The following is a 50,468-nucleotide window of genomic DNA, read 5'->3' as shown; positions in this document are numbered from 1 at the left end:
TGGTAATCTCTGAAGAAGAGGGAATCATAGCCGGCTAACTTACCGGAACCAAACGAAAAGCAGTCTTACCGCCCTGAAGTACGGTACCAGTCTGCCCAGGTAAGGTCAAGAGCAAGACAAGTGCAAGACAAGTGCAAGACAAGTGCAAGACAAGTGCAAGACAAGTGCAAGCACTCTTGACTTTACCTGAGCGGACCGGTATTAAATAATCAAGGCGGTTAAGTTAAAATTTAATTTGCGCAAAAGTCTTGACAGTATCATAATTGTGTATTCTTATCAACACCTGAGAAGCCAAGGTCTCAGAAATAAGATTTTTGATTCTTTCGAAGTTTTCTATCCCCCATTCTTCAATAAAAAGGAAGTCATTATCCCAGAAGAAAAATTCTGGAATTACGTCGGATGTTATTTCATATGCCATCAATGGAAAGTAAGTTACACGATCTATAAACAGATATTTCATTTCATCATATTCTGCAAGGCATTCATCGTATTCATCAGCATCTTCGTCAATGAAATCTTGTTTCATTCCTTCAAAATAGTCTTCTGCAAAAGCTTTTACATACTTGATATCATCATCTGAAAGAGAGGTATTCCAGAAATCCTTTATGCTAGATTCGGTTTTAGCTCTTTCGTTATTGTCCTCTGAGTCGTTATCACAACATGTCAAACCTGATAGGATGTATGGTTGCATTGTGGAGTATGGGAAGAACTAGTATGACAAAAGCTCTATTTAGTGCAGAGTAAAAGTAGAAGAGAGGTGAATAAATTGAAAATCATTCAGGCAGAAGGGGTAGGTTATTTTTATCAGACAAAATACCAGAAAATAGAAGCACTGAAGAATATGACCTGTTCTTTTGAAAAAGGTAAAATATATGCAATTGTAGGGGAATCCGGAAGTGGGAAAAGTACATTGCTTTCTCTATTAGCTGGTCTGGATCTGCCTACCTCTGGTACTCTTTATATTGAAGGTAAAGATATCCGTACCATTAACAGGGATCAATACCGCAGAAATCAGGCGGCGGTAGTTTATCAGGCATTTCATCTGTTTCCACTTTTGACCGCATTGGAAAACGTGGTATTTCCTATGACCTTGAAAGGGCTGCCTTTGAAGCAGGCAAAAATAAGGGCGAAAGAACTGCTCAAGAAAGTAGGGCTGGGAGAGAAAATAGAGAAACAGTTTCCAAAGATGATGAGTGGAGGTGAACAGCAGAGGCCATTGCCAGAGCCATGGCATCGGAGGGGAGTGTCCTATTGGCGGATGAGCCTACAGGGAATCTAGATACAAAGAATGAGGAGAATATTGTTAGGTTGCTAAAGGAGCTAGCCCATAGGGAGAAGTATGCTGTTATAGTGGTCACACACAATCCCAAGGTTGCAATGGAAACGGATATGATTTTACGGATGCAAGATGGAGCGTTGATTGACGTGAAGGAAAATGTCTAGGATTGATGCTCCATATTCAAGTAGCACATTAGCAATATAATACGAACAAAGGGCAAATTTCGAAAAAACGGCTTTGCCCTTAATAAATACAAATATATCGTATATCAAATTTAATTTTACACAAAAGTTGAAACGGCCTCAAATATTGCCCAAATTACTTAATTGAGATATCTTAAGTGACGCTACCTTACGCTCGGTAATTTTATCTTCAGGTAATATTTTGCTACAAAGTATAGGAGAATGTGGGTAAGCATTGGTTGAGGATTTTTTGTCCAAAAGACAATACAATCGACAACCTCAGGTGAAATATTAATTTTACTGACTTGATGAATATTCATTGGATTTCGAACATACAAGTAACCATCAATAATTCTATTGAAAAACCAATCAGAATAGTAACAAGGTATGTCAGTTCTTCTACTTACACTTAGTATCATTTTTTTACTCCAATACTATTACTAGTTACGCACTAGAACATTCTTTCTATTATTTAATACGATCAATATTTTCTTTGGTTAGCTTCATAAATGGAAGGTTGACCTTTTTTGCATTTCCAACATAAGAATCAAACCATTGATCATATTCCTCTTTATCGATAGGATTCGTAATATTTGTTGTCCCATTCGATGTAATGTAATATACGATCCCATTGCCATTTTTATCAATCTCTGTTGGAAATGGTTTTTCATCGTAACCGGTTTCAGCTATGGATTTATCCCAGGCATCTACCGTTCCCATAAACCGATAGGTGTCGGATTCAGTGTCATATTTATATAACGAGTATGGCCAAAAGTCTCCAGCCAACCCTTGATTATGAGACAGGCCCGCTTCAATTATTCCATTGTCATAAAAGGTAAGATTTGGAAATTCCTCAAATTCTTCTGTGACAGCATTGGTGTTTCGATCAAAGTCATATATTTTTTCAACCATTCCTGCCATTGCAGTCGTCGTATATTCTATGATTAATTCATCGTTTCCATCATGGTCAATATCGTTCACTGCAAAACGATTTTCTGAAATATCATAATTATCATCAAAGCCATAATCATTGTCATCTGGAAACGTATGTTTATCATATACAGTTACCAATACGGATTGATATTCCTTTATCCTTGCATTTCTGTCGGTCTGTAGGGGTGAACTATCTTTTGATGGAGCCATAGTAATTTCTATTTTCTTAGTTTCTTCCTGCGATATATTTGTATTCGTCACATGCTTCCCACAAGCTGTTAAAAATCCAAATAATAAAAACGAAATTCCAATGAAACACTTTCGTTTTATTCTAATTGTTTTCATTTGTTTTAGTCCCTCTAAGTGAATTTTATTTTATAATCGATTGTATGAATTCCATTATAGCACTTCCAGTATGAAAGAACTAGTTCATTTTATCAATGCTTAATTAAAAAAATAATGGACAGGAGAGAAAGAAAAGAAACGGTCTCACTTGTCTCTTTAATAAAGAATTGGAGTTGATATAAAATTTAACTTAATCATACAAAAAACCGCACAGAACCATTTCTGTAGGAATAAAATGAAATGAGAATAAAAATGCATTGCAATTTAAGCGTTAACAGGAGTTTATATGAATAGTGGCAGTTATAATAATGAAACAATGGCGCGTGCTGGTATACCCTATGATGATATAAATTGGTATGAAATAGAAGGTCAGCCCTTTGGTCCAGCCTCTAAATTCAATGTGATTGTATTTAACGATGCGAATAACATTGTTGACGTTGAGGGACCAGTGGCAATAGGTGGAAGTTTTTATAGTCCGAGGGGATTTAGCGCGGGTTTTGACAGAGATAAAGGCAGTAGAAATGCCAACTACTCACCGGATTTAGTTCGATTTTTGGTTGGCGGCAATGTAGCAATGAGCGAACCGTTGGTGGTGGTCGGTCACGCTGTTGTTGGTGGCAGCTTCGATGCTGGTGAAGGAAGTACTTACTTAATAGGAAAAAGCGGTAGGTCAGATGAGATAGAAAACCTTAAAATTTTATATCAGGCCGATGGTGGTAGTCAATATTGGACGCCAACAGACAAAGGAAATCATTACTTAGTTCCAAGTTACGATGTACCAAGGTATATACCTGCAAGCAGAATACGAGCGGATCTATTTAAATTTTTCAATGATGCCAAAGAAAGCATTGGATACTATAATAATTGTATCGGAGATTTGACCCCGAATGGAAATGTCATTGATAATTATCACGAATGGATATTAAGAGGAAATGATCCTGTGCAGAATGTTTTTCTGATTGATGTAAGACCAGATGGTCTGATTAACAAAGGAATTCGTGCCGAGGTTCCTCAGGGAAGTACAGTGATTGTAAGACTGCGAACAGGTTCCGATGCACATTTACAATACGGCGTTTATGGAGAAGAGAGCAAAGCCAATCGGACTTTATATGTATTTGAGGATGCATCTAATATTTATATGGAAAAATCTTCTGATATCTGGGGGAGTATATTGGCACCGCAGGCGATGTTCCATGCACACCCCACAGGCGGTCATGTAAGTGGGAATGCAGCTTTGGGATTTTTTGCTGTGAATCCTGCCAGTGGCTTTGAATTTCATTATTATCCCTTTGTAGGGGGCGTAATGTGTCAAGAGCTAGAACCAGAACCAGAACCAACACCAGAACCAACACCCTGTCCGACGTGTCCAGAGCCAGAGCCCTGCCCAACGTGCCCAGCTTGTCCGAAGCCAGAGCCGTGCCCAACGTGCCCGAAACCAGAGCCCTGTCCAAAGCCAGAGTCGTGCCCAACGTGCCCGAAACCAGAGCCCTGTCCAAAGCCAGAGCCGTGCCCAACGTGTCCGAAACCAGAGCCCTGTCCAACGTGCCCAGCCTGTCCGGAGCCAGAGCCCTGTCCAACGTGCCCAGCCTGTCCGGAGCCAGAGCCCTGTCCAACGTGCCCGGCTTGTCCGGAGCCAGAGCCCTGCCCAACTTGTCCGGCCTGTCCAGCCTGTCCGGAGTGTCCAAGGCAGAAGCCTTGTCCTGTTTGCAAGGAGTGTCTGATTAAACCTGACATTATCACAGGATGCATATGGGGATGCCGCTGCGGTGATTACCATGAATGGGAGGTGGAATTATACAAAAGATGTAATGATATTGATACATTGCTGTTTTGCATCCATGTGTGCGGTTGTGGAAACTTTGAATTTGCGGCTCCTTATGAAGGCTGCTATATCTTAAAAGTAAGGCTAACTGAAAATTGCCGCAATACATTCTGGTGCAAGCCAATGATTACATTTAGTAACATTGGTGTTGCCAGTTTCATGATTGATTAACATTTCCTTTTCAATCGTTGGGGTGGGGTTCGTCTGAATCCCACTCCATTCGTGTATTCAGAGGTGTTTTGATTGCGAAAACGTATTGTCTTCGAAGGTCATCTTGACAGGTTAAATCAATTGCATTATAGTGATTACAGAGAGGTGATTTATGATAAAAAAATATGTATTTTTTATTATGTTCATAGCTGTTTTAATGACAGGATGTCAAGGAATCCCATTAACAGAGGAATCATTGATAAAAGAATCAGAAACAATAGAGAGTTTGGTTCCAATCAAAACAGAACGCAATAATATAGAAACCGTCAATTCAAACAAAGAAAATTACGAGTCATATACAGGAGTTTGGACCGAAGGGGGGGTAAGCTCTGCGGAAATCTTAGCCAATGGCGGAACAGAATTTGGTGTTACTATAAAAAATGGTAACGAATTAGAAGGAAGTATTTTTTCCCAGCAGTGGGCAACTCAACGTTTAGCAGAAATTGAACATATAAAGTGTGACATTGCAAATGGTACGTGTACTTATTGCTTTTCTGATGATGGGTGGGGAGGTACTGGAACTCTCTTCATTACTTTCTCAGAAAACAAAATCATTGTTACTGTAAAAGATTATAAATTGGATGACAAAAATCCAATTGGTTTTGGGATTTCTGGGAACTATGTATTTGAAAGAAAGAATCCAGAGAAAGAAACAAAAACAGAAATTAAAGAACCTGATTTTTCAGACAGATATTATTCCATGTCAAGTGATGAAATGAATTCGGAAATCAATAAGAGGGCGAAATATCGGGCTGACTGTCCTTTCTTTCATGAGGTAACGAACTATTTTGAAAATGTTCGGGGAGTAAGAGATGTGGCGAATGTAATTGAACCTCTGTATTATACAGATATCAAATACTATAGTGAGGATGATTTTAAAGATGATCCTTTATTAATCATACATCTAGCTAAAAATGAAATCTATGCAATGCATGGATATATATTTAAAGATGAAGATTTGAATAACTATTTTAGAGTACAGTTATGGTATGAGCCATACGTAACTCCAGAAAATTTTGATGTCAATGTTTTTAATGAATACGAAAAAGCGAATTTAAAAATATTAAGTAAATTAGATACTTACAAACAATAGAATGCAATCATAGGGAGTGTGCAAAGTTTTAATAGTGACTTTGCTCCTTTTTATTTTATAGCCATGTATGGTGAAACATAGTAGAATGTTGAATATTTTAATTTAAATAAGAATATATTATATAAATAGACAATACAAAATGGAACACGAAGATAACACGGAACCGATCATGGAAAGAAACTTAAAAAGGAGAAGGGATATGAAAAAAGCAAATAAGGTCGCAATACTTGCTGTTATGTTATCCGCATTCATTCCAACTTTTTGTTATGGGGATAACCCAATTGTGCAAACCAATTATACGACAGATCCGGCCCCTATGGTGTATGATGGGACATGTTATGTGTATACGGGGCACGATGAGGACAACCTAGTCAATAATTTTTTTACCATGAATGACTGGCGGTGTTATTCTTCCACTGACATGGTAAACTGGACGGATCATGGTTCTCCCCTGTCTTATCAGACTTTTCAGTGGTCAAGAGGAGACGCTTGGGCAGGACAGTGCGTAGAAAGGAATGGAAAATTTTACTTTTATGCTCCCGTGAATTTGAAAAATGGTGGGAAAGTTATTGGGGTTGCTGTTTCCGATCGCCCTACCGGACCATTTAAAGACGCTTTGGGACATCCTCTTATTACGAATGGAAGTGGAGATATTGACCCAACCGTGTTTATTGATGGTGATGGACAAGCCTATCTATATTGGGGAAATCCGAATCTCTATTATGTGAAATTAAATCAGGACATGATTTCTTATTCTGGTACTGTGCAGCAGGTCCCTTTGACAACAGAAGGATTTGGAAAAAGAATCAAAACGGATCGGGCCACTACATACGAAGAAGGACCGTGGTTTTACAAAAGGAATCAGTTGTATTATATGGTTTTTGCAGGTGGACCTATCTCCGAACATATCGGTTACTCCACAAGCACCAGCCCCACCGGACCATGGACCTACAGAGGTGTAATTATGCCGACACAGGGACGTAGTTTCACCAATCATGCAGGTGTCGTTGACTATAAAGGAAAATCCTACTTCTTTTATCATAATGGAGCGTTACCAGGAGGTGGAGGGTTCCACCGCTCTGTTTGTGTAGAGGAATTTAATTATCAGCCAGATGGTCTATTTCCTACGATAAACATGACGCAATCAGGACCAGAACAAATTGGAAAGGTGAATCCATACGTTAAAAACGAAGCAGAAATGATTGGATTTGCATCAGGAATTAAAACAGAAGTTTGCCAAGAAGGTGGTATGAATGTAGGGTATATAGAAAACGGGGATTGGATTAAGATCAATGGAGTCGATTTTGGTTCCAGTGCAAAATCGTTTGAAGCAAGAGTGGCTTCTGGCGGGAGTGGCGGTAATATCGAACTTCGTCTAGATAGCCCAACGGGAAGTTTGGTAGGGACCTGTCAGATAACAGGAACTGGAGGCTGGCAGAACTGGACAACAAAATCATGTACGGTAAATGGTGCAGCAGGAGAACATGATTTATACCTTAAATTTACCGGTGGAAGTGGATATTTATTTAACGTCAACTGGTGGAAGTTCTGAATAACAATTTTGTATGGGAGAAATTGGAAGGAATATGAGATTGGTGGTTTTCCTGTTGTTTGACAAACTGACAACTTTGAGTTACAATTAAGTTGTTACTTTGCAGCAAAGGAGGGAAAATATGATAAAATTTGAACATATTTCAAAACGCTACAAATCAAAGCAAGTACTAAAGGATATATCATTTTCGATAAAAAAAGGGAGCCTGGTGGCGATCATTGGAGAGAGTGGATGTGGAAAGACAACACTGTTAAAGATGATAAACCGTCTGATCAAACAGTCCTCAGGCACAATTTATATTGATGATAAAAATTCCAGCACAGTGAATGAAGTCGCCCTGCGTCGTCGGATTGGTTACGTCATTCAACAGACTGGTTTGTTTCCACATATGACAGTGCAGGAAAACATTGAACTGATTCCAAAACTGGAAGGAATAGCGAAAGATCAAATTGTAGAAAAAACAAAGAAACTAATGCAGATGGTAGGACTTAATAGTGAGGATTTTCTGGATCGGTATCCCACAGAATTAAGTGGAGGACAGCAACAGCGAGTGGGAGTTGCCAGAGCATTTGCAACAGATCCTGATATTATTCTCATGGATGAACCGTTTTCGGCACTGGATCCTATGACCAGATCAGATCTTCAGGACGAATTGGTACAACTGCAAGATAAATTAAAAAAGACCATTGTATTCGTGACACATGACATGGACGAAGCCATAAAGATCGCTGACATGATCTGCATTATGAAAGATGGTGATATTCTACAGTATGATACACCAGAAAATATTTTAAATAATCCCGTTGATGATTTTGTTTCAAGCTTTGTGGGTAAAAACCGAATCTGGTCTTCCCCAGAATATATCAAAGTTTCGGATATTATGATTGAAAAACCCATTACAGCGATAAAAGAACTTTCTGTTTTAAAATGTATTGATAAGATGCGTCAAAACAAAGTAGATAGTCTGCTAGTGATTGATAGGGAAACCCGTAAACTTTGTGGTATGGTAAAAGCGAGACGGCTAAGAGGTGTTTTAGACCGATCCGAAAAAGCGGAAAAGTTTATGATAGAGGATTTCCCTATACTTTTACCAGACCAGTGTATACTGGATGCATTAAAAATAGTTACGGAGTATCACGTCTCAACGGTCCCAGTCGTTGATGAGGAGAGAACGCTTAAGGGTTTGGTTACCCGGAGCAGTCTGGTTACCACTTTAAGTCAACAATATTTTGACTTCGAAGGAGGAGAGACAGAATGAATTTTATACAATACATTTTAGAAAATTATATACAGATCATTACTTTGCTGGTGGAACATTTAAAGTTAACTGCGATCTCGGTAGGGCTGGCGATCTTAATTGGGGTGCCTCTGGGGATTTTTATTTCCTATGCAGCAAAAGCAAGTAAGCCAGTATTATCCGTAGCCAATGTGATTCAGGCAATCCCAAGTATGGCGCTTTTAGGATTTATGATACCACTTCTTGGAATTGGTACCGTTCCAGCTATTGTTGCAGTTGTTCTTTATTCTTTGCTTCCTATTATAAAGAATACTTATACCGGATTAGAAAGCATCAATCCGCAGACTCTTGAAGCAGCAAAAGGAATTGGTTTGACTCCGCTCCAGGTTTTGACAAAAGTACAGATCCCTCTGGCACTTCCTGTAATTATGGCAGGTGTCCGGATTGCATCGGTTACGGCAGTCGGTCTTATGACAATGGCAGCTTTTATCGGTGCTGGTGGTTTGGGGTATCTTGTTTTCTCTGGAATCAGGACGGTAAACAATTACCAGATTCTTGCAGGAGCAATACCAGCCTGTTTATTGGCCTTGATGGTAGATTTTCTATTAAATGTAGTAGAAAAGCTGGTTACCCCCATTAGTCTGCAAAAAGGGGAAAGTGTAGTTAAAAGAAAAAGACGTACGGCACAAAAAGCAACGTTAAGCGTTGCAACGCTATTGATTGCTGTAATTTTTGTCTTTACCTCTGTGGGAGCCAAAACAACAGGTGGAAAGATTATTTCGGTTGGATCCAAAGATTTTACCGAGCAGGAAATATTGGGACATTTGGTTGCTGACATGATTGAAGACAAAACTGATATTAAAGTAAACAGGAGACTCAATCTTGGTGGAACTCAGGTTTGCTTTGGCGCGTTGCAAAAAGGTGATATCGACATGTTCGTGCAGTACAGTGGAACTTGCTATTCAGATGTATTAAAGCATCCTCCTATCAGTGATATGGATGAGGTCTATAATACCGTTAAGAAAGAGTACAATGAGCTTTATAATCTAAAGGTGCTCAAACAGATGAATTTTAATAATTCTTATACCTTAGCAGTTACTCCTGAAATGTCAGAGAAATATGGACTTAAAACAATCAGTGACTTTGCGAAAATAGCAGACCAGATGTCATCTGGCACAACCTTTGAGTTTGCAAATCGGGCAGACGGTCTTTCTGGTATTGAGAAAAAATACGGGTTTCAAATTGGAAACAGTATGACCATAGATGGAGCACCCCGTTATACGGCTCTAAAAAATGGGGAAGTCGACGTAGTCGATGCATTTTCTACCGATGGTTTACTGAAAAAATTTGGATTAATCACTTTGAAAGATGATAAAAATTTTTTCCCGCCTTATTATGCAGTTCCAATAATTCGAAAAGAGACACTGGAAAAATATCCGGAAATTGAAGGACTAATGGCACAACTAGGTGAGGTTTTAACAGACGATATTATGATTGATCTAAATTACAAGGTGGATGAAGAGCAGGAGGCGCCTGAAAAAGTAGCGGAGGATTTTTTAAGGGAAAGAGGGCTTATATCGTGATACTTGCAATTATAATTTTCGCGTTTTTATCAATTATACTGCTTTGTCCTGGATATCGGTGGATGCTCATTGGAACCATGAAATTAAGCCGAAAAGAAGAAAAAATAGGAGTATTGTTTGGGAGGTATTTGGGACTAGGGGCCATTCTTTTGTTATTGCTATGGCTCCTGCAATTCACCCAGATCCCTTACTTATATCTAGGATCTGGAAGTTTATTCCTTTTATTAACCGTCTGGCTTTTTGTCAATATGGTTAGATTGCTAAATAAAGGGTAGGAAAGTTCTGATTTTTTCTCTCTGGATAGGAGAATGATCTGAATGTTATCTATTGACATTTTTATGATTCGATGACATAATAACGATTAAAACATTGGGGTTTTTTACTTATGTTTTTAAAATTACTTTTCAATTGTTGTGGCCGTTCCAAAGACCAGATTTATGTCATTAAACTCCAGTGTTTTTTATTACGAAAGGATGAATCATGAAAAGTATAGAGACAAAAATTGTTTTAATCATAGGGGGACTGGTTGCCTTCTTTATGATTTGTACCGGGATCATAATGATCTCATTTACGGAAAAGACGGTTATTTCGAATGAGAGCGATATTACAGCACTTTCTGCTGAAAAGATGACAGAAGAAGCAGATAGTTATTTTAAACATTACATAGCCATAGCGCAGCAGATGTCAAAAGACTCCAGTGGGATTAATCTACTGAGTTCGGTAACCAAAAGTGATCAGCTAAAAAGCTCCGAGTATTGGCAGCCGGTTTATGATATGTTAAAAAAAACCACGGACGGAGATGCTCAGATTTTAGCAGCCTATTATGCAGATTTGGATACGAACATAGCATTTAACGGGGAAAATTGGGTATCTGATTCAAGTTATAGACTCAACCAGAGACCGTACTCCTTTCAGACCGAAGAACAGTTGAATCGTGGCTATATTATTACGGATCCATATGTAGACTTAACGACAGGAGCGAATGTTATTGCTTTTTCTGCTCCCATTTATGACTCTTCTGGGACCAAACTTCTTGGTGTGGCAGCACTTGATGTGGAACTAACGACTCTGACGGAAAAAATAGAAGGGTTTCAATTAGCCCATGAAAGTGGTTCCGTTCGTCTGATCAGCGGAGACGGACAGATTCTTGTCAGTCCCCATAAAGAGGAAGTATTAAAAAATATCAAGGATATTGGGTTAGATACAAAGATGATGTCTGACTATGAGAACCCAGGCAAAGATGTTATTTATTATCGGGAAGGGAAGCTGCTTGCTTGTGGAATCACACGAGAAATCCCAAGTGCAGGTTGGAAAACCGTAGTCACGGTTGATAAAGATGATTTCTTTCAATCATCAAAAATGGTGGTAAAAACCATGACGCTTTTGTTTGCAATCATTGGAGTGATACTGATTGCTGTTATGTTTTTGGTTGCAAAGAGCATTGCAAAACCGCTAAAGAGGCTGACAAAATTAACAGATGAGCTGGCAGCTGGTAATTTAAATGTGGACATTGATGTAAAAAGCAATGACGAAGTTGGCAGATTGGCAGATTCTTTGAGGAATTTAACGAGCAGACTTGTGAATTACATTACCTATATTGAAGAAGTCTCTGGTGCATTGGATGAACTGGGGAAAGGGAATTTAAATCTTAAGCTGGTTCAATCCTACGATGGAGAATTTGCTGTGATTAAAGAATCGCTTCTTCGTACTTCTGGTATGTTAAAGAAGACCATAGGGGATCTGTTGATTGCTTCCGAACAGGTGTCTGGCGGTTCGGCTGAGGTGGCGAATGGTTCTCAGGCACTTGCTCAGGGGACGATGGAACAGGCAAGTGTTATGGAAGAACTCTCTAGCACCATGGATCAAATCTCAGATAAAATATCAGAAACAGCGACCAATGCAAAGGAAGCGGAAAACCGAGCTGAACTTGTAAGAGTATCTGCAGATCAAAGCAACGATCATATGAAACAGCTGCTTTATGCGATCGAAGAGATCAAAAATCAATCTTCCGAAATTGGCAAAATCATAAAAACAATTGAAGATATTACGTTTCAAACCAATATACTGGCACTGAATGCAGCTGTAGAAGCGGCAAGAGCAGGAGAAGCGGGCAAGGGGTTTGCTGTTGTGGCAGATGAAGTAAGAAACCTGGCCAACAAGTCAGCTCAGGCGGCCAGCAATATAACGGTGTTGATTGAACATACGATACAGGCAGTCGAAAATGGAACGAGTCTAGCAGACGAGACCAGTCATATTTTGGATGAGGTGGTGGAGGGAGTCAAAGAAACTGCCAACAACATCAGCCGTGTATCCGATGCTGCCAACATACAGGCAGAGTCTTTGACTCAAGCGATGGCAGGTCTTGAGCAGGTGAATTCAGTCGTTCAGTCCAACTCAGCGACAGCGGAAGAAAGTTCAGCAGCCAGTGAAGAATTATCCGCACAGGCAGGAATGTTAAAAGACCTAGCTGATAAATTTCAGATTTGATAGGAAGGTGTCTAAAACAAAGGAATCTTTGTTTTAGACACCTTTTTTACTATTCTTTATATTTTTGATAATATTTAGAAAATAATAAGAAATTATTATTTCAAATGTTATGAAAATACGCTATAATGGTAAGAAGCGAATGGAGAATAGTGGAAGGAGCGGACATGAAACGATTGAATTGGAATAAAAAAGTAAAAGCGGAAGAAAATCAGATAGAAAATTCGAAAGAAGCAATGGACGAAGCAATGTCTGATGAAGACTTCAATCAGGAACTGAAGCATTTGATGGAGTTTAATGAGGGGGGGAAAAAGAAGAAGAATAAACAACCGAGAAAAAAGTGGAGTCGAAAAAAGAAGATTATTATTGGTTCGATCGTAGCAGCTGGGATTTGTTTAATCGTTGTTAAAAATGCTGCAGGTGGAAAAAGCGGTCTCTTGTCTGTTACAGCGGAACCGTTAAAAAAGGGAGAAGTAACGGAGATTCTTACGGTCAGCGGTCCGGTGCAAGGAACGGACAGTGTGGAAGTTGTTTCCAATCTTCACGCAGAGATTTTAAAACTAGAAGTAAAAGAAGGGGATCGGGTCGAAAAAGGCCAAGTGTTGGCGATACTAGATGACAAGGAGTCAAAAAAAGAATTAGACATTGCCCAGAATGATTATGATCTGGCAGTTAGTACATACAATGACAAGCAGCGGGAAGCAAAGAATGGATATGCAAAAGCCAAACAGGATTATGATACAGCCAAGGAAAACTATAATCGGACGCTGATTCTTTCCCAGGGAGGCAGTGCCTCCAAGGTGGAACTTGAGACAGCATTAAATTCTATGAACGATGCAAAGAGAGCGATGAGCGATTATACCCTTAAAGAAGGAAAGCCCATAGCCAATGAATCCTATGCACTTCAGATTGAAAAAGAGGCATTTGAGCTGGAACAAAAAAAAGAGGCATTAATTAACACCAAAGTCACCAGCCCCATTGATGGAACTGTGGTACGGGTAAACTGCAAGGTTGGACGCTTTGCAGACAAGACAGACAACGATAAGCCCATGTTTATTATTAATAATTTGGATGTACTGGAGATGAGGATTAACATTAGTGAATACTCCATAGGAAAAGTGAAGGTTGGCCAGCCAGTTGAGATTAGTGCGGATATTTTAAGCGGGAAGACCATACGAGGAGAAGTTACGTCTATTTCCCCCACTGGTGAAGAAAAAGGGGGTGGATCAACCGAACGGGTGATTCCAATTACAATCCGGATTATTGATCAAAACACCAAATTAATCGCTGGCATTACTGCCAAAGCTAAGATTGATCTTAAGAAAGCAGAAAATACGTGGGTGGTTCCAATCTCTGCTTTAGTTCTCCAGCCAGATGGAAGTACAGCCATTGCATTGGTTGAGAATGAAATAGTAAAAATGGTTCCTGTTACTACGGGTGTAGAAAGTGATATTGAAGTGGAAGTAATTCCGGGGAAAGACGATGATTTCAAAGAAGGGATGCAGGTAATTGATTCCCCATCTCCTATGATTTTAGACGGAATGACCGTAAATGTAGTTCCGTACGACCAATGAAGGAGGATCTAAAATGTGGAAGAAGAAAGAGAAACTACCTGCTTATATAACGGAGAATATCACAGAAGACTTAATAAAATTGGTGGATATGGTGAAGATTTATGATACTGGATCCATAAAAGTCTTGGGTTTAAAACGGGTCAATTTGACCATTAAACGGGGAGAATTTGTTGCCATTATGGGGCAGTCCGGTTCTGGAAAGTCCACTTTGATGAATATATTAGGGTGTTTGGACCGTCCTACTATGGGGCATTATTATCTAGATGGAATTGACACGGCAAAGATGCCTCCCGATGACCTATCTTCCATTCGCAACCGGAAGATAGGATTTGTATTTCAGTCTTTTAACTTAATATCCAGAACCTCTGCTCTTAAGAATGTAGAACTTCCTATGACCTATGCCCATAAGTCCAAAAAGGAGAGGGAAAAGCGGGCACTGGAACTTTTGGACCGAGTGGGACTTGGAAGTCGATACGAGCATATGCCCAACGAATTGTCAGGAGGACAAAGGCAGAGAGTTGCAATTGCCAGAGCACTTGCCAACGAACCCCCATTAATCCTTGCAGATGAGCCAACGGGAAACCTTGATTCAACCTCTTCTTTAGAAATAATGGAACTGTTTTCCAAACTTCATGACGAAGGTGCAACCGTAGTCTTAGTTACGCATGAAGAAGACATCGCTGCTTATACAGAACGGATTTTAAGGTTTCGGGATGGGGATTTGATTAGCGATACACCCAATGTTCCAAGAAAGCTTGTGCAGAGATCAGAAGAGGAAGTAACAGAGGATGCGGAGGGAGCGGCATGCTATTAGAAAATATGGGCATGGCCCTTTATGCCATTAAATCCAATAAAATGAGATCAATTTTAACCATGCTTGGAATTATCATTGGAATTGGAGCTGTTATTGCTATTGTTTCGGTCGGAGACAGTATGAGAGCTTTGTTTTCGGATGCCTATAAAGATGTAGGATATAATCGTGCCTATGTAATGGTAAACTGGGACGTTCCGGATGCTCGAATTACGGATAGGTTTACAAGAGAGGAGATGGAACGGGTCAAAGAGATCTACAAGGATAAAATTGAGTACATTGATAGTAGGTCTTCTGAGAATACGGAAGCTGTTAATGGCAGGAGAAAAGTAAAATATCAATTTCAAGGAGTCAATTCCAATTACAACGACGTCCAGGCGGTTAATATTATTTCTGGACGAATGATCAACGAAGCGGATGTAAAGCAGGCGGCCAATCATGTGGTATTGGAAGATAAAGGGGCAGAGTTACTTTTTGGAACGGCAAACTGTGTGGGGCGAACGTTTCGAATGGTCGTAAATAAAGATACGAAGGAGTTTATGGTAGTTGGGGTATACCGCAAAGATTTGTCTCCTGTGTTGGCAAGCCTTTTAAGTAATGGGCAGAACCAGGCTGGTTTCTTGCCGGAAACCTTAATCACGAACCATGACACCCGGTTTCAGGGTTTAAACTTCTACATCAAAGATGGAGTCGATATGAAGGCGTTTTTACAAGTCCTCACCAGGTATGTGGCAAAAGTGAAAAATCGAAAGGAGTCAGAAATATATGCCAGTTCGGTGGCGGAGCAGATGGAGCTAGTTGATTCTCAGCTATCTGGACTTTCAGCCGCCGTAGGTGGAATCGCTGCGATCTCCCTTTTGGTAGGTGGAATTGGGATTATGAATATTATGCTGGTATCTGTTACGGAGAGAACTCGTGAAATCGGGATACGTAAGGCATTGGGGGCGCAGACAAAGGATATCTTGATTCAGTTTTTAATCGAATCTGCCATGCTTTCTGGTTGTGGGGGTGTGATAGGAATTATTTTGGGAGGGCTTCTTGTAAAAACAGGAGGAGCGATTCTTCAGATGTCTGTCGTTATTAGACCGTCTGTGGTAATATTGGCAGTCGGATTTTCGGCAATTGTAGGTATTTTTTTCGGTCTGTATCCTGCCACGAAAGCAGCAAAATCAGATCCCATAGATGCGCTGAGGTACGAATAGGAGGGAGGATCGGCATGTTGTTTGAAAATATGATTATGGCTTTTCATGCCATTAAAGGGAATAAAATGCGTTCCTTCCTAACAATGCTGGGAATTATCATAGGCATTGGATCTGTTATCTCGATTGTATCCATTGGTGATACAATGCGATTTATGGTATCGGATTTGTATAAGAACGTTGGGGTTACATTAGCGACTGTTCATATATGGCCAACGGATGGCAGTGAGATGAGACAGAGTGATTATTTCAATTTGGATGAGATTGACCGAATTAAGGAAGTGTTTGGAGATGAAATCAGTTACATTGACAGCTATGCCAGTGCGGATGCAGATGTGGTTGCGGGCAGGAAGAAAGCGAAATTTAATTTTGAAGGGATCAATGCCAATTATACAGATGTACAAAAGATCAACATCTTGCATGGAAGAAACTTGAGTGAAGCTGATGTAAAAGGAAGAAAAAACAACATAGTTATAGAAGAAAAAGGAGCAAAGGCTCTTTTTGGGAAGGTGAATGCGGTTGGAGAAACACTTCGTTCTACGATATATGGAGCAACCTATGATTTTAATGTAGTAGGGGTCTATCGGAAAGAGCAATCTCCTCTTGAAGCAATGGTTGGTGGTTTGAATGAGACACAATATGCTTATCTTCCAAATACCCTGCTGACATGGCCCAATGATAATATCTATTTTATTCGGTTGTATGCCAAAGAAGGGAGTAATATGGAAGCGTTCTCTAGGAAGTTTTGTGCATATTTAGCGAATAAAAAGAATCGGAAGCCTGAAGATATCCAATTCCAATCAATCATCAGTGAGATGGGAGATACGGATAATGCCATGGGAGGGCTGTCTGCTGCGGTTGGAGGAATTGCAGCAATCTCACTGCTCGTTGGGGGGATCGGTATTATGAATATTATGCTGGTATCTGTAACGGAACGTACCAGGGAGATTGGAATCAGAAAAGCGCTAGGGGCAAAGACGGCGGATGTAATGATTCAGTTTCTTACAGAATCAGCGGTTTTGTCGGCAATGGGAGGAATGATCGGAATCCTTTTGGGAGCAGGTATTGTAATGGCAGGTGGTGCTTTAATGGGAATTTCTGTTGTTGTAAAACCTTCGGTTGTTATAACAGCCGTGGGATTTTCAGCTCTGGTTGGTGTTTTTTTTGGAATTTATCCGGCATCCAAGGCAGCGCAGAAAGATCCGATTGATGCATTAAGATTTGAATGAAGAGTGCGGCATTTGCCGCATTCTTTCCTTTCTATTTAAATAAAAATTTGGTATGGGGGTCGCAAAGTAAAAAATTCTATGTTATAATAAGTTGGTATCCTATGGTATAGTAAGGAGACCATATGCTTAGTGAAGAAAAAATCAAGATTATGACAAACCTAGCCATGTTTGAAAAGCATGAAGGAAAACTTATCTTTCCGATTACCCGTTATTTTAAGATTGACTATATTGGAAGCAAGTTATTCCGTTCCTTTTTTAGTTACACCTTGAGCTTTTTCTTGTGCCTTTTTTTGTGGGGCCTGTATTATATGGAATATTGGCTTAATATGATGGAAGTAAAAAGTCTAGCCGATGCTGTGACTCGGGTTGGTGTAACTTACTGCATTGGGCTGTTCTTTTATCTTTTGATCAGCTTTTTAGTATATAGAAAGCGATATGAACATGCGAGTAGGGGAATGAAAGTATATATGGCCAGATTAAAGCGACTGGACAAGCGATACGTTGGAAGTACAAGACCAATAAAAAGAACCAAAGGAGGGCGGACATCGTGATAGGCCTTCTAGTACTGAAAGAACATTTAAAAGAATTTTATGCAAGATATGATATTTATGTCACTCCTGTGATTAAGTTTATCTTTAGCCTGCTGGCTTTTTCTTTGATGAATTTAAATATAGGATATATGACACAACTGACAGTGCCACTGATTCCATTGGTGCTGGCTTTGGTGTGTGCCTTTTTACCCTATGGAGCCATCTCATTTCTGGCAGCTATGTATATGCTTGCCCACTTATCAGGGGTTTCACTGGAGATTACATTTGTTATGGGAGTATTTTTTTTGATTACAGGATTACTCTACTATGGTTTTCAGCCTGGAGATAGTTATCTTTTGATTCTCACTCCTGTTTTTTTTCTGTTAAAAATTCCTTATGCCATTCCATTGCTGGTTGGGTTGTCGGGAAGTGTAGTTTCAATCATTCCAGTATGCAGTGGTGTGTTTATTTATTATACACTTTTGTATGTGAAACAGAATGCAGGTGTGCTTACGAATGATGTGGCAGTAGACGAGGTTCAAAAATTTATGCAGGTCATGAAAAGCCTGATGTCCAATAAGATGATGCTTGTTATGGTTCTTGCATTTGCTTTGGCGCTGGTGGTGGTCAAGATTATCCGCAGCCTGTCTATGGATTATTCCTGGATGATTGCAATCGCCGTGGGGACCATCGTCCAGTTAAGTGTTATATTTATCGGAGATATTGTGGCAGACGTTGCCGTTTCCGTTCTACCTCTTTTTGGAGGAGTTTTGTTTTCCATACTAATTGCAGGAATCTATACATTTTTCGTATTTGCCGTGGATTATAGCCGGACGGAATATGTGCAGTTTGAAGATGATGATTATTATTATTATGTGAAAGCAGTACCCAAACTAAACGTTAGTACTCCGGATGTAAAAGTTCAAAAGATTAATGCAAGAGAACAAAAGAGGCCGCAGAGATAAAAAGAAAAGAAAGGGAGGTGGGATCGTATGGCAGATTTTTTAGGTGGAATGTATTCCTGGGTATCTTTCCTGCCCAGAATTTCAAAAACAAACCTGGTTGAGATTGTAATTATTGCTATTTTACTTTATGAACTACTGACCTGGATTATGAATACGAGAGCGTGGACGCTGTTAAAAGGAATTATAATGATTCTTCTTTTCTATCTGTTTGCATACGTTTTTCGTCTTTATAATATTTTCTGGATTTTAAATAAGATTGCAACTCCGGCTGTGACGATGGCGATCGTGATTTTTCAACCGGAACTTCGTAAAGTATTGGAACAGCTTGGAAGTAAAAATCCTTTTACTGGAATTTTGACCTTTGATGATGGGAGAACCCGTTCACAGTTTACGGATAAGACGATTAATGAATTAGTAAAGGCTACTTACGAGATGGCTAAAGTGAAAACAGGTGCTTTGATTGTAATTGAGCGCAGCGATTCCTTAAAAGAGATTGAACGGACAGGAATTGAGGTTGGGGGGATTGTAAGCAGTCAGCTTTTAATTAATATATTTGAGCATAATACTCCTTTGCATGACGGAGCTGTGGTAATTAGAGGGAATCGTGTGGCAGCAGCAACCTGTTATCTGCCTCTTACTGATAATATGACCATTAGCAAAGATCTTGGTACCAGACATCGGGCAGCGGTTGGTGTAAGCGAAGTCAGCGACAGTGTTACGATTGTAGTTTCAGAAGAGACTGGACGTGTCATTGTTGCTATGGAGGGCGGATTGAAAAGGATCGCAGATGCGGATATGCTTAAATCGGTACTTGGTGGAGCAAAACAGGCGGTAGAGGAAGGAAGTAGATTTCGGATTCTGAAGGGAAGGCGTAAGAATGAAGAAAAAAATATTAAATAATCTTGGGCTGAAAATTGCTTCCCTGGTACTTGCTTTTATCGTTTGGATGGCGGTTGTCAACATTTCAAACCCAGTCGTTTACGATTCACAGGTTGTGTCAGTAGATGTCCTGAATGGTAAAGTGCTGAAAGCTGCTGATTTGACTTATGAGATTGTAGGAAAAGATACCGTTATGGTCAGTTATCAGATACGAACAAGGGATCGTTCTTTGGTAAAATCCAGTGATTTTCATGCCTACGTTGATTTGAAAAATTTATACGATGTAACTGGGGCGGTTCCCGTTACGGTAGATATTAACAAAGAAAAAGAAAATTTGATTAAAAATGATACCATAACAGCAAAACCTATGGTTATCCGGATCAACACGGAAAGGTTACAGAGAAAGAAATTTAATCTTCAAGTAAAAACTCAGGGAGCTCCACAAACTGGCTATGCGTTGGGCAGAATCACGCTGAGCCCGGATCAGGTCACAGTAGAAGGTCCAGAATCGCAGATTGGAAAAATTAACCACGTTGGGGTTGAGATAGATGTAGATAATAAGAATATGGATATGAATGGATCTTCGATTCCTATTTTTTATGATGCCAATGGCAATGAGTTGGAACTTAGTGATCAAGTTAAAATTGACCGCAATGAAATTGAGTATCAGATACTTGTGTTAAAAGCAAAGGATATAGCTCTTAACTTTGAAATTTCAGGAGAAGTGGCAAAGGGGTATCGATATACTGGGGTTGTAAGTGAGGTAAGATCAATTCCGGTGGTAGGAACCAGATCCGTTCTGGCATCGTTATCTACACTTGCTATTACCTCGGACGAGTTAAATCTTGATGGAGCGTCACAAGATAAAGTGGTGAAATTAGATTTGAATCAGTACTTGCCGCCGAATACATCGATTGTTGGGGATCAATATAAGAAGGTAACGGTAAGACTTAAAGTTGAGCCTTTGACCACCAAAACTTATCAGTTAGATTTAAGTGACTTAGATAAGACTGGTGCTTCGGATGCGTACGAGTATAGTTTTGACAAACAAGCAACGGAAGTAACCATAAAAGGATTGAAAGAAGATTTGGATTCCTTAGATCTAGGAAATCTGAATGCAGTTCTTGATGTGACCGGATTAAAACCCGGATCTTATCCTGGCATGCTGAATCTATCAATATCAGGAGGATTTGAAGTGGTAGGATACCAGCCATTTCATGTTATTGTAGCCCAGAATCATAATGGCGCAGAAACACAGGGGGAGACAGTAGAAAGCGATTCTACCACCGCTGCATCTACATCAGCAGCGGAAGAAGATACAACAAAGGGAACCCGGCCATAAACCTGGTGGGAATAGAAAAATTTGGAGGAATTCAGTATGGTCAGCGCAAAAATCACCATAAAGAACCCGACAGGTCTGCACTTGAGACCGGCAGGAATTCTTTGTAGGGAAGCCATGAAGTTTAAATCTGCAGTCAGTTTTCAATTTAAGAATACGACTGCAAATGCCAAAAGTGTACTTAGTGTATTGGGGGCTTGTGTTAAAAGCGGGGATGAGATTACCTTCGTATGCGAAGGAATAGATGAAGAAGAGGCTTTGGCTGTCATGGTTGAAGCCGTTTCAAGTGGCCTTGGTGAAGAGATAAATGATAAATTATAAGGAGGACTTTATTTTGAAAGGAACAAATGCATCAGCCGGTATCGGAATTGGAAAAGCCGTTATCGTCGAGGAGACAGAATTAAACATTCAAAAAGTGACAATTGAGGATTCAGAAGCGGAAAAAATTCGCTTTCAGGAAGCTGTAAAACAGGCGATGGAAGAAATCGGTGCTCTGGCAAAGGATCTGGCTGCAAAAGTAGGGGAAAAAGAAGCGGAGATATTAAATGGTCATTTATTGCTTCTTTCTGATCCTATGCTGACTGGTGAGATTGAGAATGCGATCGCCGTTGATCATATGAATAGTGAATTTGCAGTAGAAACGGTATGCAATACCTATGCGGACATGTTTTCCTCAATGGGAGATGAACTGATGCAGCAGAGGGCAACGGATATGCGTGATATCAAGACTCGGATACAGAAAATTTTACTGAATGTAAAGTCAGTGGATATCGCATCCTTGCCCAAGGGAAGTATCATTATTTCCAAAGATTTGACGCCATCTATGACGGCTGGAATTAATCCAGATCATGTGACAGGCATTGTGACAGAACTAGGTGGAAAAACTTCCCATAGTGCGATTTTAGCAAGAGCACTGGAGATTCCAGCGGTGGTTGCCATAAAGGGCATTATGGATCAAGTGAAAGATGGTATGAATTTTGTACTGGATGGATCAGATGGAACTGTGATTGTGGACCCATCTGAAGATGTCTTGGCAGATTATACGTTAAAAAGAGACCAATTTATGAAAGAAAAGAAAGAGCTGGAACAATACATTGGGAAACCAACCATTACAAAAGATGGAGTATCCATTGAATTGGTAGCCAATATTGGGAAGCCAGAAGATGTAGAAAAAGTACTTCACTATGATGGGGAAGGGATTGGTTTGTTCCGGACAGAATTTTTGTTTATGGACCGGACCTCCATGCCTACAGAAGAAGAACAATTTGAATCATATCGAAAAGTGGCAACTGCAATGAATGGAAAACCAGTGATTATTCGTACGCTTGACATTGGTGGTGATAAGGAAATTCCTTATATGGGACTGGAAAAAGATGAGAATCCATTCCTTGGATATCGCGCCATTCGTTTTTGTTTGGATCGAAAAGAAGACGTATACAAACCACAGCTTCGTGCACTCTTAAGAGCCAGTGCATTTGGGGATATTCGAATTATGGTACCTCTGGTGACTTGTTTGGAAGAGATCCGGGAAGCGAAAGATCTAATTGAAGAGATTAAGAAAGAACTAGATGAGACAGGGGTTGCATACAAGAAAGAAATTCAGGTAGGAATCATGGTAGAGACTGCTGCGGCTTCCCTGATGGCAGATGTATTTGCAAAGGAAGTGGATTTCTTCAGTATAGGAACCAATGATTTAACGCAGTATACCATGTCCGTAGACCGAGGAAATGAAAAGATATCTTATTTGTATTCCCCTCTGAATCCGGCAGTATTAAGGAGCATCCGTTATATCATAGAGTGTGGACGCAAAGAGGGAATTATGGTTGGAATGTGTGGGGAAGCGGCCAGCGATCCTTTGTTGATTCCGCTGCTCTTGGCATTCGGCTTAAATGAGTTTAGTATGAGTGCTTCTGCAATATTAAATGCTCGAAAGCTAATTATGGGATATGATACGAGTGAATTACAAGCTATGGCACAAGAAGCCATGTCATTCGCAACTGCGAAAGAAGTAGAAGCGTATATGAAGGAGTTTATTAGCCGATAAAAGAGAAAAAGGCAGGCGCAGCGGTCGAAAAAGCAGCGACTGCCTTTTTCCCTTAGAAGGGGCAAAAACGCAATAAATTACCAAAGGGGACATGTTACGATGAGCGTTTATCTGATCAGTTATGCAGCATCTTATTTATTTGCCAGAGCAGGACACTACTGGTTGTCCGGTTTGCTTTTACTGTTAACGGCCATATATCTTTACTGGTACGATTATCGGAGAGGGGAGAATATCATTCATCTCAGAGGTTTGTTTTCCCTGTTCTGGGTAGGGGGAGAAGGAATCGCCTGTTTAAAGCTTTCCAAGCTTTCGTCAGACTGGAATCTTATTACCTGGCTTTCTTTTTTGTTGGCTTTTTTGGGATTTTGGGTTTCCTATGAATTCTTTGTTCGGATGCAGGGAGAAGCCGGAGGCGAGCGCTCTAGCTGGTTTCGATTTAAAGGTTACGAAGTGCCTTTATTTTGGTCTATGGTGATCGTTTCGGTTTTGTCCTTAACAGCGTTTCTTTTAGAGGCCTTTGTTCTTGGATTTATTCCTTTTTTTATCAAAGGAGTTCCCCATGCCTACTCAACCTTTCACATAACTGGAGTTCATTATTTTACCGTATCCTGTGTATTGGTGCCGGCTCTCTCTGTTTTGTATTTTTGTATAGAACAGGGAAGAAACGGGCTGCGGTTAATTGCAGTTTTACTTATGGATTTGATTGCCTGTGCAATCCCAGTTCTTTGTGTCTCTCGGTTTCAGCTGATCTTAGCTGTGGGATTAGCACTTCTTACTTATATTGCCATGGAGCATCGCCTTAAAATCATTTATGCAGCTGGTCTTGCATTGGGTATGCTTCCTATATATGTGATACTTACCATTGTAAGAGGTCACGATGTCTCTTATTTAAATAGCATATTCCAGATGAAATATAGTCAGATGCCTATATTTATCACTCAGCCTTATATGTACATTGCAAACAATTATGATAATTTCAACCGCTTGGTTGAGTGGTTGCCATCTCATACCTTTGGACTGCGGATGTTGTATCCATTATGGGGATTGACCGGACTTAAATTTTTGGTACCTTCCCTGGTGGACTTTCCTATTTATGTTACCAAAGAGGAACTGACGACTGTTACCTTGTTTTACGATTCCTATTACGACTTTGGAATCATAGGAGTTGTACTCTTTGGCTGTATTCTGGGAGTAATTGCATTTTTCCTTATGCGAATGGTGAAACAAGTAAGGAATCCCATCGGATATTTGTTTTATGCACAGTTTGCCATGTATATGATATTATCCTTTTTTACGACTTGGTTTAGTAATCCGGCTACCTGGTTTTACTTTTTTATTACTGGATTTTTGTATTTGTTCTGTTCCTGGAAAAATAACGGGAGACACGGATAACGAAAAAAACTCACGGGATCGATCATTTGGTCTTTCTCGTGAGTTTTTGCTATCATAAGTGGTTCTGCTCTCTCTTTGTGTCAGAGGGAGAGAGATGAAACTGTTTCTTATAAGCGCGGGAAAAGGTTGAGTAATTTTTAAATCCGCTTTGGAAGCATACCTCAGTGACGGAACGTCCTGATTTTAAGCTGTTTCTGGCGAACAAAAGTCTTTTTTCCGTTATATAATCAAAAAGTGTGTATCCAGTTTGCTGCTTGAACCGATGCATCAGATGGTAGCGACTGATAAAACAGGCTTCTGCAATGGTGTCTACTGTCATATCTTCTGTTAAGTGGCTGTTTAGATAGTCTAAAATTTTAAGGATTCTTAAATCTCCGGTAGCAGGCTGCATATATTGAACTCGGTTAGTTGCCGAAGCGCGGTTTAACTGAATCATAAACTCCAAAAAGACAACCTGACAGTAAAGATCTTTGGCATATCCGTTGTGGGTACATGCATGTTCTAAATTGGTTAAAGTAAGGTAAAGACTGCTCTTTTCCATGGAATGAATTCGTATTACATGAGAATGTAGTTCTTTGGATTTTTTAAAACAGTCACTAAGATCATAATTATCCCCTTGATAGGCAGAAAGAAACCCAGGAGAGAGGTAAACAATAATTCTTTCATATGGAACGTCAGAGTTAATATCTGGCTTATGAATATCATTATGCCCTACCAGTATGATGTCATAAGGGTTCAGTAAATAGGTGCATCCTTCTATGCGGTAGGTGACTGAGCCACGGATGAATATTATGATTTTATCAAAGTCATGATAATGATACTCAAATTGCTGCTTTTTTGAATCTAGTAGATGAAACAGTTTAAAGTCACTGTTTAAATAACCTCTTTTTTCATATTGGTCCATAGTTAAGGGTTCCTCCTTTCCCCTTTTATAATACAACACTATTTGCAATATTAAAAGCATTAATATGGTAGATTTGATAAAAAGTGCTGTGTATAATAGAAAAGGAATGGATATTTGAAAGTAACGAAGTGAAAAAATAGACATACATGGGAAAGGAGTTTCATCATGAATATCACCCTGGAAAAATATCATGGACTTGGGAATGATTATCTTATTTTCGATCCAAACAAAAATGAATGCAAGCTGACAGAGGAAAATATACGGTTGATTTGCAACCGAAATATTGGTGTAGGGTCCGATGGATTATTGGTAGGTCCTATTATTGGGAAGGATAAGCTAGAGGTAAAGATATTAAACCCAGATGGAAGCGAAGCAGAATTAAGTGGAAACGGAGTAAGGATTTTTGGCAAGTATTTAAAGGATGCGGGATATGTACAAAAAAATCGATTTACCATTCATACCTTAAGTGGAGAACAGACCATTCAGTATTTAAATGAAGAAGGCACAAAAATTAAAGTATCCATGGGAAAATTAAATTTTTATAGCGATCAGATCCCCGTAACTGGACCAAGAAGAGAGGTTCTCAATGAGACGATGATGTTTGGAAGTATTCCTTACCGTGTTACTTGTGTTAATATAGGAAATCCACATTGCGTAATTTGGTTAAATGATATATCCAAAGAGCTTGTATGTAAAATTGGAAAACATTCAGAAGAAGCAGAATATTTTCCTGAGAAAGTAAATACAGAATTATTAAGAGTCATTGACCGGACGAACATAGAAATAGAAATTTATGAACGAGGAGCCGGATATACACTTGCTTCAGGTACCAGTGGGTGTGCAGCAGCAGGTGCTGCGTACCGGATGGGACTGACAGACCCCAAGATGTATGTTCACATGCCAGGAGGCATATTAGAAGTTGAATTGAAAGAAGACGGAAGCGTACGAATGACCGGAGATGTGGGGTACGTAGGTAAATTTACGCTATCTTATGAGATGACAGAACAGGTTCGTTCCTTACAGTAGACAAGAAAATTTAAGCCATTGGTAAAAGAATATGGATTCAACCATATCTGATTTTACCAATGGTTTTTCCTTTTTATTCCATTGTTTTATGAATATTTATAAAGAAATAAGTATATAATATTCCTACCCTCCATTTGTGAACTTGTTGACGGAAACGTGTGTTTCATACTATAATAAACATTATTTACATACTGCATGGATTGGATTGCAGGAGAGGCGGTAGCTTATGAATCATATGTCGGCTGAATATGGAGAAGCCGGTATTTATATCGTTGACCAGGATTACAGGATTGTATATTTAAATGACATGGTAAAGACCTATTATCCGGATTTATTTACTGGAATGTATTGTTATCAAGGGATGGGAAAGAATTCCTCCCCTTGTTTAGACTGTCCGTGCAGCACTGGTAATTGCGGGAAAGCAATCATATATCATGCTGATTTAAGGATGTGGATGGAGGTATCTTCTGGCATCATTGACTGGGTGGGACACAAAAATTGCAGGCTTATGATGTTTCGACCTGTGGATGAAACCAATAAAAATGTTTTTTACAATCTTACGGAGAATACAGTTTATGATGAACTGTTTGAATTAAATCTTTCAGCGAATACTTATAAAATCCTGTTTTATAAAAAAGATAAGTTTAAGATCCCATTTATAGAAGGCGATTTAAATACCATGTGTGTGGAGATCGCTAATCTTATGGTGCATCCAGACGACCGGGAACGGTTCCTTAAGTTTTTCCATATTCCTTCTTTTGTGCAACGGCTTTATGCCAATGGAAAGATTGTAAAAGAGGTATTTCGCAAGAGACTCGTTGATGGAACGTATTGTTGGGTGGATATGGCTGCCGTACTATTTCGTTATGGAGACAGTACAGATACTTTTGTTATGTGTTACGTCCAAGATATTGATCGAAATAAAAAAAAGGAAGTAGAAGAAGAGACGAAAAAGCGGGAAAAATGGGAAGAGATGGATTCAATGACCGGGCTTTTCCGTTATGGTCCGTTCTTTGAAAAAGCGGAGTATCTCCTTAAGCAGAGGGTGGGTACCGGGTACTTTTTAGTAGCGATAGATTTTGATCATTTTAAACTGTTCAATGAATGGTATGGAGAAGAGGAGGGAGATCGTTTTCTAAGCAGGATTGGGGATTATTTAAAGAATCTTGAAATCCGTTATGATTGTCTGGCTGGATACATGGGAGGAGATGACTTTGCTATCATAGTGCCTGCGGATCTTGCTATTTTAAAAGAAATGGAGACCCGGATTCAGACTTATGCGAAGGCGTATGGTGGAAATGCCGGATTTTTACCAGCATTAGGCGTCTATCAGATGGAAGATGGGGTTGTATCGGTGAGCATGATGTATGACAGGGCTTCCATTGCGCTAAATTCAGTAAAAGGCAATTACAGCAAACGGATTGGCTGGTATGATCCAGGGATGAAACGGAAGATGGAGTACGATCAAGTTCTATTATCCGATATACAAAGAGGTCTGGAGATGAAAGAGTTTATTTTTTATTTACAGCCTCAATGCAATATGCTCACGGGAAAAATTATAGGGCTGGAATCTCTGGTTCGATGGCAGCATCCGACGAAGGGAATTGTATCTCCCAAAGATTTTATACCTCTTTTGGAGCGGAATGGTTTTATTACATACTTAGATATTTATATTTGGGAATTGGTCTGTATGGAGTTAAGCAGATGGGCCAAATCAGGACGCAGACCAATTCCAATTTCAGTGAATATGTCCCGGATGGATATCTATGCGATCGATGTGGTGGAAAAGTTTAAGCAATTGGTGAAACAGTATGAAATAGCCCCCCAATATCTAGAAATTGAGATCACAGAAAGTGCCTATGCTGAGGACTACGATCTGATCCGGAATGTAGTGGAAGAATTACGAAAAGTTGGATTTCCGGTTTTCATGGATGATTTTGGAAGTGGTTATTCATCCCTTAATATGCTAAAAGATGTGAATGTAGATGTCATTAAAATAGACACAAAATTTCTTGAAATGAATGAAAATAGCCAGGGCCGAGGCATGGGAATTCTAGAGACCATCGTCAGAATGGCAAAAGTGATGCAATTAAAGGTAATTGCAGAAGGGGTGGAGAAAAAAGAACATGTAGACTTTTTACTTAATATTGGGTGTATTTACGGACAAGGTTTTTATTATCATCGACCGATCCCAGTTTCCGAGGTAAATGAGCTTTTGATGGAAGAAAGGAATGTAGACTTTAGGGGGATTCAGGCACGGCAGTTAAAACAGCTGAAGTTAGAAGATTTGTTTAATGAGAACATAACCAGCGAAGCTGTCTTAAATAATATGGTAGGTGCCATTGCACTTTATGAAGTTTATGAAGATAATTTTTCAGTTCTTCGTGTAAATGAAGAGTATTACCGCGTAACCGGAGAGAATCCTGTGGATATGGAAGAACACAAGGGATTTATGATCAATAAGATATATCGGGATGATATTGATCGAATACTTACTATATTTGAACATGCACTCCTTAATCCGATACAGGGGGCAGAAGGCATATTACGCCGTTACCGTTTAAATGGAGAACTGATGTGGATACATTTTCGGGTCTTCTTTTTAAGAGAACAGGATGGGCGGCGCTTGTATTATGGCTCGATTCGGGATGCAACCGAACAGATGGAACAGCGAAAGAAACTAGAGGAGTCTCAGAAGATGTTAAAGGATGTTCTAACTCTTGACGGTAAGAACATATCCTTTGATAATATTGCAGAAGAAAACCAGCGGGCGGCAGGTGCTGTTTTTTCTCAGATGGCGCCAGGTGGATTGATCGGATTATATTGCGAGAAAGGATTTCCTCTCTATTTTGCAAATAATGAAATGTTGCGATTATTGGACTATGATTCTTATGAGATGTTTTTCAAAGAGATGGGAGGAAACCTACTTCCCCTCTTTCATAAGGACGATTTAAGCGTGATTGATGGCACTGTATCGAGTCTAGCCCCTGGAATGGAATATAACTTTCAGCTACGGATAAAAAAAAGGGATGGTAGTTGGTTGTGGTTGTTGACGAAGGGACGGATCGTAAAAGCGGAAACAGGTCGTCTAGCAATCGTTAGTGCCTGTATGGATATCACAGATACCGTACTGGCTCAGAAAAAGCTTCAAGCTACCAATCGAATACTCCAGTTTAAAAATGATGAATTGGAATTTTTAAGCTCTGGTATGCAAGGGGGATATTTTCGATGTAAGAATTCAAATCAGATGGAACTGCTCTACATAAGTCCAAGGTTCTTAGAAATACTGGGTTATAAAGAAGAAGAAATAAGGGAACAATTTAATGGTCAGTTTGTATCCATGCTTGATCCAGAGGATAAAGTTAATATAATAAAACGGTTAAACTCTTTAAAATCAGAAGAAGTTTTAAAAGGTGTGAAGTATCGGATTCTTAGTAAACATGGATTTATCTGGATTTTGTGCCATATCAAGCGTTCGATGAGAGACGGAAAGAACTCCTTATATGGCGTCATATCCGATATTGATGAGAATGAGAAATTGCAGAATCAGCGAAAAGAAAATGAAACGTTTCGACAGGCTGGGATACAGATTTCTATAAATAAGGAAAAAGAATAGACCTCCATTTTCACATGTGGTATAATTTGAGAAAATCATTTTAGGAGAAAGGAAGGGACAAGAGTATGATAGCAGATAAGATGAGACCTCTTGTAGAAAACAATTCCGCCATCCGTGCCATGTTTGAAGAAGGGAAAAAGATGGCAGTTCAGTATGGGGCGCAGAATGTCTATGATTTTAGCCTTGGGAATCCAAACGTACCGGCTCCGGATTCAATAAACCAGGCAATCATTGATATACTGAAAGAGGAAGACACTACTTTGGTTCATGGTTATATGAGCAATGCAGGGTTTGATGATGTAAGGCAATCCGTTGCTGGCTCTTTGAATCGGCGATTTCAGACTGATTTTCATAAAGATAACATCCTGATGACTGTGGGTGCGGCAAGCGGCATGAACGTAATCTTAAAAACCTTACTGGATCCTTTGGATGAAGTCATTGTGTTTGCTCCATATTTTATGGAGTATGGCGCCTATGTTCGTAATTACGATGGTGTTCTTACTATCGTTCCACCTGACACCAGTACGTTTCAGCCTGATCTGTCTGAGTTTAAAAAGAAAATAACAAAAAAAACCAAAGCGGTGATTATGAATACACCGAATAACCCCACAGGTGTGGTTTATTCGGCAGAGACTCTTAAAAAAATCGCTTCTATTCTTTTAATAAAAGAAAAGGAATTTAACCATCCCATTGTCTTAATCTCCGACGAACCTTACCGGGAACTGGCATACGATGGAGTGGAGGTTCCTTATGTGACCTCTTTTTATTCCAATACCATTGTTTGCTATTCCTATAGTAAATCTCTCTCCCTACCTGGAGAGCGGATCGGTTATCTGGTCATTCCAGATCAGTTTGAGGATTCCAAACAAGTGATTGCAGCAGCAGTGATTGCAAATCGGGTACTTGGCTGTGTCAATGCGCCTTCCTTGATGCAGAGGGTGATTCTTCGGTGTGGGGATGAAAAAGTCAATCTGCAAGCCTATCAAAAGAACCGGGATCTATTATACGAAAGCTTAACTGGGTATGGATACACTTGTGTAAAGCCAGAAGGTGCGTTTTATCTATTTGTAAAATCACCTATTGAGGAGAAAGAATTTATTGATTTGTGTAAGAGACACCGGGTACTATTGGTTCCTGGATCATCCTTTGCATGCCCTGGATATGTACGGATCGCCTACTGTGTTTCGTATGATCAGATTGAGCGGTCACTGCCTGCATTTAAGATGATTGCAAAAGAATCTGGTTTGGCAGAAAAAAGGGAGGACAAGAGATGACAGCTTGGGAAACCTATGTGCGAAGAGTCACTCCTTATGTACCTGGAGAACAGCCCAAAGGAGAGGGCCTGGTAAAATTAAATACCAATGAAAATCCATATCCACCTGCACCGGGAGTCAGTCAGGCATTAAAGGATATGGATTATGAAAGATTTCGAAAGTATCCAGACCCAGCTTGTTCTTTGTTGATTGGGGAATTAGCTCGGTATTATAAAGTAAATGAAGATGAAGTATTCGTAGGAGTTGGATCTGATGATGTCATTGCTATGTCTTTTTTGACATTTTTTAATTCCTCAAAACCAATTCTGTTTCCTGATATCAGCTATTCCTTTTATAAGGTTTGGGCAGAGTTATTTCATATTCCCTATAAGACTCCGGCACTGACGCAGCAATTTGTGATCCGTCCGGAAGATTATTACAAAGAAAATGGGGGAATCATTTTCCCAAATCCCAATGCACCGACTGGATTATTCATGCCACTTTCCGAAGTAGAAGAGATCGTGATCCATAATCCGGATTCTGTGGTGATGATTGATGAAGCCTATATCGATTTTGGTGGTGTGAGTGCGGTAGAATTGACGAAGAAATATGAGAATTTGCTGGTGATTCAGACATTTAGCAAATCCCGATCTCTGGCAGGTATGAGGATTGGTTTTGCAATTGGAAATTCCAAGCTGATCCAGGCGCTCAATGACGTAAAGTACTCGTACAATTCCTATACACTCAATGAGCCATCTCTAATTCTGGGAACAGAAGCGGTAAAAGACGATGAATATTTTAAGGGAACGCTGAAAAGAATCGTAACAACAAGAGAGGAAGCGAAAAAGAAGCTGAGAAGTCTTGGCTTTACGTTTCCAGATTCTATGTCTAATTTTATCTTTGCAGAGCACAAAGAAAGAAAGGCAGAAGACATCTACATAGCTCTTAGAAAAGAGAATATTTATGTCCGCTATTTTCCGTCCCAAGAGTTAAATCAATATCTTCGTATCAGCATTGGTACGGAAACAGAGATGAACCAGTTATATGAATTTTTGAACAAATATCTTTAGTTTACTTCATTTTCACAGTGGGATTATGTGGGAAAAGGAAGGCAGGTGCATAAATGGAATTTATGAGAAAATATGGTAAAATCGCATTGAACATTGGAATTCCCATTGTCTGTTTCTATTTTATATGGATATGGGGGCCAAAATTAATTCGATTTTTTTTACCTTTTGTAATTGGCTGGGTGATTGCCATGATTGCCAATCCTTTGGTTCGATTTCTGGAAAAACGATTAAAAATTGTACGAAAGCATAGTTCCATGCTGATTGTAATTGTGGTTCTTTCTGCCATCCTAGCATTGCTTTATTTTTTGATTACAAAATTAGTCACCGAAGCCTCCGGATTGGTAAAAGATATTCCTTCGTATTATGATGTTGCTTGGGTTGAGGTACAGAAAATGATGCTTCGAATTGAAGGCGTGCTGCAATTTCTCCCTGAAGATGTTCAAAAATCTGTGAATCAATTTGTGAACCATTTAGGAGAATATTTGAATGTTATGGTACAAAAAATAGCTTCGCCTACATTTATGGCAGCAGGGAATGCAGTGAAAAGCATACCGGCAGCCCTGGTTTATACAATTGTGACCATATTTTCTTCCTATTTGTTTATTGTAGACCGCGATAAGATCGTTGATTTTTTCAAACGTTATATACCGGATGGGGGAACCAGATATTACCTATATTTAAAGTCCAATGTCCGGCATTTGATTATGGTGTATTTTCTTGCCCAGTTTAAAATTATGTTTATTGTCGCAGTTATTTTGGCTTTGGGATTCTTAATTCTTGGAATTGATTACGCGCTTCTTTTGGCAGTCATTATATCCATTCTTGATTTTCTGCCTATTTTGGGAACAGGAACCATCTTAATTCCTTGGGCGCTGGTGCGTTTGGTTTCGGGGCAATATGCATTTGGATTTGGCTTGGTGGTTATTTACGTTTTGACCTTGGTGATTCGCCAGATTATACAACCTAAAATTGTGGGTGACACCATGGGGCTTGATCCGATTATGACTTTGTTTTTTTTATATCTAGGATTTAAGATAAGCGGGATTGCAGGTATGATTTTGGCAGTCCCAGTTGGTATGTTGTTTCTTAATTTATATGAATTTGGTGCTTTTGACTCATTCATTGACAGCGTGAAAACTTTGATCCATGATATCAATCAGTTTCGTAAAACGCCAGATTAATAAAATCCAAGCAATCACTGGAGGAAGAGATGAAAAAAATCATTGGAATAAGAATTGCGATTTGTATGGCTGCCGCCTTCATTACTTCAGAAACGATCGCGATTCCTTTGGAAGGTTATTCTGCACAAGCATGGAAGATAGAAGAGGGACAATATGTAGATGCATCTGGAAAACCAATTGCAGGTGCCATAGAAAAAGGGATAACAGTCAGCAAATACCAGAATCGGGAAAATAAAAAAAACGGTGGAATTGATTGGAAACAGGTAAATGAAGATGGAATTAAATTTGCCATGGTGAGAGTTGGATATTTTAATGATCCGGACCCTTACTATGGGGTTAACATGAAAGGTGCATCCGAAAATGGATTAAAGACCGGTATCTTTTTTTATACCCAGGCGCTGGATACGCAGACGGCGATTGAAGAGGCGAACTATGTGCTTCGAATGGTAAAAGATTATCCGATTTCATATCCCATTGCATACGATGTAGAGTCACAGTATTTACTGGATCACAATCTATCCAGACAGCAGATTACGGATAATATTAATGCATTTTGCAAAACCATAGAAGAAGCAGGGTACCGACCGATTGTATATGCCAACCATAAATGGCTTACCCTATACATTGACTCGTGGAAGGTTCCATATGATGTTTGGTATGCAAGGTATGGGAGTGTCAACAACTGTAAGAATCGGACGATTTGGCAATGTACAGATAAGGGCAAGGTTGATGGAATTGCTGGGGATGTTACCATAGAATTTGCATTTGCTGATTATGGAGCCTTAATTCCGTCTGAGGGCTTTAAGACGATTGATGGCAAGCGCTATTATACAAAAGATTATAAAAAACAAACAGGCTGGATTCAGACAGAAGGAAACTGGTATTATATGGACTCCAATGGAGTTATGATCAGCAATACCACCATGGAAATCAATGGAATTTTTTACTCTTTTGGTCTTGATGGTGCCATGATCCAGACTGGGAATTAACGGAGTACAAGGTGAACGCGGAGAATAATTTAGATACGGATCGTATCAAAGGACTGGTGTGGAGGCTTGCTCTTCCCTCCATGCTAGCCCAGTTTGTCAGTGTTTTTTACAGCATTGTTGATCGAATGTACATAGGAAATATTGCAAAAACTGGAGAGATAGCACTAGCTGGAGTGGGAATTTGTGGCCCCATTGTAAGTCTGATTTCTTCTTTTGCTTTTTTAGTGGGAACCGGTGGCTCTCCGCTTATGAGCATTCGAATGGGGGAGAAAAATGAACGGGCGGCCAAACAGATTTTAGCCAATTCATTCCTGGTTCTACTGATTGTTTCGGTAGGAATTACGTTTCTTTCTTTCCTATTTAAAGATAGGATGCTGCATTGGTTTGGGGCAGAAGGGGTTATATTTGACTATGCAGATTCCTATCTGTCTCTTTATTTAACGGGGACTGTATTTGCACTTTTGTCAGCGGGGCTTAATCCCTTTATTATTTGCCAGGGATTTGCGAAAGCGGGTATGAAAGCGGTGCTATATGGGGCTGTTTTAAATATCCTATTAGATCCAGTTTTTATCTTCAGCTTTGGTCTTGGTGTAAAGGGAGCAGCGCTTGCAACCGTACTATCTCAAATGGTATCCTGTGCATATGGATTGACTTTTTTATTTGGACAAAGAACGTTGGTTAAGATAACATTTAAAGGCTATGATTGTTCTCTGATCAAACGAATTCTAACTCTGGGGCTGAGCCCATTCCTTATCGTTGCCTTCGATAATATTCTAATCATAACCCTGAATACTGTTATCATGCGATACGGTGGGGAGGGAATGAAAGGAATGCTTCTTACCTGTATGACCATTGTTCAAAGTTTTATGTTGATGGTTACCATGCCTTTAAGCGGAATTACTACCGGTACCCAGACGATATTAGGATATAATTATGGGGGAGGTCGGCCGGATCGGATCAAGGCTGCGGAAATTCACATTGCCATTCTAGCCCTTTTGTTTACGTCTATTATGTTTGTATTTGCGAATACCAGTGCTGGAATCTTTGTTCGTATTTTTACGCAAAATGAAACTTATGTAAATCTTACAGTTTGGGCAATCCGAATCTATACCATGAGCATTATACCACTGGCATTGCAGTATGTAGTAGTAGATGGATTTACTGGAATGGGGATTGCCAAGGCGGCAATCGCTTTTTCTATGTTTCGAAAATGTATATTTTTGGTGGGAGCGTTTGTGATACCTGCTTTATATGGAGCTGTCAATATTTTTTATACGGAACCACTTTCTGATCTAATTAGTTCAGTGGTGTCCGTTTCCATCTACATCGTTTTTTTTAACCGGATTGTAAATCGAAAATAATTATTGACATATGACAAGAACTGTTCTATCATAAATGTTAAACGATAAAATATCAGAAAATAAGGAGGTTCTAACATGAAAGTTGCAGTAACTTATGACAGTGGAGACGTGTTTCAGCATTTTGGTCAGTGTGATCAATTTAAGGTCTATGAGGTAAAAGAGGGAAACGTAACGAAAGAACAGATTCATAATACCAATGGGAGCGGACATGGAGCTTTGGCTGGTTTTTTAAAAGAACTTGGAGTGGATACTCTTATCTGTGGTGGAATTGGTGCTGGTGCAAGAAACATGCTGAAAGAAGCAGGGATTGAACTATATCCAGGGGTGCAAGGCAATTGTGATCAGTCATTAAAAGACCTAATAGATGGTACGCTTACCTATGATCCGGATACACAGTGCAATCATCACCACGAGGGAGAAGATCATGAATGTCATAATCATGGAGGAACCTGTGGGTAATAATTAAATAATAGAGAGAGAATGCCCGCGTTCAAGTGGAAGGTACGGAATAAACACTTGATTGTGGGCATTTTTTTAGAATGATAGATCAGGAATTAGAATTATCCGCTTTCACTTTTTGCAGAGGATAGATGGATAGGTTCCCATTAAAAACATAGGCAAGCGTGCAGACGATCACAAAATAAGGGAGATAGTTGAGTCCAAATACCTCGACACCGATGATCATGGGAGCGATGAGTGTATTGGTGGCACTTCCAAATACAGCGGTATACCCCAGAGCAGCGGTAAAAGCGGGAGGGAGATGAAGGAGTGATGCCAGTACGATTCCAAAGGAAGAACCAATGGAAAAGATTGGAGTGACTTCTCCTCCCTGAAATCCAGCACTTAAGGTGATTGTGGTAAACAATAGTTTTAGTATAAAATCCCATGGTTTGATTCCCTGGCTGAAACTCATGGATATTAAATTAGTGCCAAGACCAGAATAACGACCACTCATACAGAGAAGGGAAGTAATACTAATGAATATACCGATGACTAGAATACGGATCCAGGGGGTTTTAAATAAGGTTACAGCTAGATGTTTGGTTTTATGTAGAAGAAGGGAAAAAACACCTCCAGCGGCTCCAAATAAGATACCAATTAAAACCAGCTTCAAAATTAATGGCGAAGTTACGGTAATAGAATCAGTCAGTGCAAATGAAAATTTCTCAAGGCCAGCCCACTTGGAAACGTAACAGGCCGTGTAAGCACCGGTTAGAGCTGGTAAAATGGCTTCTTGTTCCAAAACGCCCACCGTTAAAACTTCAAGGGCAAAAAAGGTTGCGGCAACAGGGGTTTGGAATAGACCTGAGAATCCGGCAGCCATACCAGCGATCAGTAGAATCCGGCCACTGTTTTTCCGGCTGAAATATTTACTGAAACGATGGGAAACAGTGGCACCAATTTGTATGGCAACACCCTCTCTTCCTGCACTTCCTCCAAACAGATGTGTAAGCCAGGTTCCTACAATCGTAAAAGGGATAAGACGCAGTGGAATATCTGATCTTACTCCATGTCCAGTTTCGAACACAAGAGCCATTCCTTTCATACTTTCTCCCCCAAACGTCTGGTAACACCAAACAATAAAAACTCCAATTATCCCTAGAAATGGAATGAACCAATATGGATATTCTCCTCTAATTTCTGTGATCCATAAGAGTACGCGTCCAAATCCAGCATCAATCAAACCCACCAAAGCACCAATCGGAACGGCGATCAACGTAAGAAGAATCACATCAAGATAGGATTGTACAAATTTTTTCAACATTACTCCTCCAATCAATAAACGAAATGATAAATAATAAAAAAGCCAATGATCCTGCAAAAGCAGAAGTCATCAGCGTATCAGCGGTTTTGGCTTATGCCAAGGGAGCACTTCATTCCCTAGCTGGCATTGTAACACAAAAATTTTTTATTTTCAATCCCAAATATCCTTGACAAAAGCTGTTAATGTGATAATATAAACATATGAACAGTCATTCATATGACAAGATAAGAAATGAGGTGTAATATGGATCTAGAGGACAATAAAAAGATGGATACAGAGATCGATCAATGTGATTTTATCTGTGTACATGAATCGATTGTGAATCAAGTAATAAAAGCAATGCCGAAAGATCAGGAACTTATAGATCTAGCAGATTTTTTTAAGATATTTGGGGATGCCACCAGGATTCGAATTTTATATGTACTTAGCCAGTCAGAGATGTGTGTATGCGATATTGCCAATTTACTAAAGATGGGGCAGTCTGCTATTTCCCATCAGCTTCGAATCTTAAAGCAGATGCGATTGGTTAAAAATCGAAGAGATGGAAAGACTGTTTTTTATTCCCTTGCCGATGGACATATTGAGACGATTCTGGCACAGGGAATGGAACATATTAGTGAATAATACCATACGTTCATAGAATTAGTAGAAAAGGAGAGAATAATGAAAAAGATAATTAAGCTGGAAGGACTTTGTTGCGCAAACTGCGCGTCTAAAATTGAAGAGGAAGTAAAGAAACTCTCAGGGGTAAATCATGCATCGTTAAGCTTTATGACCCAGAGACTTACACTGGAGGTCGAAGAGAGTCAATTGGATGAGGTAATAGAAGCAGCGAGGGAAACAGCACATAAGATAGAACCAGAGGCAGAATTTAAGGTGCTTCGTTAGAACAAAGGAGCGGTTATGACAAAAAAACAGAAAAAAATGGGAATCAGGCTTTTGGTTAGTGCCGTTTTTTTTACAGCAGGTATGCTAGTAAAAGGAAAGGTGTCCTGGTATTTTCTTCCATTCATAATCTCTTATCTGGCGGCAGGGTATGATATTCCTTTAAAAGCCTTGAGAAATATTAAAAATGGTCAATTTTTTGATGAGAATTTTCTAATGTCAGTTGCAACGTTTGGTGCGATTGGTATCGGAGCCATGGAAGAAGCTGTTGGAGTTATGTTGTTTTATCAGATTGGGGAACTCTTTAACGACTATGCAGTGAACCGTTCTAGAAATTCCATATCCGAATTAATGGATATTAATCCAGAATATGCCAATTTAATCCGAAACGGAAAAGAGGAGAAAATAGATCCTTACGAAGTTGAAATTGGGGATATTATTGTTGTAAAACCAGGAGAGAAAGTACCTCTTGACGGTGTTGTGGTAAAGGGAAGCAGTGGACTTGATACCAAAGCACTTACCGGAGAATCTATGCCTGTGGAGGTTCAAGAGCATGATCCTGTAATCAGCGGTTCCATTAACTTAAACGGAGTTTTGGAGGTAAAGGTAAACCGGCTGTTTGACGACTCGACTGTTTCAAAGATTCTTGAGATGGTGGAGAATGCTAGTTCCAGAAAGGCAAAAGCAGAAAACTTTATCACCCGATTTGCAAGAATTTATACTCCGATTGTCGTTGTACTTGCTTTACTGCTGGCCATAATCCCTTCCTTGGTTACTGGTGAGTGGGGGGTGTGGATTTACCGAGCTTGTAGTTTTCTTGTGGTATCCTGTCCCTGTGCTCTTGTGATTTCCGTTCCTTTAAGTTTCTTTGGAGGACTTGGAGCTGCATCCAGACAGGGGATTTTGTTAAAAGGCAGCAATTACCTGGAAGCAATGGCATCTTTGAATGCGGTTGTGTTTGATAAGACAGGAACACTTACCACAGGTAAATTCACAGTCACAGAGGTGAATGCAAGCGCAGGAACCAAAGAAGAATTGTTAAAACTGACTGCCTATGGAGAGTATCATTCCAATCACCCAATTGCTATGTCTGTGAAAGAAGCATTTGGAAAACCAGTGGATGAGTCACAAATTCTAAAAACGGAAGAAATTGCCGGTTATGGAATCCGTGCAGAGGTGAAAGATAAGGATAGAGTATGGGAACTTTTCATCGGCAATGAGAGACTGATGAAACAACAGGGGATAGCGATTAATCAGGAAACTTCTATCACTGGAACCACTCTATTTGTAGCGGATCGAGATAAATATCTGGGTTCGATTACGATCTCAGATACCATAAGAGAAGATGTGCCAAAGGCATTAAAGGGATTGCGGGAAGCTGGAGTGGAACGGCTGATTATGCTTACGGGTGATAAGCCAGAAGTTGGAAAGCTGGTAGGAGAAACGCTTGGACTTGATGAAATCTATGGTGGTCTGCTCCCGGGAGACAAAGTTAACAAAGTAGAAGAACTGTTGGCAAAGAAATCAAAAACTGAAATGCTGGCGTTCGTAGGGGACGGCATCAACGATGCTCCTGTTCTTGCTCGTGCGGATGTGGGCATTGCCATGGGAGGAATTGGTTCAGACGCAGCGGTAGAGGCTGCCGATGTGGTGATTATGACCGATGAACCATCAAAACTGGTGGATACCATATTGATTGCCAGAAAAACTGTTGGAATCGTGAAACAAAACATTGTGTTCGCCATTGGGATTAAGATTCTGATCCTTGCTCTTTCCGCAGTGGGAATTGCTACGATGTGGGCGGCCGTATTTGGAGATGTAGGTGTTTCTGTTCTTGCAATTTTAAATGCAGTAAGAGCACTAAAATATAAGGGCAGACAATAAAAATATTGACAAACTTTTTTTCAGCTGTTATATTTTACACATATAACGGGGGTGGTGCAAAGATGGTCCATTGTTTCGAGACTGTGTTTGCCTACCCCTTTTTTGGAACCATTTTCTAGGAAGAGAGTCTGATACCGTAAGGATTTCTGATGCGAAATGAGAAAGGGAGAATATATTATGAGCAAGTATAGCAAAGAAGATATTTACCGCATTGTAGAAGAAGAGGATGTGGAATTTATTCGTCTTCAATTTACTGATATTTTTGGTATGTTAAAGAATGTGGCAATTACAAAAAGTATGTTAGAAAAGGCATTGGATAACCGATGTATGTTTGATGGATCTTCCATTGAAGGTTTTGTGAGAATTGAAGAATCTGATATGTATCTCTATCCAGATCTGGATACGTTTGAAATATTTCCATGGCGCCCTCAGCAGGGAAAAGTGGCAAGACTGATGTGCGATGTTTATTGTCCAGATAAGAAACCATTCGAAGGCGATCCTCGGTTTGTATTGAAAAAAGTGTTAAAAAAGGCAAAAGATATGGGGTTTGTGTTTCATGCAGGTCCAGAATGTGAATTTTTCCTATTTCATATGGATGAGGAAGGACAGCCAACAACCAACACCCATGAGATGGCTGGTTACTTTGATGTAGCGCCCATTGATCAGGCAGAGAATGTGCGCAGAGATATGATTCTTACGTTGGAAGAGATGGGATTTAAGATAGAATCGTCTCATCATGAAATCTCCCCTGGACAGCACGAGATTGATTTTCAGTATGCAGAAGGCTTGGTAACCGCTGACAATGTGATTACGTTTAAGATGGCAGTGAAGGCGATTGCCAAACGCCATGGGCTTCATGCCACCTTTATGCCAAAACCAAAGGCGGGAGTCAATGGTTCCGGAATGCACATTAATATGTCTTTGTCGGACTTCTTAGGGAAAAACATGTTTGAAGACCAGGAGGATGAACGAGGACTGAGCCAGACGGCATATCAATTCATGGCTGGAATTCTTTCCCATATGAAGGGAATGACAATTCTTACAAATCCCCTTATTAACTCCTATAAACGTCTGGTTCCCGGATATGATGCTCCGGTCTATATTGCATGGTCTGCAAAAGCCAACCGAAGCGCGCTGATTAAAATCCCATCCTCCAGAGGAATCAGTACACGCATTGAGCTTCGGAGCCCGGATTCTGCAGTCAATCCATACCTTGCCTTGGCGGCCTGTCTGGCAGCAGGACTTGATGGAATTGAAAAGAAAATGACTCCGCCCCCTAGTGTTGAATCCAATGTTTTTGCTATGACAGAGGAAGAAATAACTGCAAAAGGGATTGAACAGCTTCCTGAAACTTTGGGGGAAGCCATTGAAGCATTTCGAAAAGATGAATTCATGAAAGAAGTATTGGGAGAACACATTCATACCAAGTACCTAGAGGCCAAGGAATCCGAATGGCGTGTGTTCCGGGCGCAGGTGACAGATTGGGAAGTGGAAGAATACTTGTATAAGTATTGATGGTTTCTGTTCCTAATTCGGTTATCTGGAGGTGAGAGTGTTTGACCAACGTGATAGTAGCATTTTCAAAAGCAGAGGATGCAAAAAAAATAAAAAATATTCTTATGAAAAACGGATTTATGGTCTCTGCGGTCTGTACCTCTGGTGCCCAAACGGTTAATAGTGCAGATGAACTGGGCAGTGGAATCGTTGTATGTGGCTGTAGATTTGCGGATATGGTGTATCAAGAGATTTATGATTGTATTCCTAAAGGGGTACAGATGCTTCTTGTGGCTTCACCAAACCAGTGGAGCACAAGTGCACCAGAGGATGTTGTATGTCTAGGGCTTCCTTTAAAGGTACAGGATCTTTTAAGTACTATGGGAATGATGATGGAAACGCTATCCAGAAACCGCAAAAAATTAAAAAGTCAAAAAAAAGACCGTAGCAAAGAAGAAGTAGAAACAATCAAACTGGCGAAGGAACTACTAATGGAGCGGAACCACATGTCTGAAATGGAGGCACACCGTTATATCCAGAAGTGCAGCATGGACAGTGGAACCAATATGGTAGAAACCGCCCAGATGATTATGAGTTTAATCAATCGATAGGAGCAGGAGGATACGTATGAGATTTACGAAAATGCAGGGGATTGGCAATGACTATGTTTATATCAACTGCTTTGAGGAAACGGTGGAAGATCCCGTAGAACTTTCAAAAAAGGTCAGCGACCGTCATTTTGGAATCGGTTCCGATGGTTTGATTTTAATCGGTCCCTCTGAGAAGGCAGACTGTCGGATGCGGATGTTTAATGCAGACGGTTCGGAAAGCCAGATGTGCGGCAATGGAATCCGCTGTGTGGGAAAATATGTGTTTGACCATCATCTGGTGGAGAAAAAAGAGTTTGAAGTAGAAACAGAAGCAGGAATAAAGCATCTAACCATCACAGAGGAGAATGGGAAAGCGGTTCTCATTACCGTTGATATGGGGATGCCCCAAGTGTTTAGTAAAGTACCAGAACCCATTGAAATTAGTGGAAAAAACTATGAATTTATTGGAATATCAGTGGGAAATCCTCATGCAATCTACTATCTTAATGACATCGACGATTTGGATTTAGAAGCCATAGGGCCATCTTTCGAAACGCATCCACGATTTCCAGAACGGACAAATTCAGAATTTATCGAAGTAATCAATTCTGGATATATCCGGATGCGGGTATGGGAAAGGGGCAGTGGCGAGACCTGGGCTTGTGGTACAGGGGCGACCGCCAGTGCCGTTGCTTCTGCATTAAGTGGCCGAACATCGAATGAAGTGGAAGTGGAACTAAAGGGTGGAAATCTTACGATACACTGGGACAGGGATAAAACAGGCCATGTATTCATGACAGGTCCTGCGGTAGAAGTATTTACAGGAGTATTTGAGATAAAAAATTTATAAAGGTTTGAGGAGGAACTATGGTTAAGATCAATGAAAATTATATAAAATTACCTGGAAGCTATCTTTTTTCTACTATTGCAGAAAAGGTAAATGCTTATACAAAAGAAAATCCGGAAAAAAAGATAATCCGTCTTGGGATTGGGGATGTCACCCAACCGATTGCACCAGCCATCATTGAGTCTCTTCATGAGGCAGTCGGTGAGATGGGAGAGGCAGAGACGTTTCATGGGTATGCACCGGATCTTGGTTACCCTTTTTTACGAGAGACCATTGCCAATGAGGATTATAGAAAAAGAGGGTGTGAGATTTCAGCAGATGAAATCTTTGTTTCAGACGGAGCTAAAAGTGATTGTGGAAATATTCAGGAAATTTTTGATGTAAATAGTAGGATTGCAGTCTGTGATCCAGTTTATCCAGTTTATGTTGATACGAATGTTATGGCAGGAAGAACTGGGGACTACGACGAAGAGACGGGGAAGTGGAGCAACGTGATCTACATGCCTTGTACAGCTCAAAATAAGTTCGTGCCTGACCTTCCAAAGGAGACACCCGATCTGATTTATCTGTGTGTTCCCAATAATCCCACAGGTACAACGCTGAACCGGGAACAGTTAAAGGTGTGGGTAGATTATGCCAATGATAAAGGGGCAGTTATACTTTATGATGCTGCTTATGAGGCCTATATATCTAACGATGATGTGCCCCATTCTATTTATGAGATAAAAGGGGCGAATACTTGTGCCATTGAGTTTCGTTCCTTTTCAAAGAGTGCTGGGTTTACAGGGATGCGTCTTGGTTTTACCGTCATCCCAAGGACGCTGATTCGAGGGGGAGTATCTCTTCATTCTCTTTGGGCGAGAAGACATGGAACCAAGTTTAACGGTGCGCCTTATATCGTTCAAAAGGCTGCTTGTGCGGTTTATTCTCCGAAGGGGAAGGCGCAATTGAAGGAACAAGTTGCTTATTACATGAGAAATGCATCCGTTATCTATGATGGATTAAAAGAAGTGGGTTTTGATGTTTATGGTGGTGTAAATGCACCCTATATCTGGCTGAAAGTACCGGAGGGGATGACATCTTGGGACTTCTTTGATCGGTTATTATTAGAGGCCGGTGTGGTAGGAACTCCAGGAAGCGGTTTTGGACCCAGCGGAGAAGGTTATTTTCGACTGACCGCCTTCGGCACATATGAGAATACAAACGAAGCCATAGAACGAATAAAAAAAATGGCATCCTTAATAAAATAAACGTTGACAAGTGTTTCATAATTGGTTATGATTATTTCAAGAGAAGATTCATAAGGTTATAGTTTAATTTGTAAGAACAAAAGCGTTCAGTGTCCATGCGATACTGACGCTTTTTTTATTTTTAAGGAGGACGATATGGACGATATTGATAAGAAAATAATACAGACCCTGCAAAGGAATGCGAGGGCATCCTTAAAGAACATAGCAGAAAAAACGTTTCTGTCTTCGCCTGCGGTTTCCTCTAGAATTGAAAAACTAGAGCGGGAGAAAGTCATAACCGGATATCATGCGTCTGTGGATCCCATGAAACTGGGATATCATATCATAGCCTTTGTGAATCTGGATGTTTCACCTGTGGATAAGATTCCGTTTTATGCCAGTATGGAAGCCATTCCAAATGTATTGGAATGCAACTGTGTGACAGGAGATTATTCCATGCTGATTAAAGTTGCTTTTGAGAGCACCATGGAGTTGGATGTTTTTATCGGACAGCTTCAAAAATATGGAAAGTCAAACACTCAGATTGTATTCTCCACTCCGGTAGGACCAAGAGGGGTGGATGTGATGGCGGAAATAGGAGTAAAAGAATAAATCTGGGAAGAAATCTGGTACGGAGCTCTCTCCTTTTACATAAGTTATAAGATAGAGGTATGGGAAAGGAGTTTTTCTTTTGGCTGAGGGAAAGATGGTAGCAATAGACGCTGGCCATGGTGGTGCAGATCCAGGTGCGACTTACCAGGGACGGCAGGAAAAAGATGATAACTTAAAACTCGCAGTCGTTGTAGGCAGCATTCTTGCAGATAACGGAGTGGATGTCAGATATACCAGAACTGACGATACCTATAATACTCCTCTTGAAAGAGCCATGATGGCCAATAATGCGGAAGCCGATTATTTTATTTCGATACATCGCAATGCCATGCCTACCCCAGGCACCGGTTCCGGAGTTGAAACCATAGTATTTGAAGAGAAAGGAATAGAAGGAATACTGGCTAAAAACATGGGAGAAGAATTAAATAAATCCGGATTTACGAATTTGGGCACGGTGGAACGTCCTGGATTAGTCGTGCTAAGACGGACAAAGATGCCTTCTGTCTTAGTGGAGGTCGGATATATAGACAGTGAATCAGATAATGAAATATTTGATGAGAATTTACATGAAATTGCCAAAGCCATAGCGAATGGTATTTTGAGGGCGATCAAGGAACAGGAAGAGACGGAGCCGGAATACTATCAGGTACAAACTGGTGCATATCAGATTCATACGCTTGCAGAAAAACAGGTAGATGAGTTAAAAGCTCAGGGCTTTCCTGCATTCGTTGTTTATGAAGATGGACTATATAAAGTTCGGGCAGGCGCATTCCGAAGCATTGACAATGCGGTACGAATGGAGCAGGCGTTGCGGCAGTTGGGCTATAATACATTTATGGTAAAACGCCCTGCTGTTTATTGAATCAGAACCGCCGGAAATAAGATGAGGTTTGTTTTATTCCGGCGGTTTCGATGGGATACCCGAAGGAGTTTTGAAGGAATGGTTGAAGTAGAGCAAGTACAAAGGAGTTATACTATGATTCAGGCAGTAATATTTGATATGGATGGAGTCATTATTGACAGCGAAGGGGTATATTTAAACTATCAGCTGGAATTTGCGAAGAAAAAGAATCCTGATGTGAAACTTGAGCATCTCTTTCCTATGGTGGGAGCTACGAAAAAGGATTCCTGGGAAGTACTAAAACGAGCAGTAAACAATGGACAAACCTGGGAAGAATTGCGTACCCAATTTCGTCAGAGAAATGTTTACAGTGAGATTGATTACCGAAGTATATACCGGACAGAGGTAACTGAAACACTAGAACAGTTAAAAAAAGAAGGATATCATCTGGCAGTTGCATCATCCACTCAACTAGAACTGGTAGAAAGGGTTTTAAGGGAGAACCAGATCCGTTCTTATTTTGACTTTGTGGTGAGTGGAAATCAGTTTAAAAAAAGCAAGCCAAACCCCGAGATTTATTTTTATACGGCAGAGAAATTGGAAGTTTCCCCTTCTGAGTGTCTGGTTGTCGAAGATTCCACCATCGGGATCACAGCCGCCTATAGAGCTGGTATGAAGATAGCGGCCATATTAGATGACCGGTATGGGTTTGATCAGAGTCTGGCAGATTATAAGCTTACACGGGTGAAAGATGTATTAGATGTATTAAAAAAGGCATAAGATAGGTATATATCTATTAAAATCAGGAGGAGTTGCTTGAAGTATTTCAATGAGCTTCTAAAAGGCGTAGTCATCGGTGTGGCGAATATACTACCCGGAATCAGTGGCGGGATGCTGGCAATCACCATGGGAGTTTATGACAAAATCATTCATGCGGTTACCCGGTTATTAAAAGAACCAGTGAAGAGTTTTAAAATTCTGCTTCCCTACGGAATTGGTGCAGTTGTTGGGATTATTTTTTTGTCCCTGTGGTTTGAGTATCTGTTTCATACTTATCCATTCCAGACTAAAATGGCATTTTTGGGTCTTATTGGAGGGGGACTTCCATCCCTCATTGGAAAGTCATTTCAGGGAGACTTAAAAGAAAAGGCGAAAGGGATAGGAGCTGCTGGGATAACCTGTGTAATCGTTCTTTTGGTCACATTTATGGCGGAATTGGTTATTACCACCGGACACAATGGGGAGGGGATGGAGATGGCATCTGGAGCTGCGTATCTTTCTTCTGGAAATTTGTGGGTTTTTACTCTGTTTTTTGTTGGTCTGATTGGGGCAGCGACAATGGTGATTCCTGGAGTCAGCGGTTCTATGATTATGATGATGCTGGGGTTTTATGAACCAATTTTACAGACAAACAATGCTTGTATCCGTGCGCTCTCCTCGTTTGATATGGAGAGTTTATTTTTAAATGGGCTGGTCTTGCTCCCCTATTTTACTGGGATGTGTCTGGGCGTCTTTGTATTCGCTAAATTTGTGGAACGTTTATTAACTGATTATAGACAAAAGATGTATCAGGTCATTATAGGTTTGGTGCTTTCTTCCCCGTTTGTTATCTTATGGGATGTGGGTTGGTGTCATCTGAAACAGTACGAAATCCTGTTCGGAATTGCTCTAGCTCTGCTTGGATATGTAGGAGCTGGACTGTTGGGAGGAGAAGGGGAATAATTCGGATGCAAAAAAGGCTCCTCCGATTGAAAATGCCTAATGGCAACAAACGGGAGGAAGCCCTTTTTGTGTTAGGAATATTCTGCAATTCGTGTAATACCAACGTAGATGTTAGATATTTTGTACCAGGTGGAGAAGTCAATGATACCTGTAACTGGAAGTTTAAAGATGCGTTGAAACTCTTTGACCGCATTTGCAGTAGCCTCACCGTAGATTCCGTCAGCGGTGGTCCGGGGAATGGCGGTGTAAACGGTTGCAATTTTATCAAGCTGTTCTTGTACCTGACGTACTTTTTCCCCACTGGCACCGATATCTAAATTATACCCAGGCCAGGAGGAGGGGATACCAGAAACTTGGTCTGCAGTGTTGATATACATATTGCTTCCGTAGTAGTAACGGATGATATCAATCGAAGAGTATCCCTGCTTTCCAAGATCACAGCTTCCCCATTGAGACATCCAGTTGGGACAAGTAACCCTATTTCCATCGCAATACTGGGTCAGAATGGGCTGTTTGATACCAGGGCGAGATAAATAACTATTAAAGATTTCGTCAACAACTTCAGAGATGCTCTCATAAAAGTTTCTCCCATATATCCATTTATGGTCAAAAGCAGTTGATGAAGTAATGGTAAAAGTATACCCTTGATTCCGGTACCATTCGGTATAGACCCGGTTGAGTGTAAAACTCATAATAGCAAGTACATTGGCAACAATCGCTTCTTTTGGCCAGGTGGCATAGATTTCACTGGAAGCTACATTCTTAATGTAATCCCCGTAAGGGACGTAGTAATTGGGTGCCGTAGGGTCGGTGGGGACTCCGTCGTGTACAATGATCGTTTGAGGGACTACAACACGGCTTAATACGATTTCACCGGTCTCAGCTATGGGTTTTACTTCAGCTTCTGCTATTTTAGGTGGATAATCCCCATAGAGAGTATGATCCGGAATCACAATGGGAATATCAGCGCCTGTCTGATCCTGAAGGGGAGTCATTTTTACGGGCTGGGTGGCTGTGGCATCGGGTAGTATTTCGGTTCCGGAAATCTCAACTGGTTCAAAACCCTGTGCTTGAATCATGAGAGAATATTCGGAATAAGGTTGGATTAGTCCTGGGTTTAGGCTTAAATCCAAGGGTGGAGCCGCTAGATTTACCGTTTCGGTCTGGCCGGAAGAATCCGTTTTCAATTGCTCTAAGGTACTGCCAGGCTCTCCTTTGTAGGAAATAAAAACTTCGGCATCGTTGATCGGGTAGTTGTTTTCAATGGATACAACATCAACCTGGAGCATGCCGGTAGAATCCGTTTCCTCCTGTGTAGCATTCATTATGTATCGATTCATAAAAACCCCTTAATGAAATGATTATTATTAATATATTAAGGGGGAAAAGAAATCATTACAAAAGCCCCGCTGAAACTGAAAGTCATCTCTGCAGGGCTTTTGTTTAGAAAAAATGAGATGTGGGTTCCTGGAAAATGGATTCCACATAGCCGCGCATTTCGTTTCGGCTTTGAATGGATCTGGCTCCGTTTACGATCTGGTTTTGCTGTTCTTTTGGAAGTCCTGCAAAACGGGACATAATATCTGTATGCTGTGCCAGTTCCATGGTAAATCCAATGGGAAGCTCGTTGTTTTCTATCATAATTATCACCTCGTAAATAGTTTGTTCCAATGAGATAGAAACTATACTTTTAACTAAATATAAGAGAATATGAATAAATATGCAATATATACATTTGAAATATCTGAAAAAAACAAAAAATTGTATAAAAAGTAGTTAAATAAATAAGAAAAAAACAGTTGAAAAATGTCTCAGGATCATGTATAATCTATACAATTTGGGCTGATATCAGTGAGCTCAAAAAACCAGAAACACCCTCCGGGTATACCATTATGTCCAGAGAGCGTGGACAACAAGTAAGAAAGGAATGGTACTTTGCGTATGAAAGCTTTTTTAATATTGGAAGACGGAACTGTTTTCACAGGAACTAGCATTGGTTCAACACGAGAAGTGATCAGTGAGATCGTATTTAATACTTCCATGACGGGGTATTTAGAAGTTTTAACCGATCCCTCTTACGCGGGACAGGCGGTGGTTATGACTTATCCTCTTATTGGTAATTACGGTATTTGTAAGGAAGATATGGAATCAAAAAAACCATGGCCAGTTGGTTATATTGTCAGAGAATTATCTAGAATCCCCAGCAACTTTAGATGCGAGGACACCATTCAGCATTTCTTAGAGTTAAACGACATTCCCGGTATCAGTGGTATCGATACAAGAGCCCTAACAAAAATTTTAAGAGAAAAAGGTACGATGAACGGCATGATCACCACCAAGGAAGGAATTGATCTTGACGAAGCCATTTTGCGTATAAAAGATTACAAAGTTACTGGTGTAGTGAATGCAACCACATGCAGGGAGAAGTATGTACTGCCTGGAAACGGAAAAAGAGTAGCACTATTGGATCTTGGTGCAAAAAACAACATTGCACACTCTTTAAACAACAAAGGCTGT

General features: G+C 40.1%; 45 protein-coding genes, 1 pseudogene and 1 riboswitch (1 of these 47 only partly in view). Of the genes and pseudogenes, 39 read left to right on the top strand and 7 right to left on the bottom strand.

Annotated elements, in window-relative coordinates; genetic code table 11:
- Positions 1-223 precede the first annotated feature (223 nt).
- The gene (locus EFT72_RS14470) at positions 224-667 is read right to left on the bottom strand and encodes a hypothetical protein (protein ID WP_124067627.1); all 444 of its coding nucleotides are present in this window, start codon (positions 665-667) and stop codon (positions 224-226) included.
- Positions 668-766: 99 nt separating this feature from the next.
- On the opposite strand from EFT72_RS14470, the gene EFT72_RS14465 reads away from it, so the two are divergent.
- Positions 767-1,279 (top strand): ATP-binding cassette domain-containing protein, encoded by a 513-nt coding sequence (locus tag EFT72_RS14465; RefSeq protein WP_243110025.1) that lies wholly within the window; start codon positions 767-769, stop codon positions 1,277-1,279.
- On the top strand, positions 1,252-1,443 hold the full coding sequence (locus tag EFT72_RS19705; RefSeq protein WP_243110024.1) for a hypothetical protein: 192 nt from the start codon (positions 1,252-1,254) through the stop codon (positions 1,441-1,443). The genes EFT72_RS14465 and EFT72_RS19705 overlap by 28 nt, the downstream gene beginning before the upstream one ends.
- A 248-nt stretch (positions 1,444-1,691) precedes the next feature.
- Here EFT72_RS19705 and EFT72_RS14460 read toward each other — a convergent pair.
- Positions 1,692-1,880 (bottom strand): annotated as a pseudogene (locus EFT72_RS14460) (DUF1848 family protein); the annotation flags it as partial.
- 49 nt (positions 1,881-1,929) lie between these two features.
- Entirely contained in the window at positions 1,930-2,739 is an 810-nt protein-coding gene (locus EFT72_RS14455; protein ID WP_124067626.1) for a hypothetical protein, read from the bottom strand.
- Between the two features lie 286 nt (positions 2,740-3,025).
- Here EFT72_RS14455 and EFT72_RS14450 point away from each other — a divergent pair, with 286 nt between their 5' ends.
- The 17 genes from EFT72_RS14450 to EFT72_RS14370 all read left to right on the top strand — a co-directional run bounded on the left by EFT72_RS14450 (position 3,026) and on the right by EFT72_RS14370 (position 24,682).
- Positions 3,026-4,732, top strand: coding sequence for a collagen-binding domain-containing protein (locus tag EFT72_RS14450; protein WP_124067625.1), 1,707 nt, complete (start codon positions 3,026-3,028; stop codon positions 4,730-4,732).
- Between the two features lie 151 nt (positions 4,733-4,883).
- Positions 4,884-5,864 (top strand): YARHG domain-containing protein, encoded by a 981-nt coding sequence (locus tag EFT72_RS14445; protein ID WP_124067624.1) that lies wholly within the window; start codon positions 4,884-4,886, stop codon positions 5,862-5,864.
- A gap of 199 nt (positions 5,865-6,063) precedes the next feature.
- Positions 6,064-7,416 (top strand): glycoside hydrolase family 43 protein, encoded by a 1,353-nt coding sequence (locus EFT72_RS14440; RefSeq protein ID WP_124067623.1) that lies wholly within the window; start codon positions 6,064-6,066, stop codon positions 7,414-7,416.
- A 121-nt stretch (positions 7,417-7,537) separates the two neighbouring features.
- Positions 7,538-8,674: an ABC transporter ATP-binding protein gene (locus EFT72_RS14435; protein ID WP_124067622.1), complete on the top strand. Its 1,137-nt coding sequence runs from the start codon at positions 7,538-7,540 to the stop codon at positions 8,672-8,674.
- Positions 8,671-10,236: a glycine betaine ABC transporter substrate-binding protein gene (locus EFT72_RS14430; protein WP_124067621.1), complete on the top strand. Its 1,566-nt coding sequence runs from the start codon at positions 8,671-8,673 to the stop codon at positions 10,234-10,236. The genes EFT72_RS14435 and EFT72_RS14430 overlap by 4 nt, the downstream gene beginning before the upstream one ends.
- A gap of 480 nt (positions 10,237-10,716) precedes the next feature.
- Positions 10,717-12,723: a methyl-accepting chemotaxis protein gene (locus tag EFT72_RS14425; protein WP_124067620.1), complete on the top strand. Its 2,007-nt coding sequence runs from the start codon at positions 10,717-10,719 to the stop codon at positions 12,721-12,723.
- A 164-nt stretch (positions 12,724-12,887) separates the two neighbouring features.
- Entirely contained in the window at positions 12,888-14,294 is a 1,407-nt protein-coding gene (locus tag EFT72_RS14420; RefSeq protein WP_243110023.1) for an HlyD family efflux transporter periplasmic adaptor subunit, read from the top strand.
- Positions 14,295-14,307: 13 nt separating this feature from the next.
- Positions 14,308-15,108: an ABC transporter ATP-binding protein gene (locus EFT72_RS14415; RefSeq protein WP_124067619.1), complete on the top strand. Its 801-nt coding sequence runs from the start codon at positions 14,308-14,310 to the stop codon at positions 15,106-15,108.
- On the top strand, positions 15,099-16,307 hold the full coding sequence (locus EFT72_RS14410) for an ABC transporter permease (protein ID WP_124067618.1): 1,209 nt from the start codon (positions 15,099-15,101) through the stop codon (positions 16,305-16,307). Before EFT72_RS14415 ends, EFT72_RS14410 begins: the two co-directional genes overlap by 10 nt.
- Before the next feature lie 14 nt (positions 16,308-16,321).
- Positions 16,322-17,533, top strand: a complete 1,212-nt coding sequence (locus tag EFT72_RS14405) for an ABC transporter permease (RefSeq protein ID WP_124067617.1) — start codon at positions 16,322-16,324, stop codon at positions 17,531-17,533.
- 122 nt (positions 17,534-17,655) lie between these two features.
- Positions 17,656-18,084 carry a hypothetical protein gene (locus EFT72_RS14400; protein WP_124067616.1) on the top strand — a complete coding sequence of 143 codons (429 nt, stop codon included), beginning with the start codon at positions 17,656-17,658 and terminating at the stop codon, positions 18,082-18,084.
- A complete protein-coding gene (locus tag EFT72_RS14395; protein WP_124067615.1) occupies positions 18,081-19,028 on the top strand; it encodes an ABC transporter permease in 948 nt (315 codons plus the stop codon). Before EFT72_RS14400 ends, EFT72_RS14395 begins: the two co-directional genes overlap by 4 nt.
- Before the next feature lie 27 nt (positions 19,029-19,055).
- A complete protein-coding gene (cdaA, locus tag EFT72_RS14390) occupies positions 19,056-19,928 on the top strand; it encodes a diadenylate cyclase CdaA (RefSeq protein WP_124067614.1) in 873 nt (290 codons plus the stop codon).
- A complete protein-coding gene (locus EFT72_RS14385; RefSeq protein WP_124067613.1) occupies positions 19,906-21,249 on the top strand; it encodes a CdaR family protein in 1,344 nt (447 codons plus the stop codon). Before cdaA ends, EFT72_RS14385 begins: the two co-directional genes overlap by 23 nt.
- 36 nt (positions 21,250-21,285) lie before the next feature.
- Complete coding sequence (locus tag EFT72_RS14380) at positions 21,286-21,567, top strand: HPr family phosphocarrier protein (RefSeq protein ID WP_124067612.1); 282 nt, start codon at positions 21,286-21,288, stop codon at positions 21,565-21,567.
- A gap of 10 nt (positions 21,568-21,577) precedes the next feature.
- Positions 21,578-23,290: a phosphoenolpyruvate--protein phosphotransferase gene (gene ptsP, locus EFT72_RS14375; protein WP_124067632.1), complete on the top strand. Its 1,713-nt coding sequence runs from the start codon at positions 21,578-21,580 to the stop codon at positions 23,288-23,290.
- Between the two features lie 99 nt (positions 23,291-23,389).
- The gene (locus EFT72_RS14370) at positions 23,390-24,682 is read left to right on the top strand and encodes an O-antigen polymerase (RefSeq protein ID WP_124067611.1); all 1,293 of its coding nucleotides are present in this window, start codon (positions 23,390-23,392) and stop codon (positions 24,680-24,682) included.
- Between the two features lie 52 nt (positions 24,683-24,734).
- Here the strand turns inward: EFT72_RS14370 and EFT72_RS14365 are convergent, their stop codons facing one another.
- On the bottom strand, positions 24,735-25,586 hold the full coding sequence (locus EFT72_RS14365; RefSeq protein WP_124067610.1) for an AraC family transcriptional regulator: 852 nt from the start codon (positions 25,584-25,586) through the stop codon (positions 24,735-24,737).
- Between the two features lie 165 nt (positions 25,587-25,751).
- Here EFT72_RS14365 and dapF (EFT72_RS14360) point away from each other — a divergent pair, with 165 nt between their 5' ends.
- From dapF (EFT72_RS14360) to EFT72_RS14325, 8 genes are all read left to right on the top strand, one after another.
- Complete coding sequence (dapF, locus tag EFT72_RS14360) at positions 25,752-26,612, top strand: diaminopimelate epimerase (protein WP_124067609.1); 861 nt, start codon at positions 25,752-25,754, stop codon at positions 26,610-26,612.
- Positions 26,613-26,838: 226 nt separating this feature from the next.
- Complete coding sequence (locus EFT72_RS14355) at positions 26,839-30,228, top strand: EAL domain-containing protein (protein ID WP_124067608.1); 3,390 nt, start codon at positions 26,839-26,841, stop codon at positions 30,226-30,228.
- Between the two features lie 65 nt (positions 30,229-30,293).
- Positions 30,294-31,502, top strand: coding sequence for a pyridoxal phosphate-dependent aminotransferase (locus EFT72_RS14350; protein ID WP_124067607.1), 1,209 nt, complete (start codon positions 30,294-30,296; stop codon positions 31,500-31,502).
- Positions 31,499-32,551: a histidinol-phosphate transaminase gene (locus tag EFT72_RS14345; RefSeq protein ID WP_124067606.1), complete on the top strand. Its 1,053-nt coding sequence runs from the start codon at positions 31,499-31,501 to the stop codon at positions 32,549-32,551. The genes EFT72_RS14350 and EFT72_RS14345 overlap by 4 nt, the downstream gene beginning before the upstream one ends.
- Before the next feature lie 53 nt (positions 32,552-32,604).
- The gene (ytvI, locus tag EFT72_RS14340; RefSeq protein ID WP_124067605.1) at positions 32,605-33,732 is read left to right on the top strand and encodes a sporulation integral membrane protein YtvI; all 1,128 of its coding nucleotides are present in this window, start codon (positions 32,605-32,607) and stop codon (positions 33,730-33,732) included.
- 29 nt (positions 33,733-33,761) lie between these two features.
- On the top strand, positions 33,762-34,721 hold the full coding sequence (locus tag EFT72_RS14335; RefSeq protein ID WP_124067604.1) for a glycoside hydrolase family 25 protein: 960 nt from the start codon (positions 33,762-33,764) through the stop codon (positions 34,719-34,721).
- Positions 34,722-34,732: 11 nt separating this feature from the next.
- The gene (locus EFT72_RS14330) at positions 34,733-36,082 is read left to right on the top strand and encodes an MATE family efflux transporter (RefSeq protein WP_124067603.1); all 1,350 of its coding nucleotides are present in this window, start codon (positions 34,733-34,735) and stop codon (positions 36,080-36,082) included.
- A gap of 75 nt (positions 36,083-36,157) precedes the next feature.
- Entirely contained in the window at positions 36,158-36,541 is a 384-nt protein-coding gene (locus tag EFT72_RS14325) for a NifB/NifX family molybdenum-iron cluster-binding protein (protein ID WP_124067602.1), read from the top strand.
- A gap of 88 nt (positions 36,542-36,629) precedes the next feature.
- On the opposite strand, the gene EFT72_RS14320 is transcribed toward EFT72_RS14325, so the two are convergent.
- Positions 36,630-37,847, bottom strand: a complete 1,218-nt coding sequence (locus EFT72_RS14320) for a chloride channel protein (protein WP_124067601.1) — start codon at positions 37,845-37,847, stop codon at positions 36,630-36,632.
- 53 nt (positions 37,848-37,900) lie between these two features.
- A riboswitch (Fluoride riboswitch) is annotated at positions 37,901-37,973 on the bottom strand.
- A gap of 117 nt (positions 37,974-38,090) precedes the next feature.
- Between EFT72_RS14320 and EFT72_RS14315 the strand changes: the two genes are divergently transcribed.
- The 11 genes from EFT72_RS14315 to EFT72_RS14265 all read left to right on the top strand — a co-directional run bounded on the left by EFT72_RS14315 (position 38,091) and on the right by EFT72_RS14265 (position 47,951).
- A complete protein-coding gene (locus tag EFT72_RS14315; RefSeq protein WP_124067600.1) occupies positions 38,091-38,471 on the top strand; it encodes a metalloregulator ArsR/SmtB family transcription factor in 381 nt (126 codons plus the stop codon).
- Between the two features lie 39 nt (positions 38,472-38,510).
- Positions 38,511-38,735, top strand: a complete 225-nt coding sequence (locus tag EFT72_RS14310; RefSeq protein ID WP_124067599.1) for a cation transporter — start codon at positions 38,511-38,513, stop codon at positions 38,733-38,735.
- A 15-nt stretch (positions 38,736-38,750) separates the two neighbouring features.
- Positions 38,751-40,616, top strand: a complete 1,866-nt coding sequence (locus tag EFT72_RS14305) for a heavy metal translocating P-type ATPase (RefSeq protein WP_124067598.1) — start codon at positions 38,751-38,753, stop codon at positions 40,614-40,616.
- A gap of 177 nt (positions 40,617-40,793) precedes the next feature.
- The gene (gene glnA, locus EFT72_RS14300; protein ID WP_124067597.1) at positions 40,794-42,131 is read left to right on the top strand and encodes a type I glutamate--ammonia ligase; all 1,338 of its coding nucleotides are present in this window, start codon (positions 40,794-40,796) and stop codon (positions 42,129-42,131) included.
- A gap of 50 nt (positions 42,132-42,181) precedes the next feature.
- Positions 42,182-42,721 carry an ANTAR domain-containing protein gene (locus tag EFT72_RS14295; protein WP_347561890.1) on the top strand — a complete coding sequence of 180 codons (540 nt, stop codon included), beginning with the start codon at positions 42,182-42,184 and terminating at the stop codon, positions 42,719-42,721.
- Positions 42,722-42,737: 16 nt separating this feature from the next.
- Entirely contained in the window at positions 42,738-43,550 is an 813-nt protein-coding gene (dapF, locus tag EFT72_RS14290) for a diaminopimelate epimerase (RefSeq protein ID WP_124067595.1), read from the top strand.
- Positions 43,551-43,567: 17 nt separating this feature from the next.
- Entirely contained in the window at positions 43,568-44,797 is a 1,230-nt protein-coding gene (locus EFT72_RS14285; protein ID WP_124067594.1) for an LL-diaminopimelate aminotransferase, read from the top strand.
- Positions 44,798-44,932: 135 nt separating this feature from the next.
- Entirely contained in the window at positions 44,933-45,388 is a 456-nt protein-coding gene (locus EFT72_RS14280; RefSeq protein WP_124067593.1) for an Lrp/AsnC family transcriptional regulator, read from the top strand.
- Positions 45,389-45,467: 79 nt separating this feature from the next.
- On the top strand, positions 45,468-46,250 hold the full coding sequence (locus tag EFT72_RS14275; RefSeq protein ID WP_124067592.1) for an N-acetylmuramoyl-L-alanine amidase: 783 nt from the start codon (positions 45,468-45,470) through the stop codon (positions 46,248-46,250).
- A gap of 78 nt (positions 46,251-46,328) precedes the next feature.
- Positions 46,329-47,009 (top strand): HAD family phosphatase, encoded by a 681-nt coding sequence (locus tag EFT72_RS14270; RefSeq protein WP_347561888.1) that lies wholly within the window; start codon positions 46,329-46,331, stop codon positions 47,007-47,009.
- Positions 47,010-47,045: 36 nt separating this feature from the next.
- Positions 47,046-47,951 (top strand): DUF368 domain-containing protein, encoded by a 906-nt coding sequence (locus EFT72_RS14265; RefSeq protein ID WP_124067591.1) that lies wholly within the window; start codon positions 47,046-47,048, stop codon positions 47,949-47,951.
- 71 nt (positions 47,952-48,022) lie between these two features.
- Here the strand turns inward: EFT72_RS14265 and EFT72_RS14260 are convergent, their stop codons facing one another.
- Together EFT72_RS14260 and EFT72_RS14255 are read right to left on the bottom strand one after the other, a co-directional pair.
- Positions 48,023-49,291, bottom strand: coding sequence for a peptidoglycan-binding protein (locus EFT72_RS14260; RefSeq protein ID WP_124067590.1), 1,269 nt, complete (start codon positions 49,289-49,291; stop codon positions 48,023-48,025).
- A 103-nt stretch (positions 49,292-49,394) separates the two neighbouring features.
- Entirely contained in the window at positions 49,395-49,592 is a 198-nt protein-coding gene (locus EFT72_RS14255) for a hypothetical protein (RefSeq protein ID WP_124067589.1), read from the bottom strand.
- 300 nt (positions 49,593-49,892) lie between these two features.
- Between EFT72_RS14255 and EFT72_RS14250 the strand changes: the two genes are divergently transcribed.
- Positions 49,893-50,468, top strand: the 5' portion of a protein-coding gene (locus EFT72_RS14250) for a carbamoyl phosphate synthase small subunit (protein ID WP_124067588.1). Its footprint extends 495 nt past the window's final position; only the first 576 of its 1,071 coding nucleotides appear in the window; it begins with the start codon at positions 49,893-49,895; the stop codon falls past the right edge of the window.

Source organism: Clostridium sp. E02 (assembly GCF_003833015.1).
Taxonomy (GTDB): Bacteria; Bacillota; Clostridia; order Lachnospirales; family Lachnospiraceae; genus Lacrimispora.
Note: the sequence above shows the minus strand (reverse complement) of the source record. Positions and strands in the feature narration are given on the sequence as shown.

What these genes read in the sequence shown, in the direction of transcription:
- EFT72_RS14455 (WP_124067626.1), bottom strand. Translation starts at nt 2,739, where the DNA reads ATGAAAACAATTAGAATAAAACGAAAGTGTTTCATTGGAATTTCGTTT.
- EFT72_RS14450 (WP_124067625.1), top strand. Translation starts at nt 3,026, where the DNA reads ATGAATAGTGGCAGTTATAATAATGAAACAATGGCGCGTGCTGGTATA.
- EFT72_RS14445 (WP_124067624.1), top strand. Translation starts at nt 4,884, where the DNA reads ATGATAAAAAAATATGTATTTTTTATTATGTTCATAGCTGTTTTAATG.
- EFT72_RS14440 (WP_124067623.1), top strand. Translation starts at nt 6,064, where the DNA reads ATGAAAAAAGCAAATAAGGTCGCAATACTTGCTGTTATGTTATCCGCA.
- EFT72_RS14435 (WP_124067622.1), top strand. Translation starts at nt 7,538, where the DNA reads ATGATAAAATTTGAACATATTTCAAAACGCTACAAATCAAAGCAAGTA.
- EFT72_RS14430 (WP_124067621.1), top strand. Translation starts at nt 8,671, where the DNA reads ATGAATTTTATACAATACATTTTAGAAAATTATATACAGATCATTACT.
- EFT72_RS14425 (WP_124067620.1), top strand. Translation starts at nt 10,717, where the DNA reads ATGAAAAGTATAGAGACAAAAATTGTTTTAATCATAGGGGGACTGGTT.
- EFT72_RS14420 (WP_243110023.1), top strand. Translation starts at nt 12,888, where the DNA reads ATGAAACGATTGAATTGGAATAAAAAAGTAAAAGCGGAAGAAAATCAG.
- EFT72_RS14415 (WP_124067619.1), top strand. Translation starts at nt 14,308, where the DNA reads ATGTGGAAGAAGAAAGAGAAACTACCTGCTTATATAACGGAGAATATC.
- EFT72_RS14410 (WP_124067618.1), top strand. Translation starts at nt 15,099, where the DNA reads ATGCTATTAGAAAATATGGGCATGGCCCTTTATGCCATTAAATCCAAT.
- EFT72_RS14405 (WP_124067617.1), top strand. Translation starts at nt 16,322, where the DNA reads ATGTTGTTTGAAAATATGATTATGGCTTTTCATGCCATTAAAGGGAAT.
- EFT72_RS14400 (WP_124067616.1), top strand. Translation starts at nt 17,656, where the DNA reads ATGCTTAGTGAAGAAAAAATCAAGATTATGACAAACCTAGCCATGTTT.
- cdaA (WP_124067614.1), top strand. Translation starts at nt 19,056, where the DNA reads ATGGCAGATTTTTTAGGTGGAATGTATTCCTGGGTATCTTTCCTGCCC.
- EFT72_RS14385 (WP_124067613.1), top strand. Translation starts at nt 19,906, where the DNA reads ATGAAGAAAAAAATATTAAATAATCTTGGGCTGAAAATTGCTTCCCTG.
- EFT72_RS14380 (WP_124067612.1), top strand. Translation starts at nt 21,286, where the DNA reads ATGGTCAGCGCAAAAATCACCATAAAGAACCCGACAGGTCTGCACTTG.
- EFT72_RS14370 (WP_124067611.1), top strand. Translation starts at nt 23,390, where the DNA reads ATGAGCGTTTATCTGATCAGTTATGCAGCATCTTATTTATTTGCCAGA.
- EFT72_RS14365 (WP_124067610.1), bottom strand. Translation starts at nt 25,586, where the DNA reads ATGGACCAATATGAAAAAAGAGGTTATTTAAACAGTGACTTTAAACTG.
- dapF (WP_124067609.1), top strand. Translation starts at nt 25,752, where the DNA reads ATGAATATCACCCTGGAAAAATATCATGGACTTGGGAATGATTATCTT.
- EFT72_RS14355 (WP_124067608.1), top strand. Translation starts at nt 26,839, where the DNA reads ATGAATCATATGTCGGCTGAATATGGAGAAGCCGGTATTTATATCGTT.
- EFT72_RS14350 (WP_124067607.1), top strand. Translation starts at nt 30,294, where the DNA reads ATGATAGCAGATAAGATGAGACCTCTTGTAGAAAACAATTCCGCCATC.
- EFT72_RS14345 (WP_124067606.1), top strand. Translation starts at nt 31,499, where the DNA reads ATGACAGCTTGGGAAACCTATGTGCGAAGAGTCACTCCTTATGTACCT.
- ytvI (WP_124067605.1), top strand. Translation starts at nt 32,605, where the DNA reads ATGGAATTTATGAGAAAATATGGTAAAATCGCATTGAACATTGGAATT.
- EFT72_RS14335 (WP_124067604.1), top strand. Translation starts at nt 33,762, where the DNA reads ATGAAAAAAATCATTGGAATAAGAATTGCGATTTGTATGGCTGCCGCC.
- EFT72_RS14325 (WP_124067602.1), top strand. Translation starts at nt 36,158, where the DNA reads ATGAAAGTTGCAGTAACTTATGACAGTGGAGACGTGTTTCAGCATTTT.
- EFT72_RS14320 (WP_124067601.1), bottom strand. Translation starts at nt 37,847, where the DNA reads ATGTTGAAAAAATTTGTACAATCCTATCTTGATGTGATTCTTCTTACG.
- EFT72_RS14315 (WP_124067600.1), top strand. Translation starts at nt 38,091, where the DNA reads ATGGATCTAGAGGACAATAAAAAGATGGATACAGAGATCGATCAATGT.
- EFT72_RS14310 (WP_124067599.1), top strand. Translation starts at nt 38,511, where the DNA reads ATGAAAAAGATAATTAAGCTGGAAGGACTTTGTTGCGCAAACTGCGCG.
- EFT72_RS14305 (WP_124067598.1), top strand. Translation starts at nt 38,751, where the DNA reads ATGACAAAAAAACAGAAAAAAATGGGAATCAGGCTTTTGGTTAGTGCC.
- glnA (WP_124067597.1), top strand. Translation starts at nt 40,794, where the DNA reads ATGAGCAAGTATAGCAAAGAAGATATTTACCGCATTGTAGAAGAAGAG.
- dapF (WP_124067595.1), top strand. Translation starts at nt 42,738, where the DNA reads ATGAGATTTACGAAAATGCAGGGGATTGGCAATGACTATGTTTATATC.
- EFT72_RS14285 (WP_124067594.1), top strand. Translation starts at nt 43,568, where the DNA reads ATGGTTAAGATCAATGAAAATTATATAAAATTACCTGGAAGCTATCTT.
- EFT72_RS14280 (WP_124067593.1), top strand. Translation starts at nt 44,933, where the DNA reads ATGGACGATATTGATAAGAAAATAATACAGACCCTGCAAAGGAATGCG.
- EFT72_RS14270 (WP_347561888.1), top strand. Translation starts at nt 46,329, where the DNA reads ATGGTTGAAGTAGAGCAAGTACAAAGGAGTTATACTATGATTCAGGCA.
- EFT72_RS14260 (WP_124067590.1), bottom strand. Translation starts at nt 49,291, where the DNA reads ATGAATCGATACATAATGAATGCTACACAGGAGGAAACGGATTCTACC.
- EFT72_RS14255 (WP_124067589.1), bottom strand. Translation starts at nt 49,592, where the DNA reads ATGATAGAAAACAACGAGCTTCCCATTGGATTTACCATGGAACTGGCA.